Source organism: Paenibacillus pectinilyticus, assembly GCF_001700435.1.
GTDB lineage: Bacteria > Bacillota > Bacilli > Paenibacillales > NBRC-103111 > Paenibacillus_E > Paenibacillus_E pectinilyticus.
In genome coordinates, this window is the sequence record NZ_LYPC01000009.1 from 57672 (window position 1) to 115342 (window position 57671).

Here is a 57671-nt window from a genome sequence, read left to right on the forward strand (position 1 = left end):
CCCACTGGCCCCAATACTTCCTGCGATTTTACATGAATTCCGCCGGAATTCACGCAAATTGCAGGAGTTCATGCAAATGCCGCTAGACCCCCTTAATCCAGAAAGCGCCCCTTATGCTCGGGCTTCGGCAGCATACAATGTTCGGTCTTACCGAACCAGCGATAACGGTTGCGCGCGACGAAGCTGTAGCCGAGATTTCGGATCGGCGCCGGGATGATGATGGCGGCATAGGCCAGAGGCCAAGCGCCGCGCAGACGGCGAGCAATACGCAACGCCGCGGAAGAACGTGCATACGCGCGGGCTCCTTCTATAAGCACGATCGTGCTTAGTTGATCGGAGGGAAGGTGGTGCTTTTGGAGCAGCATTTGTCCCGTCTCCGATTGTAAGGTGGCAAAATGAAACACACCCTTCGGGTCATTTCGCAGGATGAATTGCACCGCACCGCTGCAGAGTAAGCAAACGCCATCGAATAAGATAATGGCTTGTTGATTATGTTTTGTAGGCATGAGCTCTCCTCCACTGGGCAGACTGGTCGATGAAACCTTGTGTTTATTATATCGTTTTTGAGAAAGGAATGGTGTTAAAAACCAATCCGCTCAGGTTGACGAAAAAGCTACAAGGTTGTATAGTTCTTTTATACCCATACGGGTATGGGTAATTAATCGCGATAGTAATCCCAACCGTCAAACAAGATCATGAAGTCTAATTAAGTATAATCTACGTAAATTCCTTTGCCAGCGTTTTGCATGAACCCACGATAAGTGGCAATTTTTTTGATTTTTTATATACCCTATGGGGTATATAAACGGATCTTCTCAACAAGAAAGGCAGAACTTTATGGATTTCACATGGATCCTGATTATTTTCACCATAGGCATCATGCTGTTGATCCCATCACTTACTCTCATCGCAGCAAGTACAATCGCTTCTTCCTTCGGGGCAAATCTGAGCAAGAAAATGAACATCAAATTGCTCCAATGGATATTGGCTGTGTTAATCATGGCGACAGTAATCAAGATTTGGATGTCCATTTTAGCCTAAAAGAAATGAATGAACTGGAGGGAATACAAATGAAGGAAACCCAACTACAAGGGATGCACGCAGATCAGCTAGCCAATAGAGTGCTGAAGAAGGAACCGATTTTTATCCTAGATGTTCGGAATGGAACTGACTTTGCGGATTGGCGGATTGAGGGCAACGGGGTTCGGAGCATGAATGTGCCTTATTTTGAACTGATCGATGGGGTTGAGGCAATTCTCGATACGATCCCTAGCGACGAAGAGGTAGTGGTCGTATGTGCCAAAGAAGGTTCGTCCATCTTCGTCGCGGAGCAACTCATGGTGGCAGGCAAGATGAACGTTTCGTATCTCATCGGTGGCATGAAAGCGTGGAGTGAACAGTTAACTCCAGTTCGAATTGGGGATCTGAAGGACGGCGGTGAGGTTTATCAGTTCGTTCGTGTAGGGAAAGGCTGCTTATCTTACATGGTTATCTCCGGTGGTGAAGCGGTGGTAATCGATGCGGTGCGTATGATTGGGGTGTTCGAAGATTTTGCTCGGGAAAAGAACGTAACGATTACACATACCCTCGATACCCATCTGCACGCGGATCATATTTCGGGTGGACGAGAGTTGGCAGAGCGGACAGGAGGTCAATACTGGCTCCCATCTAAGGATGCAACCGAGGTAAATTTTCCTTATCAAAAGCTTGAAGAAGGTCGGAATTTAGCCGTTGGTCAGACCGCGATCAGCATCCAGCCGATTTACTCACCAGGGCATACGATTGGGAGTACATCACTTATCGTGGATGATCGGTACCTGCTATCGGGTGATATTTTATTCGTAACCTCCATTGGTCGCCCTGATCTAGCAGGTAAAGCGGAAGACTGGGTATCTGATCTTAGAACGACGTTATATGAACGTTATCCAGCGGTATCCGAAGATTTAATTGTGCTGCCTGCCCATTTTGGCAAGGTAACAGAGTTAGGCGACGGAGGACGTGTAGCGGCTCGATTAGGCGATTTGTTTCAAAAGAATACAGGTCTTCGCATGGAAGATGAATCGGAATTTAGACGTATAGTCACCGAGAATTTGCCACCGCAACCGAATGCGTATGAGGACATCCGGCGAACAAATATGGGTAAAATCAACCCGACGGAAGATGAGCAGCGTGACATGGAGCTCGGGCCTAATCGCTGTGCAGTTCACGACAATTGAAGGAGGACGATCAGATATGAGCGCAATGCCGATACAAGCGGATCGAATTTTAGCGTGCGAAGGGCTAGCCTGCCCACTCCCGGTGGTTCGTACGAAGAAGGCCATAGACGAGATGAAGGAAGGGGAAGTGGTAGAAGTACGCGTGACGGATAAAGGTTCCGTGGCCGATCTGAAGGGCTGGACGCAGGGAACAGGTCATCAGTATGTGGGTTTAAAAGAGGAGAACGGGATTTACCGACATTTTATCCGAAAAGCGGAGGCATCCGAAACGAAATCGGAGCGGAAGCATCCGCACACGATTTCCAATGAGGAGCTTCAAGCAAAGCTAGCTGCTGGGGAGCAACTGCATATGATCGATGTGCGCGAGCCTGCTGAATATGCATTCGGAAGGATACCCGGGGCAGTATCACTGCCGCTAGGCGAACTAACGGAACGGCTGTCTGATCTCTCGCCAGATCATGATTATTACGTAATCTGCCGAACAGGAAGGCGGAGCGACATGGCCTGCCAATTGTTGGCAGAGCATGGGTTTGGGCGGGTCACGAACGTGACGCCTGGCATGTCGGAATGGACTTTTGAGATGGAAAAAGACAAAGAGGAGGATGTTAACATGGTTCATTTAACAGTTGATGCCAAAGGCTTGGCTTGTCCAATGCCGATCGTAAAAGCGAAGAAAGGGATCGATTCTATGGAATCAGGACAGATCATGGAGCTGTTGACGACGGATAAAGGGTCGATGAAGGATTTTCAGGCGTGGGTTGGTCAGACCAAACATGAGCTGCTAGAAGCCACTGAAAGTAACGGGGTTTTCACGTTTATCGTGAGAAAAAGATAAGGAAAGGAGGAACTGCATCGTGGAGACGAAGGAGAAAACAACGATTGTGCTTTTTAACGTGGAGCTGGATAAAGCGATTGCCGCTTTCATTATTGCGAATGGGGCGGCGGCTTATGACCACGAGGTTACGATATTTTTTACCTTCTGGGGACTGAATGCCCTGCGTAAGGATGAGCCCATAGCGGTGAAGAAAAGCTTCATCGAGCGTATGTTTGGTAAAATGATGCCACGCGGTGCGGATAAACTTGGTTTGTCCAAAATGAACTTCGGCGGCATGGGCCCCAAAATGATTAAGCATGTCATGAAAAAGCATAATGCGCTATCGCTTCCTCAGTTGATTGAGTTGGCTCAGGAGCAAGGCATCCGGCTTGTGGCTTGAACGATGACTATGGACTTACTTGGTTTACAGGAAGATGAGCTATTGGAAGGCATTGAGTATGCAGGTGTTGCGGCATATTTAGGCGATGCGTCAGAAGCGAAAGTGAACTTATTTATCTAAGATGAGGCTGTGTTTCGGGGCGGCGGCCGAGATTTCGTGTTGTTTTCATGGGTAACATGGGCAATAATATACCTATACAGGTATAGGGAAGGGAAGGGTCGTCTATGCAATATGATGATGATGTGAAAAAAAGATTAAAGCGAATGGAGGGCCAAATTCGGGGGATTTTGCGGATGATGGAGGAAGAGCAGGATTGCAAGGATGTCGTCAGCCAAATCTCTGCGGTTCGCAGTGCAGCCGATAAAACAATCGCCACGATTGTCGCCGTTAATTTAGAGAAATGCATCATGGAAGAGATCGAAGCAGGCAGAGATACAAGCAAAATGGTTCAGCAAGCTGTCGATCTATTAGTGAAAAGCCGTTAATGCTCAGAAAAGAGGCAAGCTATGAATGGTAAATTGATTATTGATCTCGTGGCATTGGGTTTTATTATTTGGTTTATATATTCCCGATTTGCTGGGGTTAAGGGACTGCGGAATGTTTCGTCGGATCAGTTGCAAGAGGTGATGGACGGCAGGGATGACGGCGGTGGAAACGGTAAGAACAAGTTCATCCTGATCGATGTGCGTGAACCCGGTGAAGTGAAGCAAGGGTTTATTCCGGGCGCGGTGAACATCCCTGTAACGACGATGAGCAGGAGAGTGGGCGAGATTCCGAAGGATCGTCAGGTGTATCTCTATTGCCGGAGCGGGATGCGAAGCAAGCAGGCTGCCCGAATTCTTCGGAAGCAGGGTTTCAAAGAGATTTCTCATCTCCGTGGCGGGATTATGTCATGGAAGGGAAAGTTAACACAGTAAAGAAGCGAAGTCATTAGCCCGTGGGGTTGATGGCTTTTTTTGTGTCGGGGTAGTGCGGCTGGGTTAGTCGGTAAACCCGACTAATTCGTGTGAGTAAGAGGTAGAAAGCGTGGAGATAGTCGGTAAACCCGACTAACTTGAGTGAGCAAGAGGTAGAAAGTGTGAAGATAGTCGGTAAACCCGGCTAATTCGTGTGAGCGAGAGGTAGAAAGTGTGGAGATAGTCGGAAAACCCGGCTAATTCGTGTGAGCGAGAGGTAGAAAGTGTGGAGGTAGCTGGAAAACCGGACTAACTTGAGTGAGCGAGAGTTAGAAAGTGTTAAGATAGTCGGAAAACCCGACTAACTCGAGTGAGCGAGAGTGGAAATTGTAGAAATAACTGGAAATCCCGACTAACTTGAGTGAGCAAGAGGTAGAAAGCGTGGAGATAACTGGAAAACCCGACTAACTCGAGTGAGCGAGAGGTAGAAAGTGTGAAGATATCCGGAAAACCCGACTATCTCGAACGGCGAGAGCTAGAATATGCTAGCTTCTATTTTTCAACGCTCTAGCATATACATCTCATAGATCGATAGTCCAAGAGAAAAAGAGGTGCAGCCCCATTGAAAACATTGCCGCTGATCCCTAAAAGAATCCTTAGCTCATGGCTCGTACTTGGATGCTCTGTCCTAACCCTTGCTGGTTGTAACGACGCAACCACTGCCATAGCAACGCCGAGCCCGCCCGCCGTCGCCGTGACGACGACGGTCACAGCCACACCGGCGCCTGCTGTGCAGCCTGCCACGACTTCCGTCGAAGCTCCGCAGCCGTTCAAATTCCCGCTAACCGGCCTGCCGGCCGATCACGAGGTGAAGACCCGCCCTTTCATGGTCATGGTCGAGAATGCCCCGCAAGCCCGGCCCCAAACCGGGCTAGATCAAGCAGACATCGTCTATGAAATCCTCGCGGAGGGCGAGATTACGAGATTCGTCTCCGTGTTCCAGAGCCAACCAGCGAAGACGATTGGCCCGGTGCGCAGCATTCGGCCTTATTTTGTCGAGATCGGCGACGCGCTGGATGCCATTATCGTGCATGCGGGCTGGAGCCAGGATGCGATGGACATGATGGCAGGCCGCAACCTGGCCCATCTCGATGAAGTGTATGGCGACGGCGCCTACTATTGGCGCTCCACCGATCGGAAGGCACCGCACAATTTATATACCTCTGTGGATAAAATGAAAAAAGGTGCCGAGGCGCGCAAGTTCCGCACGGAGTGGAACGGACCTTTGCTCACTTTTGCCAAGGAAGGTCAAACCAAACTCACCGGCGCAGCCGTTCATTATGTCCAAATCCCATACCTCATGGGGTATTTCGCTTCGTATGATTATGATGCTGCTGCCGGCGTGTACAAGCGCTCAATGGAAGGCAAGCCGCATCTCGATAAGGAAACCGGGAAGCAACTGCAAACCAAGAACCTGCTCGTTCTCGAGAGCAAGCACCAGATCATCGATAAAGAGGGGCGCCGCACGGTAGATGTATTTGGCCCTGACAAGGGAATGATCTTCCAAGAAGGCATGTCGCAAGCCATCACGTGGGAACGCAAAAACGGCATGCTTCGCGCCTATGCCAGCGATGGCAAAGAAGTGCCGCTCCTGCCAGGCAATACGTGGGTACAAATTGTGCCGGAGGGGACGAAGCTGAAGCTGGAGTAACATGTTTAACAATCCATTTACATCCCCTTAATCGTACGCAAACACTTAACTTCTATGATTACTAGTCATAGGAGGGATAACATGAAGGTATTTCACCGTAAGATTTCGATACCAGCTTATGTCATTTTCATTGTGCTGCTGCTCGGCATATTAGAAATAGGTTACGCGATGTGGGGTCAGCAAGATATGGCACAAGGCACAGAGACAGTAAAAGCTGCAGAAGCCGAACCCCTCGTTAATGAGGTTAAAAAGGTCGTCTGGTGGCATTCCATGAGCGGCGAGAATGGCCGAATCGTGGACAAGCTCGTCACGAACTTTAATGAGTCTCACAAGGATATTAAGGTGGAGGCTGTATTTCAAGGCTCCTACTTCGATAGTTTGACCAAGTTGAAAGCGTCGATGGGTACCAAATTGGGGCCTACCATGGTGCAGGTGTATGATATCGGAACGCGATACATGATCGATTCCAAGGCGATTACACCGATTCAGACTTTTGTAGATCGGGACAAGTATGATATATCCCAAATGGATGAAGCGATTATCAACTATTATCGGGTGGAGAATAAGCTCTACTCGATGCCTTTTAACACCTCGAACCCGATCTTGTATTACAACAAAGATCTGTTCAAATCTGCTGGATTAAACCCTGATAAACCGCCTGTTCTATATGCGGACATCACACAAGCGGCGACAAAGTTAACCAAAGAGGGCGTTACAGGTGCCTACTTCGGTACGTACAGCTGGTACATGGAACAGTTTGTTGCGAATCAGGGTGCTGAGATGGTCAATCAAGGAAACGGCCGTGATGGCTTAGCGACGGCTTGGCAGTTGAATGGCGAAGAGGGCGTCAAGGCGCTTACGTGGTGGAAGGGACTCGTTGACAGCCAGGTGGCCATTCACTCAGCGGGGAAGAGCGATGGCTCCAAAAAAGCGTTCACCGAAGGGAAGGTCGCCATGATTTTCGACACAACGGCAGCGCTGCGCGATATTCTCAATTCCGTTGACGGCAAGTTCGAGGTCGGTACTGGATTCTTTCCCAAGTCATCCGAAGCAAGTAATGGCGGTGTCGTGGTGTCAGGAGCCAGCAATTGGATCATGAACAGCAAATCGGATGCAGAGCAGCAGGCAGCATGGACATTCATGAAGTATTTGTCCGAACCTGAGCAGCAGGCGTTCTTTCACGTGAACACGGGCTATTTTCCCATCACACAGAAGGCCTATGAGCTGCCAATCGTACAAGAAAATATGAAGCAGTTCCCTCAGTTCAAGACGGCGATTGATCAGCATAACGCTGCCAAGCTGAACAAGGCGACTCAGGGCGGTGTCCTGGGGGTTTATCCAGAAGCGAGGAAGCTGACGGAGAATGCAATTGGACAGGCGCTGAGCGGGCAATTATCACCTCAAGAAGCGCTCGATGCAGCAGCACTAGATATTAACGCCAAAATCGAAGCGTATAATCAGACTGTAGATTAAAAAAACGCAAGCCGGGGATAATGACCGGCTTGCGTTTTTTCTATCTCATTTATCCAGTAAATGGGTTCTGCGGTATTCACCGGGCGATGAGCCTGTACGGTTTTTGAACATCCGATTGAAGGAGGAGATGTTCCGGTAACCGACTTGAATGCCGATGTCTTGAATGTTCATGTCGGAATGGAGCAGTAATTCCTGGGCGTTGCCCACACGCCGATGATGCAGATGCTCCATGAAATTGGCGCCAGTCTTCTCTTTGATATACGTAGAGAGATAGGAAGTGCTTAGATTCAGTTGATCAGCGAGCACATCAAGGGAAAGATCCTCAGCGTACTGCTCCTGAATAATACTGAGCACATGTTCAATAATGGGATCATTCGTCTCTTTCTTCTCACGGATGAGCTGGGTGACGATTCGGAAATAAGATGCAAAGGATTGCTTATATTCGTCCAGCGTACAGCATTCATCTAATTGAAGCAGGATTGATCTCAGCTGCCGGATATCATCGGAATGAACCTTGTAGTGTTCAAGCACCATTTTGGCCTTATCCGTTACGGCAAGCACCATAATCTTAAACATAGCCACTGAAGCTTCGTTCTGCTCAAGCTCCTCCAGCCAAGGCATGAAGAGATCTAATATATCTTGCTCTTTACCAGATTTCAGCGCTGTGGTCAGATCCTGCTCTTGTGTCAGTGTAAGGAAGTAGGTAGAGCTATCGGACCTATACTCAACGACAATTTGCGTTTCATCCAGTAAACGGGCATGTGTAGCAATTTCATTGACTTGTCGGTAGGCATGACCGAATTGTATGGCACTCTCGAATGCCGAACTGATAGCAGCCGTTACAAGAACGTATCGGCGATCAGTGTCCAGCACGAGCTTTAACGCCTCCAGCAATAGGAGGATACGATCTCGCTCGTTGCCAGGGAAGACAGTGAGAAACTGATGCTGCTCGATCTGAAACGTATGCGAATCAGGAAATTGCTCATCGGTCATTCGCTTGAGATGCTCACCAATCGTTTGCGATAGGTGTTCCCTGCTCAAGGGGATCTGGGTGAAAGCGGGTGAGCGGAAACGAAGCTCGTACAGCACGATGGTGAAAGTCCCCTCGGTACCTTGAATAGGCTCCCATTCACCAGGTTCGTTCGGAATATTTTTCAGCTTATTGATGAAATGATAGTTAGTTAACTCCGATTGTTGATCCTGCAGCTCCTGCGCAATCTCATCTTTCTCTTGGAGCAGCTGTCGGACGGGTCTATTAAGGCGTCTACTGAAAAATAGCGAGACGATAAAGGCTACAATGATCGAAGCGATTAGCAGTATGATCATGAGATTGTCCAAACGAAGGATTTTGGACGAGAAGTCCGGGCTTGTCATTTTCATAACGAAACGCAAGCCGTCTTCGTTTTGATATTCAATATCAATCGACTCTGAGAGTGGATGCGAATCCTTTTTGGTCTCATAAATGATGGCTTGGTTCGGTCCTGCGATCGTTAAGTCCAGATACGGATAGTCCTTGAGAATCGCGTCTCTCAAGCGGTTGCCGTCGATCATCGCGATCAGCATATCATCAGCTAATGCAGGCTTAATGGAATAAGGAATTAACATTCTACCTGTTGACTCACCAGCTGGAGAGGCGCTCCCAAATAAAGCGGCTGGATGCAGCACATAGTTGTCGCTGCGCTCAAACTGCGTTTGCCAGTAAGTCGGCGGATAAGCTTTGCTGTCATAGATGCTGCTGAATAAATCATCCGTTGTGCCAGGACCCAGCTTGCTCAGCGTTAGATTCGTAGAACGAAACATCAGAATCAAATTATCGAGATACAGCTCCGAATCGCTTGCGATACTTTGGATGGACAGCACGATCGGACGGGTATTCAGCGATTCTGGATCTTTCTTGATGACCACTTGATTGTTAAGTGTAATCACATTCTTATCCGTAAATTGCTTATACAAAGCTTCTCGAACTTTATCAAATTGAAATTGGTACCGCTCAGCCACCTTCTGCAAGGTGAGACGATTCTGTGCAATCATCTCGCTGCGGAGGTGGCTTTTGACGAGCCAAAAGATCAAGAGATTGAACGAGCAGAAGATGAGAATCAAGATCATAAAACTGGCTAGGATGTTCCTAAACAGGGATCTCTGTAGGGTGAAAAGTTTCATAAGTCGCAGGCTCCCTCTGATTGCTACGCTGTTTTGCTTCCGGCGAGTTATACACATTAATTGTAGTTGAAAATGGGTGTGAAGGGTATGGGCTTTTTTTTGGAAGCTGCGCACTTTTACTTGTTTCCCGCTTTATAAAAGCTTTAAAGAAGAATCGTAAGAATCGAATAAGAACGAAAATCATGTGTATAGGCAAGATTCCGGAGGCTGGATATGATGGGCAAGTGGCAATAAGGCTTAAGGAAAGGAGCAGGTAATTAAGATTCATCATGAGCATGTACAAATGAATAATGAGGGGATTACGTATGTGTTAAACATCAAAAGAAGCTTCATCGTATTGGCTTTAACCGTTATTGTATCCCTGTTCGCAGCTAGTTCAGCAGGGGCTCATTTCTCTTCGAGTGGTTATTCCGATATCCAAGTAGGATCAACGACAATGACCTACCATCTATCCTTATTGGAACATGATCTTCTTCAAATCTTCCCAGACAAAGCCGATGGGGGCGACAAGATCAGTGATAAACAACTAGCAGGCTCCTTAGCTGCAATTGGAAAGTTGGTCGATGATGGCATTATCGTAACCGGGGATGGCAAGGTAGGGACAGGTGTCATTGTCGGCGCCAAACATGAGAAGCGAGCCAGTATGGATATGATAGGGATCGATATTCGTTATACATTCGCGTCCCCCGTGAAACGTTATCTGATCCAGTACAATTTCTTCTGGTACAGCGGGGTTGATCCGAATCACAGCAATTATGCCACGATTCAGGTCGGAGGACAGACCATTGAGCAGGTGCTGGGCAGTCAGAACTATATTGTACAAATTCAAGGGCCAGGAGCGGCTGCCGGGAATCCAGACAATGCGGTAAAACCAATACAACCAGCCGCTATGCCAGCGGGCGATCCGTCTTCCAATCCTGCTGTTTCTTGGCAAAACACGCTGCAGACCTACATTCTCATGGGCATGAAGCACATCTGGTCAGGTCTGGATCACATGTTGTTTCTCTTCGGACTGCTGCTTGCAGCTGAACAACGCGTGTGGAAAATAGTTAAATTGATTACGGCATTCACAGTAGGGCATTGCATAACCCTTGTGTTGTCTTCCCTAGAGATTGCTTATCTCTCACCTAAAATCGTAGAACCCTTAATTGCGCTTAGCATTCTCTATATTGCCGTTGAAAACATATGGAAGAGAAAAGAGAGTGCGCGGGTCGTCGTTACGATGCTGTTTGGACTCGTGCACGGCTTCGGATTTGCCGAGGTACTGCGAGGGACACTGTCTGGACATATGGCGCTGCCCTTATTCTCTTTCAATTTAGGCGTGGAAATCGGACAGCTTGTCGTAGTGGGCATCCTGATTCCTCTACTCTTATTGATCCGTCGCATACCGCTCAAGATCAATTGGAACTTATATGCCTCAGGCATCGTTGGCGTATTCGGGCTGTATTGGTTGGTAGAGCGTATTCTTACGCAATAGAGCTTTAGATAGATGGCACCATTTTATACAGAGAGGGCGTTACCATGTTGGTTAAAAAGAGTTTAAAACGATTGATTTCAGGGGTCACCGTAGCTGGAATGATGTTCAGCATGCTGGCACCTATGGCGAATGCTGTTGGTAATGACTTACAAGTTAGCGCTGTAGACTATTCGAAGGTACCGAAGTTGTTGATTACGGAACTTGTACCGGATACCGCGAATATAGCTGGTTCGGATGCTTATGAGTTCATAGAAGTGTATAACAATACGAATAAGGCGATTGAATTTAACGACTATAATTTGGTTTATCGTGCTTCGGGCGCGGATACCGTATGGCCGGCAATTCATAATAAAATTCCCTATGCCACGATGAAAATCCCCGCGCAATCCGCCATCACCTTATGGGTAACGAATAAGGAAAATGGAAGCTTGACGGAGACTGATTTCAATACGAATTTCCATACGAATCTGCAGGAATATTTGAATCTTTTCCGTGTGGATGGCGGTGGGGGCATGCACAATAGCGCTCCGAGAGATCTTGTCATTCAAGAGAAGTCCGGCAGTGATATCTCTATTGCAAGCTACCAGAACGATGATCAAACGAAGCCGGACAAGGGTATTTTCTACCGCTATCCGTCAGACGGTTCGAAGAATATGGTCATGTACGCTTCAGGGGCGGATCCAGTGCCAGCAGCAGCAACACCAGGCACCATCGATCCGACACAGGTTCCACCTGTACCGCTGAACTTTTCGGAGCCTCCGGTGATCAACCATACGCCAGTGACGGAGGCCGTTTACAATAGCGATCTTACACTGAAAGCGCAAATTTCGAATATAGAGCAAGACGAAACAGTATCCGCAGCGGTGTACTATCAAATGGGGGCAGAGACCACCTACAATTCGGTCCCTATGACTGTGACAGGCAGTAACCAGTATCAAGCTACGATTTCGAAAGACATCATGTCCCAGAGCCAGTTGAATTACTATGTTCAGGCAGATGATGGCTATAATACCGTGAGATCTAACGTGTACCATGTTGATATTAAACGTGTTGATATTGACTATACGAAGGTGCCGTCTCTTCTAGTAACGGAAGTCGTGCCAGACTCTACGAATGTGGGAACGGCAGATGGTTATGAGTTTATTGAGGTGTACAACAATTCGGATCAGCCTGTTAATTTCAAAGACTACCAACTGATCTATCGCTATACGGACACTGGACCTGACGCGGATGTCATTTGGCCGGCTGATAAAGAAGACATGGTCATCCCCTCCAAGGGTTCACTTGTTTTCTGGGTCATTAACGCTCAGAACGCGAGTTCAACTGTGGCCGACTTCAATGCCAACTACAATGTTAATCTAGTGGAAGGCACGAATTTGGTGCGCATTCACAATGATGGCATGGCCAATAACGCCAACAGGGGCATTCTAGTCGCTACAAACACAGGCGTCGAAGTATCGTCGGCCTATTACATCGCTGGAGACGCGAAGGCGAATAAGGGAATCTTATATAAGTACCCGCAAGACGGCAGCACAACCATGATGAAATACAGCGCGGGGCTAACAGCGGCAACGCCGGGAACCGTGGATGCGGTTCAAGTCCCTACGAAGACGATCGTCGTGAAACCAGATACGATCAAGCCTGTTATGACGGATTTGACCAAAGAAACGGTCATGGATCAATCGAAGGATCTCGAAATGATCGGCGATGCCGAGGATGAAACAGCTGTCAAAACAGTGGCTCTCTACTATAAAACAGAAAAACAGTCGACGTTTAACCGAAAGTATTTGAAAGAGAGCTTCGCAGATACGTTGTATCATTACACCGTTTTCTCACCAGAACTCATCGGTAATGCTTACCTTGATTACTATTTTGTTGCTTCAGATGGTCAAAATGAAACCACAACCGCAACCAAGCGGATTGCGATAAATGGAGGCTCCGATCATTCGCCGCTTCGTCTGAATTTCAAGGACGGTGACATCATTGCCGGAACCAAAGTGATTAAAGGAACAGGCGAGGGACTTAGCGCGGATGACCAGAAGCTCGCGATCGATGGAAACGAGTTAACAGCTTCTACGTTCCATGCGGTTGAGCATGATGCTTACTTCGCTTTTGAAGTCACAGGCGTGAATTACTATTTCAAAAATGCCGTCACCCAAGGACAAGATATTCTCTATACGTTCCAAGATACGGTTAATAGCTACACAACGTTATCGACTTCGATTCAAGCGGACCGTTTGAAAGAAGGAAGCAATGTGTTCTCGATCCGAGCAGGATCGAAGGCATCACCTTTCGATGATCGACCGGCGGAGAATAAAGATGATTTCGAAGTGAAAAACATCCGCCTTGTGTTTGATGATGGCACGGTTATTTATGATCCCAAATATAACGATCCGGCCAAAGTCATTAAAATGGGGGATTCTACAGGGAAATTCCCGGTTGTGGACTTCAATTTCACCATTCCAGCAGGACTGTTGGCTTCCAAGGCTTATCTTTGGAACACGCCAACGATGGCGGATGGACACCATCAGATCGCTGTGAGCAATACGACTGCTGGTACAGTAACTGCGGATGTCATCGTGGACAACACGGCGCCAACTATTCAACCTACAATTGAAGATGGCCAAATGTATCGTGGTCCTTTCACGCTGGACGCAGTCGTAGCGGATGCGCTGGCTGGTGTGGAGAAGGTAGAAGCGACACTCGACGAGCAAGCGATCACGTTACCACTCGCAACTTCATCTGCGCTGCTTCAAGGTGGTAAGCATGTATTCAACCTGAAAGCGACGGATAAAGTCGGAAACGTATCAACGATGGCGATTAACTTCGAAGTACCGAATGAAATCCCGAATACGCCTGAGCAAGTGTCACCTGGGCAAGGGGCTGCTGACGTAGATCGCAATGCTCCTTTAACTGTTAAAGTCTCCGATCCGATGAATGACGATATGAATGTATCCTTCTACGGCGGATTCAAATACGACGCGGGAACTCAAGGACAATTTACCGGTTACCTTAACGCATCGGATACGGAGCCTCCTGAGCAGGAGAAGCCTGCTGGAGAGACTGCTTTTTCCAAAGAAGATTATGCAAAAATCAGTGCGTTAGATGGCAATTACCTAGTGAATGATTCAGATGAGCAATTCCCTTACCAACGTTTTGAGGTTTCATTAGATCCTTCTATTAAAAGTACGGATAAAGTGGAAATTAACTGGAAGGGTAAATCGTTGGAAGGCCGTAAAGTGAGCTTGTACGCTTGGAGTCCTAGCGGGTTGAAATGGAATCAACTGAAGACGGTTATAGCCGGAACAGAAGATTTCGAATTGAACGCGACTGTAGCAGCTGGCGATTATGCGAATAAAGGCAAGATTCAGGTGATGGTGCAGGATCAAATTGCTGTCGTCCAAAATAATCAGCCGCAAGAGTCAGCAGACTATGATTTCTCATTCGTATGGATGTCGGATACGCAGTATTATTCCAAAACGTATCCTTACATCTACCAAGGAATCGTCAAGTGGATCGCGGATCACAAAGAAGATAACAAAATTAAATATGTTATCCACACCGGTGATATCGTAGATATCGCGGATCAAGAGTATCAGTGGGTTGAAGCGGATAAAGATATGAAGGTTTTGGAAGACGCTAAGATACCGTATGGGGTATTGGCAGGTAACCATGACGTCGGTCATCAGAACAACGATTATAGTTACTATGACAAGTGGTTTGGGGAAGATCGTTTCAAAGATCAACCTACGTACGGCGAGTCCTACGATAACAATCGCGGGCATTACGATCTCATTTCCTCCAATGGTAACGATTTTATCGTCGTTTACATGGGCTGGGGTTATGGTGACAAGGAAATTGAGTGGATTAACGAGGTTTTGAAAAAGTATCCGAACCGGAAGGCAATCCTGAACTTCCACGAATTCATGCTCGTTTCCAATAACCGCGCGCCGATGGCGGAGAAAGTGTTCGAACGTGTTATTAAACCGAATAAGAATGTCATTGCCGCTCTTTCTGGCCATTATCACGATGCCGAATTGAAAGTTGACGCGATTGATGATAACAATGACGGCGTAGCAGATCGTAACGTGTATCAAATGCTAGCGGATTACCAAGGGGCACCTGAAGGTGGACTAGGTTATATTAGACTGATGCAGTTCGATATGGCACATGGCAAAATCAATATGAAAACTTATTCACCGTATCTAGATGATTACAATTACTATGATCCGGCTGAGTATCCTGGTAAAGATGAGTTCTCTATTGACTTAAATCTACAACCTGTAACGAAACGTGTAGCTACCGACTATATCGGGGTGAACGTATATACAGATAATAAGATCGGAAGCGTAGAGCAAGTGAAGAGCGGGGAACAAGCATCCGTTATCTGGCACGGTCTTGCTCCGAAGACGGAATATCAATGGTATGCCGTTTCCGAAGATAAGTTTGGTGGCAGAAAGCAGTCCGATATTTGGAAATTCACAACCGTTGGTGAGGGAAGCTCTGGTGGCAGTGGAGGTGGAAATGGAAGTGTTCCACCGAGTAATACAGGAACCACTATTCCAGCTAACGGAGGAACCGCGACGACTGCAGATGGTGTGCAAATTGTTATTCCAGGCGGTGCCGTGACTAGCGATATCAAAGTAACGGTGAATAAACTGCCAGACGGAGCATCACTCCCGATCGAAGCAGCATCCAAGTTAGTCAGTGACGTGTTTGAGATCCAAAAAGATAAAGAAGGTATGTTTAACAAAGCGATTCAAATCACCTTACCTTTTGTGAAAAGCAATGTAGACTTTAATCAATCCGATGTTGCTGTCTATTGGTTTAATGAAACAACCCGCACCTGGGTAAAGCTGGACAACATTGTCGTCGATAAGGAAAAAGGGACAGTGACCGGATCGGTTACTCACTTCACCAAATTCGCCGTCATTGCGACTCCGAAAGATGAAGTAAAACCTGAACCTCCAGTATCTGATGCGGATTTGACGGATATTAAGGGGCATTGGGCGGAGAGCAGCATTCGTGAGTTGATCCATTTAGGATCAATCAACGGCTATCCAGATGGCACCTTTAAACCGGAAGGTCACATTACGAGAGCGGAATTCGTTTCTATCGTTGTGAAATTCTTAAAGCTTAGTGATCAGAGTGGCAAAGTATTCACCGATACAACGAACCATTGGGCAAAAGACACCATCGCGGCAGCGGCAGCACAGGGAATCATCACAGGGTACACGGACACGACATTCGGTCCTGACGACACCATTACCCGTGAGCAGATGGCTGTGATCATTGCACGCGCTGCACATCTGAATCAAGGAACAGAAGCAACGCGATTCGCAGATAACGCGGCTATTTCGGAGTGGGCACAGGCGGCAGTAGCTGCCCTGACTTCGAAAAGGTTATTGAATGGTTACCAAGACGGCACCTTGAAGCCGCAAGGGCTAACAACACGTGCAGAAGCAGCAGCAATCATTTTGAGAGCATTGAAGAAATAGTGGTATGCGAAAGGGACTCCTCCGTCTGTGAAGACGGGAGAGTCCCTTATTTCATTTAGGAGCTTGTGACTTTTTCTTCAAAATGGCGCGGAAGCAATACAGTCCTCCCCATTGATCGGTATGAAGCGCATCCGCGGGCCGTGTATAATTGACACTTCCACAGAATTCGAACCCTGTATCATGGACGAGTTTATCAAAAAACGCCAAGTCAACGGTAGGGTAGTCAAGTGTCAGGATAAGAACACCATCATCCCTCAAGGTGCGGTTGAATTCCAAGAGCGACTGTATCGCATCCGTAGGATGGAGATGCTCCAGCACAGAAATGCAAAATATTTTATCAAACATGTTCTCCTCGTAAGGAAGCGCAGTAATACTAGCTTGGAGAAAAGCATGATTCGATGAGAATTCAGAGGCAATTTGCTGGGCAGCTTCTTCGCTTATATCAGATTGAATATCCTGAATTATCGCTTCGAAAGAGGAGACGGAAGGATCCCAATCACATGCGTATGCGCGCTTGCTATGCCGTATCAAATGAAATTTGAACGGGTGTGATATCCCGCAAGCAGCGTCTAGGACGGTATCTGTGGGCTCGACAAAAGAGGCACACCACGCATACTCATAGGGGCGGCTCCACCAGGTGTCTGGTAGACGATAAATGAAATGGCGAGCAAGAGGATCGGAAATTAAGAAAAAACGAGACTCCAACAGCTCTTGAGATCGATTGGTCATTATACAGCTCCTATTGTTCTAGATTGGGATGGAACAAAATCAAAAGATAGCGGAAGGTTTCCCGCTATCTTCTTGTAGGGGCACTACCTGCGTTTGCGCCTAGCCGTCCCGGACTTCGAACCGCCTTTGCGTCTCTTGCCTGTGCCGGATTTCCTCCGGCGTTTACGCTTCGGACGGAAGACCTCCTCGATGTCTTCGGAGGACTTCACTTTACCTTTGCCGACAGAGCCAAGGAGTGTTTTCACCATCGGTGCCATTTGCTGAAATGTCGACATGAACTTCTGAACCTTGCCCATCGTGCCGATGATGCCGTCGATGCCACCCATCCGCTCCACGAAGCCGGAGATTTGCTTGATATTTAAGCCGCTCAGCGGGTTCGAAGAACCGCCAGCAGCACCACCACCGCCGCCGCCAAGGAGGTTGCTCAGGAAGTTGCCGCCGCCACTACCGCCACCGGCATTACCACCGCCGCCGCCGCCGAAGAAACCACCACCACCGCCGGTGTTACCGCCAGCGCCGCCGCCAAAAAATCCCCCACCGGCATTACCGCCGGCAGGAGGTCCGCCGAAGAAACCGCCGCCTGCGCCGCCTTCAAAGCCACCGCCTAAGCCTGGATATTGACCGAAGCCTTCACCGGGCAGTGTTAAGCTCCTTGTTTGTACTTCAGGACGATTTCCGCCATTACCGATAAATTCTTGTCTTGGGTTGGTCACTAGGATTCACGATCCTTTTTATCAGATTTGTCTCCTACAGGATATGTCACTTGCCTACCTTTGGTATGGACGAATGTCACGGGTCTTGGGGATTTATCATGGATTTGTCATTGTTTAGCCCATTAACGCATAGAAATTTTAACGTTCTGCAATCCTAAAGGAAGGAATTGCCCAGGACGTGTCGAATGATACACAGGAGCTTAGAGAACCAATGAGCCAACATGCTTTTTGACCGGGAGTTGACAGCAGATGCAATTAAAAAAATTAAATGATAAAGCCATAGACCAGCTTTTTGAAGCTGTACTAACCTTGAAGGATATTGAAGAGTGTTACGTCTTTTTTGATGACTTGTGTACCGTGAACGAGATTCAGTCGCTTTCGCAACGCCTTGAAGTAGCTCGGATGCTGCGCAAGGGATGTACGTATAATCAGATCGAAGCGGAAACAGGGGCTTCTACAGCAACCATTTCGCGAGTCAAAAGGTGCCTGAATTACGGGAACGATGGTTATGTACTGACACTGGATCGTTTAGGTCGTTAAATAATTGCCTTGTGATAAATCCTGTATTACCTCGTGTAATACGGGGTTTTTTCCTGTTCAAGCAGGGTTCAATTGACATGGGAGAACACATTCGGTAGCATAGGAAGATAGGCTTAGTTCGTACGGGTGGGGGAAGTTGAATTGAGGAAGTATGGTGTGCTTGTTATTAGCCACGGATCCCGTGATGAAGGCTGGGTGGAGCTGGTCGAAAATGCTGTGAAAGCCGTAAGCATGCCAGAAGCCATACCCATTTATGCGTCATATCTGGAGCTCGTCGAGGGTAGATTGATCCAAGATGGTATTTATAGCTTAGAGACGCAAGGCGTGACAGACATTATCGTCGTTCCCCTGTTCGTGTCCTCTGGGAGTACACATATCGATGAAATCAGCTACGCGTTGGGGGTTATTCCTGAGCCGCAGCTCGAAACTGACATGGAGCTTATGAACATTCACGCGCGAATTCACTTCACGTCGCCGATTGATGATCACCCCGATATTGCTGCTATACTTTATGGCAAAATCAAAGACCTTTCCGAGTCCCCTGGTGAGGAGATTCTCCTTTTGGTAGGACACGGGAGTAAAGAAGAAGGCTTCCACCAAAAGTGGCGCCAAGGATTAGAGCAGCTCGCTGCGCGATTGCAAAAGCTAGGCGGCTTCGCCGAAGCCGATGTGGCTATGCTGTTGCCGGATCAACTGGCAGAGCGAGTGGCCTGGTGGGCCCGCGAAAAGCCATCGTATCGAGTGATTGTTGCACCGCTTTTTCTAAGTGAGGGGTATTTTACAAGTAAAGTGATTCCTTCTAGATTGGAAGGGTTCACTTATCAATATAATGGACAGGCATTATTGCCTAGTCCGCTAATTTCCAAATGGATTGAGGGGCAGATTGCCTCCGTATTCCCATAAGGTGAACAGGGGATGAACACACAGTGGTCAAACGAGCACGATTGATCTATAATCCGACTTCAGGCCGGGAAGAAATGAAAAAGAGATTGCCTGAGATCCTCCAGCGCTTGGAGCGCGGCGGGTTCGAAACCTCCACTCACGCGACCATCGGTGAAGGAGATGCCACACTGGCAGCGGCCGAAGCCGTACGGCGTGGGTTCGATCTTATCATCGCCGCAGGCGGTGATGGCACCATATGCGAAGTCGTCAACGGCATGGCCGAAAAAGAAGGCAGACCGCCGCTGGGCATCTTGCCCCTCGGGACGACCAATGATTTTGCGCGTGCGCTCGGTATCCCTAAGAATTTGGAATATGCTTGCGACCTCATCATCCAGCAGTACTCAACCGCTATTGATGTAGGCAAAATTAACAACCGCTACTTCATCAACATCGCTGGGGGCGGATCGATGACCGAGCTGACGTATGAAGTCCCGAGCAAGCTCAAAACCATGATTGGCCAGTTGGCCTATTATATGAAGGGACTCGAGAAGCTGCCTAGGCTGAAGCCGATCGAGCTCTATATCAAAGCCGGCGATCGAGAGATGCATGAAGAAGTCATGCTCTTCCTCGTGGGCAACACCAACTCCGTTGGCGGCTTCGAGAAGCTAGCTCCGGAAGCCAGTATGAATGATGGTATGTTCGATGTGATTATTTTGAAAAAATGCAACCTCGCCGAGTTTATCCGTATCGTATCACTGGCGCTGCGCGGCGAGCATTTGAGTGATCCGAATCTGATTTATTTTCAGACGAATCATATCGAAATTAACTCTCCAGACTACGTGCAACTGAACCTTGACGGTGAGTTTGGCGGGACACTGCCTTGTGTGATGACGAATTTGCAGGGACATTTGCGAGTCATTGTGGATGAGTCGGGGCAGTCGATTTATAAGAAGAAGTTTTTTGAGGCATTGACCACGCCGTTCAAAGGGCATGGACATGGGCATGATGATCATGAGTAGGTAGGTCATCGACCGAAACCATCCTGACTACTTGGCAGGTTAACAGATGAAGTGAGGTAAATATGAAAGCAAAAGGTACATCTGGTTTTGCGCCAGGTAAACATAGAGGTAGTGGCAAGTCAGGATCCGCTGGTAGAACGGGGAGTTCGGCAGCGGGTAGTAATAGAGGGAATAGGAATAGCATAGGGAAGAAAGAAGTGCCAGCTTGGATGGCGAGCTTGCCTGTGCAAATCGGGCAGCAATACGAGGCTGAGATCTTCGGGATCAGCCATGATGGCGAAGGGGTGGGCCGTGTGAACGGCTTTACCCTTTTTGTCGCGGGGGCGCTGCCGGGTGAGCGTGCATTGGTTAAGGTTGGGCATCTGAAAAAGCAGTACGGGTATGCTTCTTTGGTGGAACTGATTGAAAAGAGTGCGGATCGCATTGCTCCCGACTGTGCGATTTATGACGAGTGCGGTGGCTGTCAGCTGCAGCATTTGAGCTATGAGGCGCAGCTGGGCGTGAAGCGGCAACAGGTTGTTGATAATTTGCAGCGGATTGGGAAGTTGCAGGTGGCGGGGGAGCCGGGGCAAGACCAAGATCAAGGTCAAGGAATTGTTGTTCATCCCACGCTCGGGATGACCGATCCGTGGAGATATCGGAATAAGGCTCAGGTTCCTTTCGGGGAAGAGCGGGGCGGCCTCATTGGCGGATTCTATGCGCAGGGCAGCCATCGCATCATTGATATGGAGGCTTGTCTCATCCAGCACGAGGCGAACGATGAAGTCGTTGCACGCGTGAAAGAGATTGGCTCGCGGTTAGGCATCCGAGCGTATAGTGAAGAGACAGGGACTGGGCTGCTGCGCCATGTCGTTGTTAAAGTCGGCTTCCGCACGGGCGAGGTTATGGTCGTTCTTGTTACTAATGGTGCCCAGATTCCTCGTGTCGAGGAATGGGTGGCTGGCATTCGCGAGGCTCTGCCTGCGGTGAAGAGCATTTGTCATAACATTAATGTGAGACAGACCAATGTTATTTTTGGGGATGAGACGCACGTCCTGTGGGGCAGCGAGGTCATCTATGACTATATCGGCGAAGTGAAATTTGCAATTTCCGCACGATCCTTCTTTCAAGTGAACCCCGTCCAGACGGAAGTCTTGTACGGGAAGGCTTTGGAGTACGCCGCGCTGACCGGCGATGAAGTTGTCGTCGATGCCTATTGCGGCATCGGCACGATCTCCCTGTTCCTGGCGCAGCGCGCGGGACAGGTGTACGGCGTCGAGATCGTCGAAGAGGCGATCTCGGATGCACGCAAGAATGCCGAGTTAAACGGCATGACGAACGTGCACTTCGAGGCAGGACCGGCCGAGGTCGTCCTGCCGGAGTGGACACGTCAGGGCGTTCGGCCCGACGTGATCGTTGTGGACCCGCCGCGCAAGGGCTGCGACCCTGCGCTGCTGGCGACGATTCTCGAGCTGCGGCCGCGGCGCGTGGTGTACGTGTCGTGCTCCGCATCGACACTCGCGCGCGATCTGCGCGTACTGGTCGATGGTGGGTACGGCGTCGCGGAGGTGACGCCGGTAGATATGTTCCCGTGGACGACACATGTGGAGTGCTGTTCACTGTTAGTAAGGCAAGACTTGTGAACATCTCAAAGCCTAAAAAGTCATCTTAGAGCCTAAATAGTCGTGTCACGAGCCGAGCGAAACTCAGGTATCCACTCCTGTTTTCCTCGGCTTTTTTCTTTTAGAGCAGGGGAGAGGTTTAGGGAGAAGGGAAGCTCTTGAACTAACCAAATCCATTGATAATCAGGTTATCTCTCGTTTTTCTTTCCGATTTTGAATCTGATTGCTTTTTCCTCCGATTTACCCCTGCATTTAAGTCAACTTTATTTGCTCGTTATATTCCGATTTTCTCCGATTTTCTCCGATTTACCCCCGATTTTACTCCAATTTGTAGGACGACTTTATTTGCTCAGGTTGAAACAGGAAAGTGAGGGCGAGAGGCGTTAAAGCCAAGTGGCGCAAGGCTTTTGTGAAACGGTGCATGTGGGAGGAGGCGTAAGACGACTATTTAGGAAAAGCACAAGGCTAATATTCGAGATGTATTGTCGTGTAATGAAGTGGGCTCCTGCTCGCTTCTTTTTTGTTTAAAGTGGATTATTGATAAGTAGGATTTTAATGGAAAATGTCGAATTATGAAAAAACAAAATTAATTTTAGAAGAAGACAATTAATTAAAAGGGGACTTAGATATAATGCCGATAAGGTTAAGTTTAAAAAATGTACCAGTTCACTTTCATCCTAGTACAGATACAACACTTTTTAAGAAAAGTGCGTTTAATGAAATAAAGAATAGAGGGTTATTCCTTACAGATTTGAATTTAATTCATTGTGCTATGATTCATTTTCAATCTAGATTTAAAAGAAGCCTATCAAAAAGATTCCAATATACTTACTTAACAATAGAACCCACTTTACTAGAAGACAATACACATTTTTATTTTGATGATGGAGAAAAATCTGAGTTGCAAACTCAATCCTCTGAGGTTATTGGCGTTGGATTTGCCATTGCTCTATTCCAGAGATTGTTTAATGTGAACTTTAATTGTATAAATGAAATAACCACCACAGGTAAACGGTGTGATTTTGAAATTAATTTTCTAGGTAGGAGAATCCTTGCTGAATCAAAAGGTAGAAAGAGTGGATTAACACAGGCTATTAATGAAATAATTGAACAAAAAGCTGCATATCCTGCTACAACATCTAAGTATGGGGCTATTAGTATAATAAAGAGGGATGTTAATCCTGTTGAAATAACAGTAGTTGATCCTCCCAGCGAAATATATGATATAAGTAGAAACGAAAGAATACTCTCTTTGTTAATTCATTATACTAAGGTTGCCCAGCTTTCAGGATATAGTAAACTAGCAAGTTTATTAAACGAAAGAATAGATGAAATAATAAAAGATAGCTCGAAAATCGAATATTATGAAGGTAAAAAAGTTGACTACGATAATAATGTAATAAAGTTTGGTTTTGAGGTTTTTTCAAGTGTTGGAGAGTATAACTTTTGTACATTTTATCACGGCGATGAAAGAATTGATGGTTTTAAATTCAATGTTAATAATCATTTACAATTATTCTTTGGATTAGATAACCGTATAAAAGAATATCTTGAGGAACAGAATTTTGAAGCACTACTTCATTTTAATGGTGATTACAATGTTAATACAGAGATGACTTACGTATCGGTACATAATGATGGGACTTGTGTAATTCTTATAGAGAAAGAAAAATTAGAAGAATCTAAGAAAAATAATAAGCTGACAAGCTTTGTAGATAAGTATAAATTAAATATAAACTTTAATGGATAAGAATGCTGAACGGGTAGCGCCGTTCCACTTTATGGAGCGTACAAGCATTCGTGAAAATCTCAATGATATTTAAAAAAAACAATATATGGTAGTGAATTTCCATTTTTAAATTGATCTCCCATGTGATTGAGAATTCTTAGTAAAGGAGTTATGTAACTATGAGATGTGTAATTTTATATATGGGTTTCGACACTGTGGGTGACACTTAAGTCACGTAGAGTCAGTGGTATTAGTAGTAACTGTTAATATAGATGATCTTACATTTGCTGAATCCCTCGCACTAAAAACAAATCATAAATGAGGTAAGTAAAATGGAGTTAAAGTTAAAATAACAAATTGGTTTACTCAGCACCTGGCTGCTAGAATCGGGTGTTTTTTTATTGGAAATATTAGATCAAATTAGTATTATTTTTTGTTTGACTATCCGTGTTGGAGAATTGCGGAGTATGTAGGGCATCTTTTATGACAGAAAATAATTCTGAAACAATAATTGCTTGCGAAGATGAATGGATATCACATTTTTCGAGGTCAATTTTAATGATGCTGAGTTTATGAAAATAATTATCTCGGCAATTTCCGATGCTGAGTTTTCACTAGAGCGTCGAAAAAAGCACATTTTGCACTTTATTAAGTTAAATACGAATCCGCTATTATTTGATGAAATTCATTTAGAGCCAAGAGGTTAAGGCGAAGTAGGGAGCATGATTCCGTATATGGAAGCAAGAATATCATTCTTGGAATCGCTGCTTCCAGCTTTAAATGGATTGACTTATTTAAATCACAAACAGAGAATTGAACGATCAATTGAAGCATGGAGACGAAGTATTGAACGAGAACAGACTGATGAAGTTTTAAGTAATTTTATGTTTTATAAAGTGAGTTGTGAATCATAGTAGTTCTTGTGATTAAGTTACTACTGCATGGTGTAAATGAAATAATACTTCGTATACTACAAGGGGGTATAGTGTTTATGGAAAACAACGTTAATTTTTATTATGATGAATCTGAGCATAGTAGAAAAATTAATCATTCTACAGTTGTTTCTGATAATTACTACGATAATTTTGTTACAACAATTGTTGGATGGCGTACTGAAGAAGAAAATTCTATATTTCAACGATATCTTGAGTTTGAAGAGAAGTATTCAGACCGCAAATCAAATGGAGAGTTAAAAAGTTCGACATTGAAGACAAAACAATTAAAAAATGGATTGGCTTCATTAAGTTCCGACAATGTAGCATTTATCCATGACTTTTTAGATGTGTTTGACAATCGCATCTTTTTGTATTTTTCTGTAACAAGCAAAATAGAATTTATTGTAAACCAAATTTTCCTGAATTATAAGAATAGTGTATTTGTAAATGCGGATGCCTTGAAGTATTCAATCGTTAAGACAATAGTGATGTACAGACCACAGGAAATTATTGGTGGAATGTATGAAAACACAGGCGAATTGGTTCAGTTATTAAAAGCATTTTTCCTTAAACGAATCGCTGAGAATCGAGCAAACCCAAAATTGAAGCGGCGTGAAACATCAGCTTTTTCGCAAATAGTGATGATACTTGAAGATATTAATGAGCACAGGGATATTAATTGGAACTATCAAATTGCTTTTGTTGGTTTTAAAAAATATTTGCTAGAGAAAAATATTTCTAAATATGCGCTGTTTATCGATAAAGAAGGTGATGACAGCAATACGTTGAAAGCGGCAAAACAATTAGGACTCTCCCCAGTTACAGAGGTTAATTCAAAAGAACATGTAGGGATTAGGATGGCGGATATGCTTGCAGGTATAATCTCTAAACTTCTTAAATCTTTACATACTGAATTGCAATACGATTCCTTTGAAGATGGGATTAATAAAAAAATACTAGGTGAGAAGTGGTTTGAATTAAATAATCGTCAACTCTATTTATATAAACGATTGTTACATATTATTTGCCGCTTAAATAATGGGTGGTATAAGGTTTTTTCAGGAAATTACTCAGATGACTTGATTGCTATTATTTCTTTGCTCGATTATATGAGTAGCTACAGGACAATTGATGAAGTTAGAGCAATTGATAAAAAAATGCATGGTGAATACTTTAATGCACTGGCATGTGAACGCTTAGCAAAACATTATGATGATATGAGATCAAAATTGCAGGTTGATCCGATAGCAGAGACTGACAAGGATTATGATCTTAACCAAAGAGGAGGAAAAGTCTTCTTTGATTCGAGTAAGCAACCGTCATTAAGAATAAATGAAGGTTCTAACACATTGGATGTTTTATCAGTTGGTTTTATGAAGGATGGGACTCCAATGATTACAGTTAGTGAAAGTGAGGTTCCTGTTTGCTATAAGCTGCCCCAAGAATTATATGCGTGGGCAATGGATTGTGTAGCTCTAGCAAACATGGGGATTAATCATTTTCCCTCAAAAGTAGAGATTACAAAATATAATGACAGTTTTTATGCAGATTTTATAGTCTAATAGGTCGAAGGAAGTATTTATTGATAAGATTGAGATAAACATCTTCCACCAATGGTATACTAGCTTTTTAGAGCATCATTATTATCTACTCAAGGCATGTGAGTCGGTCATATTGAGGGTTCGAAAATGAGATGTGGCAGGTTCGCATAAAATAAAGACATTTGAAATGCTGGCGAGGAAATAATCTTGATCACATTTACATAAAGTAAAGAACTCAAGTTGATCGTTTGATGATCATTACTTGAGTTCTTTTCTGTTGTAGGTTTTTGGCGGAAGTCGTTATGGAACTGAAGCAATTATATGGTGAATGTTGTAAAATGGATATACAATGCACTTGTTTTTGTAATCCACGCTTGTCTGTGAGACTGGAGGAACTATGACAATGTTTCTTGATAAAAAACTACTTATTGAAAAAGAAGAAGGATGGATACTTCCTGCCGAACTACACTCTTGTTGGAATGTAAGGGGATTGTACAGCCCAACTCAATTTGTGTTGAGGCTTCGACCAGATATTCATCTTGAACTTCAGTCAATAGAACCAGGGATTAGATCCAATAGCGAGTTAAGCTTTCAACAAATTCAAGCATTTTCCACATATTTTCATGAAACTATACATTGGTGGCAGCATATAGGTTCGACGCTAGGTTTAATGTTAAGCCTTATATATCCGGCCCAAGCTCATATCAACAACAGGGATCTTAAGCATTTAATTGAGGATATCGGGCCTGTAAAATCAATTTTGAAATATGATGCCGTGCATAAGGGTTCTTTGAAAAATGAGACAGGTAGTAGAATAAATCGTGTGTTATACAACTGGCATGATATTGAATTTTTTATGCGGCTTGCAATTGATCCTAAAAAAGCCTCACATATAATTAACTCACCATACTTTGAGAGTGTTGGACATTCATATAATATGGCTTGAGGTTCTGTACTCTGGCTGCTTTCATCCACATTCGATAGTAATTTGGTATTTTTACCGGATGCAAGGAAATGGGAGAGGGAGTTTGAGCAACTTAATAAAAATAAAGTGTTTGGTTACTATCACGGTTCTGATATTCGACTATCACCAATAGGCGCAAGAGAGATATTTGAAGGGCAAGCTCGTTTTTCGCAATTACAGTATTTGTATCTCTCATCAGGCAGGAAGATGAGTTGGGATGACTTTGAGCACGCAGGAATGCTCAGTCAACTATATAGAGAGGCGTTCGATATTTTCCTCAAAATTCTTGATACACCTTGGCCTGGTACACCAGAAGATTCGGTAGTGGGGTTGTTTTTGTTAGTATGTGATCTTGCTATTAACCCAACTGATGGTTTTCCTTTTGATCTATATCACTTTCCATCATTTGTTTTTTCAGTAGATCCAGGGATAAGATTTTTAATGTTATGCGAGTCAATAAAGAACAAGAATCCAAATTTAGTGAATTCGATTCATGGCTACACAAAGGAAGAGTATTTAGAAGTTTCCGAAATCCTTTGTGGCTATATTAGTTGTAAAACGCCCTATTCTGCTTCTGAAAAATTAAGTGATTGGGCCAGTACTAACTGTAAGGAATTAATGGAAGAAGATAATTCTTTTGAGTTTGGTTCTGAAAACCTACCAGTTCGATTGCTTTTCGCTAGATTTTTAAGATTTCAGCAGGATAAATTTATTACACCTGAGTTTTTTTGCTGGCCGGGGATCTGGTCTGTTGGTGAAAGAAAAGCAGGTATTTCGTTAGAGAATGCTCGAGAGTTGTTTGAAGCACATAAAGCCCTTTTTTGTGATGGTTTAGATGGAGATATTTACCCGAGTACTTTTCCAGATAAAGATGAGAAATCTGTTCAAAACACCTTTAATTCGTTTTATTTTTGGAATATGACATATGATATGACGAGGCAATGGATCATCCAAGATGGAGAATTTGAGTATAATTTTTCTTGGTTAACATCCAAATTCCCAAAATCAGAGGTTACTACTAGTGTTCGTAATCAATTTAGAGATGTATATGGTGTTGATCCAAGTGCATTTCAAATTGTGTAACAGTGGCCTGGGTCTAGGAAAGTTTAATTCATAACTGAATGAGTTTTTGAAATGTAGTCAATTGGGGGAGGAGGATTAGCTATGGCAATGTATGTCTATAAGGATGCTGCTAGAACAGAGAAACTATTAGCAAAAAATGCTCAGAAACAAGACAAGGGTAACCGCTACTATTGTCCAAACTATAGTTGTGATGCTCATATGCATATATGCAATATTGAAGGAGTTTCCGCATCATACTTTAGTGCAAGCCGTTTTTATGGGCATATTGAAAAATGTCCATATGAGGCTTCAAATGGATTTAATCCAAATAAATATAATGAAGGGAACTTCGAATTTGACAATGCATTATTGGCTTTAACGATGCCAAGTAATCCACAGACTAAAAAGGAAATACCTGCAGAACATGGTAGTGGTACAGCAACACCAAAACCGCCACGTACAATACGTCAGATATATGCAATGTGTAAGGCATACGACTATTCTGATACTTACAACGGTGTTACAATTGGTAAAATGCTTCTAGATAATAGAAGCGTACATATGTATCCTAAAGGTGTATTCGATTGGAGAATCATTGAAGGCAAATGCAAAAGTGGACGCTTTTACGACGCCTCTAAATTGGAAATCTCTCTTACTTCTTCTACTGATGGAAAGGAATACACTTTCATTTTAAGGTTTGACAGTGAAGAGTTGTTTAAAGAAATAAAGAACGATATTTTTTCGAACAGAGAGTACCTAGTGGTTGTAGCTGGACAATGGAGAGCTGCGGGAAGCTTTAACGCATTTTGTACTACATTTTCGAGTAAAAAGCAGTTAGCAATCATAAAGTAGATTATTTTATAAGTGCAGGTGAAAGACTTGAAAGAACTTAAAACATTCTTACTACTGCAATATATCATCAACTTGATAAAATAATTGCTGAGTTCAAACTGATGAAATATTTGTCCCACAACGGGGAAAAAGGGCGAGAAACCGAAGGTATACTAACAAATTTTCTAAAGACATTAGTTCCAAATAAGTTCGATTTAGGAACTGGCTTTGTAGTTAACGACAATTCAATAAGTAGCCAAGTTGATATTATTGTTTATGATAAATATAATGTTCTGCCTATTTATAGCGGTTTTGAGCTAATCATTTAGCCAGTACACTCTGTAGCAATGGCAATAGAATCAAAAAATGTCATTAAACTCAAGTCAAATAGGGAAATGTCAGACAGATGCGCAATTAGTAAAATCATTATTTAAATCGAACTTTGATTATATATATTTACAAGACCAAGTAAATGAATATAGTGGCCCACTCACTGTATTATTTGCTTTCGAATCCGCTACATCAATACAAACAATTGCAGATAAACTAAATGAATCCAAAGATAAGGGGCTAGATATTGTATGTATATTAAATCAAGGAATATGCATCTATAATCCAAAACATGATAAGTACTCTATAATAGACGCTTCTTCGCATAAATTTTATGGAATTACTCCAGAAGAGTATAGTATCACCCTGCATCATAAATTTTTTGCGCAATTTATTAGCTTCATATTAGACAGACTAAACTAATTTAAATCTATAAAGCCAAATTATACATTATGGTACATGAACTCTTCGATTTTCACAGATTTCATCTCTAATTGAACGCCAATTGCTAGATCTGTTAAAAATGACAAGGGCTTCACATAACACCATATTCACGCATTGGGCATACGTCCCCGGTTCGGCAGGGGTTAGAGATGAACTCGGAGAAGCAGCTCAATGGCGTAAAGTTGATTTAAGCCGGACACATCCGCACCGACTAACCACTTCGCGGCCGGCTGCTGGCGCAGCCTAAGTCGGTGGGACGTCGTGAATACAATAACGATAACTAAAATTACTGAAACAGCATTAAAAATCTAAACGTTCTGGAGGAAAAATGAAAGAAAGATTGATAGAAATATTCGAGAAGGCAAATAATAATTTCATTCAAAGTGATCTTGAATTATTAAATTCTAAAGTATCTGAGCGTACACTTTGTGGAGCGCTTATGATTCACTTATATGGAGTAGTTAAGATATCTGAGTTTTCAGAGTACAAAGTTGATGTAGAGTACAACCGTAATAAAAACGGGAAAGTTAAAACCCATGTTAAAACTATAAATGGACCTGATGATATCATTGTAAAGATTAACTGTGATCTAATTGTTCATAGTCGAGGCAACATTATAGATCAGGATAATCTCATAGCACTTGAGATGAAAAAATCAAATAGGAAAAAACAAGAAAAAGATGATGATAGATCGCGATTAGTAGCTCTGACGAAAGATAGTTATGATGATATTTGGTCTTTTGATGGTAAGACTCTACCAGAACATGTTTGTAGATATGGATTAGGAGTCTATTATGAAGTCAATTACCCAAAGAGAGTAATTTTAATAGAATATTATAAAACCGGTTACAAGTTTAAAGAATACGAAATTAAGTTTTAACTACAAATAATAAAATATTAGCAACCTTACAAGCTTCTATTGAAACCATCAATTCTTAATAATACAAATAAAAAAGACGGGGCTCCGTCTTTTTTTATTTGTATTATTCTTTACCGTTGTCTTTTTCAACCTGTAGGTTGGAATGCTCTCATCTTATACCGTTGAGTTATAAAGATTAATGATTGAATGAAGCATATGAGGAAATTAAAAATTAAGTTTTCTTGTAAATTAGGTTGTTTAAAACAACCGTGACTAAGGTCTCATTTGTTTTTTTATTTCAACAAATAATGTAAAAAAAGCAGGACTTTTGTCGGATTACATTGAATTAAATATATATGTGGAAGATATTAGGATTTTAGTCAGCAAGAAAAATAGCACCTGTGAGGAAAGATGATATGGCTATAATTGAACCATTTATTCGATGGGCTGGTGGGAAAACCTGGTTAGTAAAGTCATTGGACCAGATAATTGGAAACTTGCAATATCGAAGATATTATGAACCTTTTATTGGTGGGGGAGCAATTTTTTTTGCAATGGACCATCGGCATAACTGTTATTTATCAGACCTTAATAAGGAGTTAATAGATACATATATAGCAGTAAGAGACATGCCGGAAGCGGTAATATCTCGTTTTATAGGGTATAACAATACGTCAGATGATTACTACAGAATACGTTCTCTGAATCCTGATGATCAAGTGGAGAAAGCCGCGAGATTTATTTACTTAAATCAAACCTCGTATAACGGTCTTTATCGTGTTAATAGACAGGGACAATACAATGTTCCTTATGGACGTCGAGAAAAATGGACTTATGATATTAACAAAATTATTACTGCAAGCCAAAAGCTTCAAAAAGTGAAATTACAATGTTTTGATTTTGAAGGTTACAAATATCGAATAAAAGAAAATGACTTGGTTTTTTTAGATCCACCTTATACCGTCTCTCACAATAATAATGGATTTATTAAATATAACCAGAATTTATTTTCTATTAATGATCAGTACCGTCTAAGTAGATACATTGACTTTATTAAGCGAAAAGGTGCGTACTACATTCTAACAAATGCTGCCCATCCTGTTATTAGAGAGATTTTTCAAAGAGATGGAGATCGGATTTTAGAGCTAGATAGGCAAAGCTTAATTGGTGGGAAGGAAGCAGCGAGAACCAAAGTTTCAGAATATGTGTTCACAAATATTCCGGAAGAGGTGAGTAAGGATGAGTAAGACAAAATGGGTTAAAATCGTATCTGGAAAAGAGCTTGCAATAGCAAAGACAGCAAGGAGCAAGACATTTATTTCATCGAAGGAGAGGTCACTTGCTCTTCCGGACTTAATTGAGGAAGGTTGGACGAGATATAAAGAGTACAAAAACCCAAAATTTATTGGTGTAAAGAAAGACAAGCCATTTGATGAACAATTCGAAGACAAAGTATGGCTACTGTTAGCCAACATGGGATTCACGGAGATGAACTCTGATCGGAATTTTGAAATGTCATATGACTATCAAAACCCGGCTTTCACTCAACAGATTGATGTTTTTGCTGCTGATGACGAAACCATACTTATTGTCGAGTGTAAATCTGCAGAGGACATTAAGGATGGTGCCTTTAAAAAGCCAATAGAGGCATTATATGGGCAGATGGAGGGATTACGAAAAGAGGCTTTGAAGAAATATCCAGGTCGTAAAGTCAAATTTATCTGGGCGACCCATAATTTCATAATGAGTAAGACGGATTTGGCAAAGCTTAACGAATGGGGCATCATACATTTTAGTAATGCTGTTATCGATTATTACGTAGAATTGGTTAAACATCTTGGTTCTAGTTCTAGGTATCAATTATTGGGGAATCTGTTTGCTAATACTGAAATTCGAAATATGGAGGAAAAGATACCTGCCATCCAAGGAAAAATGGGAGGTAATACATATTACTCTTTTTCAATTGAGCCAGAACGCTTATTGAAAATCGGATATGTTTTGCATCGCACTGAAGCGAATAAGAATATGATGCCTACTTATCAGCGACTCATAAAGAAAAAACGTATGCAAGAAGTTCATACATTTATCAACAGAGGAGGTTATTTTCCCAATTCACTGATAGTTAGCATTGATACTAATGGAAAAGGTCTACAATTTGATCAAACTGGAACAAAAATTGAAGGCTCAATCTCCAAACTAGGTGTTTTACATTTACCTAAGAAGTATAGGTCTGCATACATTATTGATGGCCAACATCGTCTCTATGGATATTCTGATTCTCAGTATGCATCTACTAATACTATACCAGTGGTAGCTTTTGTGGATTTAGATCGTTATGAGCAGGTAAAGCTTTTCATGGACATCAATGAAAACCAGAAAGCAGTACCGAAAACATTGAGGGTAACACTAAATGCTGATATGCTGTGGGATTCTGAAAACTATAATGAAAGAAGGCAGGCACTTCGATCGAAAATTTCGCAGATGTTGGGTGAAGAAGAGACATCTCCATTGCTAGCTAGAATTGTTGATGGAGAAAATGAGACCTCTCCAACAAAGTGCATAACAGTAGAAGCGCTTCAATCAGCATTGAAGAAATGTCATTTTTTCACTATTTTCGGAAAAAAGAATGTGATTGCAAAAGACGGAACTTTTGACCTTGGTACAAATCAGGAAACCTGTGATTTGTTTTACCCTTTTATTGAAGATTGTCTCATATACATTAAGAAGTATACTGAAGAAGAATGGCTAAAAGGTGACTTGGATTACGGGATTCTAACAATAAATCGCGGAATCCAAGCTATAATTCGTGTTATTAATGATGTAGTTAATATGTTAGTAGCTAGTGGCGAGATAACACCAAAAACGAAAAAGACAGAAGTTGTCTTTGAAAAAGTACGCTATTATCTTGATCCTCTAATAGACTATATTAACAATATTACACAAGAGCATCGAAAAGATCTTCGTAATTATTTAGGTGGCGGAGCTGATGCACATTTCTGGAGAGCATTCCAGAAGGCAATAGCGGATATTAGAACCGATTTTAAACCAGATGGACTTGAGAAATACTGGCAGGATGAAGCGAAAACGTTTAATGATGAATCGCTGAAATATCTGCGCGAAATAGAAGTTAGTGTTAAGAATGTAATAGCCCGAAAGCTCACAGAAAAATGTGGAGCTAATTGGCTGATAATAGGGCTGCCGAAACCGGTTTATACAAGAGCGAAAAAGGACTCTGACTCTCAAAATTATGATTTGATTGCGAAGGGGGGGATAGGAGAACCAGTATCGATTTGGGATTGTGTCAGGTTATCAGAATGCAAAGATGTAATTCTTAACGGTAAGAATTGGTCAGAAGTATTCGAAGGTATTATGGTTCGTCCAGAAGATATGAAGATCCCAGGTGGACGTGAAGCAAAGACAGAATGGCTTGTAAGGTTAAATACTATATCCAACAAGCTTCAAAAAGCTGCTTATAGTGTATCTACTGAGGAATACAATTTGATAAATTCAATTTATAGATGGATTTGCAATTAGTCGTACTTCTACGGATGCAGTTTTTTATGATTTAAGTCGATATCTACTCGGCTTTATTCTGGAAGCTAGGGTATAACACGAGCTGTAGTAAACCTGCTAGGCTAAGGACTTACACATACACCTCCTCTTTATACAAAAGTAATGTTATTGATAACAATATTCTATTATTAGCTTCCATACTTGGCTTTCTAAGGAAGGTTAGCTTGTAAGAGAATAAGTTATCTTATCACTGCTTAGCAATCCATTGATTATTATGTGAAGGTAAATTTGAAGTTTTGGTCTTTTTAGTACGGGCTTTATACTAGGGTCGGATAAAGAATCCACCGTGGAATAGAGCCTTTTACTTTCATACAGTGGCGATTAGATCTAGTTCACAAATAGAATAGTTCCATGCCATTAGAAAATAAATCGTTTAAATGAAGAACAGCCATCGCCTCAGAGAACGTTTCTTTATCCCAATCCCCTTTTATTCAGTATAATAAAGCAGGAAGAATTTACTAATTCTAGGAGGAACAACATGAGAGAGCATAGGGGAGTTTTCGAAGAGATACTACATAAAAACAAAGAATATCCATCTAATCAAATTACATATAACCTCCTCCCCCAGAATTATAACAACGCCTTAATTCAACAAGTAATGAAGGATATCAGTAAGTCTTTCAGATATTTGGCAGATCAAAACCAACACGCTAAAATATTAGAATTAACGAACCAACTGAGGGCAATTATTCCTGATTTGGCCTCATATGACTTGGATATGCCACTTAAAGCAATTCATTACAGGAATGATGATATTTCCTTGCCGATGTATCCTGAATTATTTCTATCACATCCACTATTGCTAACTAATTCAACTGCGGACCCAATTCACTTATTTAAAGCCCTTAAATATGAATTGTTAACTGCGGACAATGCGTTCTTTATGGTTAGTTTTGTGCGGTGGTCAGGACTACAACTGCTAATTAGGGCACTCGATGATCTTAGAAGAGAAGATCCTTCCAAGAAAGTTAAGATATTAACATCAACTTATCTTAAGATTACAGAGCCTAAAGCCCTTCGCCGCTTGTTAGAGCTACCAAATGTGGAGACAAAAGTATTTGATTCTGGTCGAGTTTCCTTCCATACCAAAGCTTATATGTTCGAGCGCAAATCTAGTCTAAATACGGTTATAATTGGCTCTTCTAATTTAACCTACTCTGCGTTGCAGACAGGACATGAATGGAACGTGAAATTACCAGGAGATACGTACTATTCGATTTATGAGAATGCAAGAAAAACGTTCCAAATGTACTGGGATGATCAAAGGGCTATCCAGCTTAGCAGTGATTTGATTTCAGCTTACGAAAAAGAATATAACAATAAGAAAATTATGCTAGTCAATCCATACTTAGCCGCGCAACATGTTGATTTGGTTAATGTTATGAATGACGACAAAAGTTTCACAAAAAAAGAGATTGTACCAAACAAAATGCAAGAGGGAGCTCTTAGGGCGCTGGGACAGACTAGGTTAAATGGTCATAATAAAGGCGTTGTTATAGCAGCGACTGGAACTGGTAAAACGTATCTTTCTGCTTTTGATGTGAAGAATTTCGGAGCGGATAGGGTATTATTTCTTGCACATAGGGATGAAATATTAGAAAGTTCTAGAAAAACTTTTGCAAAGATATTTGATGAAGCCAATAATTTGTGCGGCAAGCTCACGGGGATTGAGAAGGATTGGGACAAACCGTATTTATTTAGCACTGTTCAAACTCTTTCAAGAGACGATGTGTTAGAAAAATTTGCGCCTGATTATTTTGATTATATTATCGTAGATGAATTTCATCATGCTGAAGCAGCTACCTATAGAAGGGTAATTGACTATTTTAAACCTAAATTCTTATTAGGGCTTACAGCAACGCCCGATCGCATGGACGGCAGGGATGTTTTAGCAATTTGTGATAATAATGTCGTATATGAAATTCGTTTAAGGGATGCACTTAAAGAAGGGCTCTTAACTCCATTTAGGTATTTTGGTTTGAGTGATCCTACGATTGATTATGCACAGATTGAAGTTCTAAGTAATGGTCAATTTGTTGAAAATGAGCTAGTGCGTGCCCTGAACACGCATGAACGTGTTGACTATGTAATTAATATGATTAATAAGTTCGGACATGATGGCAATGTTATGACGGCTTTGGGCTTCTGCGCTTCAATTGAACATGCTCGTTATATGACGGATGAGTTTACAAGTCGAGGCTATAAGGCAGCTTGTCTAACGAGTAATGATCTTCCGAACGAAAGGCAAGATATTATTAGTAAGTTGGAAAATGATAGTGATCCTCTTCAAATCATATTTACAGTAAATATTTTTAATGAAGGTGTAGATATTCCTAAGGTGAATTTGATTTTGTTTTTGCGACCTACGGAATCGGCAACTATTTTTATACAACAACTTGGTCGGGGATTACGGAAAATCGCAGGGAAAGAATATGTAACAATACTTGATTTCATTGGAAATTATCAAAAATCATTTATTGTGCCGTTAGCCTTATCTGATCAACATAACCATAAAGCATTTGACCGGGATTCTTTGCGAATCGCTATTGAAACGGAGTTCGCCGATTTACCGGATGGCTGCTTCGTAGATCTAGAAGAGGTGTCAAGGAAAGAAATCCTCAAGAATATTGAGAATATTCGTATGGATCGAGATCTGTTACTTATGGAGCTTTATAATCAATTTAAGAGAGAGTTAGGTTATTCACCCGAACTAAATGACTTTTTATATTATGATGGCGCTCCTAGTTTAAACTTTTTTATATCCAAGTATGGTTCGTGGGTTGAAACGAAAAAGAAGATGAAGGATATTAATGCTTTCGATATTGAGTTATTAGAAGACAAAGCGATGCTGGAGGTAGTTCAGAGGCTAGAAGATATGTTGCCACTTAAATGGCCATATGAGTTTTCAGTTCTTTCCGTAGCCTTTGAAAAGGGGAATATTACAAGAGGGGACGTACTAGATGATTTAGCCTATAGATTCGGAATACGTGTTTCAGAGGATATACAAGGTAACAAGATTGATAAAGCCATGGAGAAGCTAGCAACCAAGCTGGTAAAACAGACGTGGTCATTTGGGAGTTATGATAACGGTAGTTTCGCTGGTTCAACTATCTTACAGCAGATTAAAGAGAATAAAGAAGTATTTAATTATATTAAAGATCGCTTAGAATATGGTTTGGCCGAATTTAGAAGGTTCTATAGACCTGATGTATTTTTTGAAAGTCAGAAGAACGTAGTAATGTATCAAAACTACACAAGAAATGATCTCATGTACTTGTTTGAATCACCTGCGAAAGAAGGTACATGGCGAGAGGGGGTAAGTCGGGTAGGGGATCATTACTTACTCTTTATTAATTTGAATAAAGGGGAGAAGGTCGCTGATCACTTACAGTACCATGACTATTTTGTAGATCAGCAACACTTCCATTGGCAAAGTCAAAATGCTACTTCTCATGAATCCCAGCGTGGGCAAGAATTTATTCATCACACCAGTATGGGAATTCATTTACATTTATTTGTTAGGAAATTTGAAAAGATGCATAACGAAGTCTTACCCTTTACTTACTTAGGTGAAATTGATTATATGAATAGCCATGGTGATAAACCAATGAATATTAATTGGAAATTACATCATCCTATACCAGATGCTATGTATACCGATTTTATTCGTTAGTCGTTGTTTAGCAAATGGCTGCGAGGGTAGGTAGGTCAGCAGGCGCCCACTCAAGCTCATTAAGTTGATTAACAGGCAACCAAACTAATTTCTCGTGCTCACTGGCAATTGCAACACCATCGATAATTTTAGCCTTGTAGGTAATTAATCGTACGATAACGTTCGGATACTCATGAGTAGCATCGACAACAAGCTCGCCTACTTCAATTGTACAGTCTAGTTCTTCTTTAATCTCACGAGCAAGGCTTTCTTGAGGGGTTTCATTAGCTTCTATTTTCCCACCAGGAAACTCCCAATAACCAGGCAATGACATTTGTTGAGAGCGGAGTGCACATAGCACTTCGTTTTTTTCGTTATAAATAACAGCGCCGACTACATCGACTTTTTTCATGATTTATAATCTCCTACTCTGTTTAGATGTACTTATATTATAGCTTTAATTTAATGAGGTTCAAATAACTGAATAAATCCACTTTAATGAATAAAAGAGCGACCTCGAAACCAACTCGATGTCGCTCCTTTGATTTCATTTTTTTGTAAGAAGAATATCCATAGATATTTTATGTATCAATTTAATTTCATCAACGCTTCTATCTTCAAGGAATTGTTTATGTACCTCTAACACTGCCGCTTTATCAAAATCATTGGAGGTAACATCAATTTCATTAAAGTTAAAGAAAGTTCCAAGATCGGTATTAAGAGCGGTTATGATCTTGTCCAGTGAATCAAGAGAGATGTTCCGAGTTCCTCTTTCGACATCCCCAATATATGAATTCTTCAATTGAGCTAGTTCTCCGAGTTTTTCTTGGGAAAATCCCCTTTGTTTTCGTATCATTCGGATCCGCTCGCCAACTAATTTACGAAAGTTACCCATAATAACCACCTCAGTAATAGAGTAGGTTTTAAATAATGTAGCAAACAGACCTTTATTAGTGTATATTATTAATAATTACACTTATAAGTTATTTTTAAGTTTTGAGATACCAATTTATTGGATTTACAAAGGATAATACAGAAAGGAGATTATTTCCTCATCTTCGTAGTAGCATTCAAGATAGCTATTATGAACTACTTAACTCAGCATTAACAGAAAAGAAGTTGGATAAACATTGTCTATCATCGGAGGTGAGCCATATGAACGATACCCTTGCCAAATATAATGAAGCCGTTAATGAGGAACAAATACTTATACATAGAATCAGTGTGTGCAAAGAACTAATAGACATTATCCTAACCTACATCTCCGAGAAGGCAGATTCTATTCACATGCTTACAGCAGAGGACATTATTACTTCGGTTCATACGATAGGTCAGGATCTGGATACAGAATTGCTCCATTTGAGGCTGGAGAAGGGGATTTTGGATAATAAGCTCAAAGGGTTAATAGATTAAGATGATAGCCTCCCCCCGTACAATGCGGCGGAGGTTTTTCCAAGTTATTGGGATCTGTACAGCAACATATATCGAAGTAACTCAGTATATAGATAGTTAAACCATGAAAATGAAAGAGGTGAGCACATGAAGAAATTGGACGGCCTCTAACTTCCCCCAAGGAGGTTAGACCAATGAGCAGAAGTTACAAAAAATCACCGGTATGTACCGATCACACATCGCCAAGAACAAAGTGGGCCAAACGCCAGGCAGCTAAAGCTGTAAGACGACATGACGGGTTTATCGAAAATGGCAGATCTTACAGAAAGTTATTTTGTTCCTGGAATATTTGTGACTATAGGTTTTATCAGACAAAAGAAAAGGCCGTTTTTGAGTGGGAAAAGGATGTAAGGCTTCAGTCGGGATTTTCAAAAGAAAGAATGCTTAGAAATTGGGAGAAATTCTACAGGAGAAAATAAGTAAGAAGCGTTGGCCAGGGAAGTGCCAGCGCTTATTGCTTTTAATAAACATTTTTGGCTAAGTGGCTATATTTCCCCTATGATTATTTTGTACAAATATTAGGGGTTTACAGTAGTGAGTGGACGGGCGATTGGACATGAAAAGGGGACGTGCGAATTATGCACGTCCCCTACCAATGTTATGCCGATGACGCTGGATACATTTGCATCTGTTGAAGATCAATAATCATGTTACCGCCTTTAAGTATATCTAGGCCAATGAGTCCATTAATGTGATTGATATCATCGTGAAATATACCAAAATCCATTCTGATATCGTTTATAACGAGGCTACCGAGCTGGATTTGCTCTACTTGCTTTTGGAATGAGTACTCTTCTCCGCCGATTCCAAAACTTCTCACAAGCTTGTCTCCATTCTCGAATTTAATACCGATTTCGGACACGATGTCTGAGGAGAGAAGAGAGTGTGCCGCGCCGGTATCAATCACTAAATTGCCGATAGTTAAGGAGCGCCCTTTATAACAAATTGTCATAGAGGTTTGGAGTAAATTATGAGCATATTCAATCTGCATGTCTTCTACTCCTATATAAAGGATTATGCCTGATTTCGATAGTTATTTTTTCTTGACCGGTATGGTAGACGATGTTGTTGTCCTTACACTTAAATAATTCTTTAGTAGCTTCATCGGGGTCTTGAATTGCTCTAACCAAAGCGACTTCATCAACATACTGAACATTATCTTTGGTATGAGAAGTCAGGATTTCTAGCAAAACGTACTGGTGAGGGTAAATATTGCGAACTTCTTGCCATTGCATAGAACATGCACCTCGCTTACAGTATTTCTTACTAAAATTATACCATATAAAATCGAACGATAGAGCAATCCAGCGAATGGCAGTCCGGTTTGTAGTTTAGAGAGAACTCTAAACTCCCCCCTATTTACAAAAACTTATCCCCTTTTAACAATCCGATCACAATCTTTTAACTCTTTCACAACACATTTCAAACAACGAACACAATGCTCTCGATTTGCACACAATGTTTAACACTTTGAAAACAGACAAAGGCACTTTCCTGTCGTACCATGGCAATAGACAGATGAATTTAGCAAATTATCGAAGGTGAATAGGATGCGCAAGTGGCTCAAATTGTTGTTGAGGATAGGTCTTGTCTTAGCGATTGTAGCCGGTGCGCTTTATTATTGGCTGCGTCCGCTTTTGGTCAGAATCGAAAGCACGACGCTGGCTAGCGGCATACATGTGAAGTTTAAGACCGAAGGAACGAATGTAGAAGAATATGCGAATCAAGCCTGGCAGCCCTATTTTGCCAAGGGGATTAATATGGGGGCGACGATCCCTGGACATTTTCCTGGTGAACTGGCCATTTCAGAGGACGACTATGAGAGATGGTTTGGCATGATTCAGGACATGGGGGCGAATGTGATCCGGGTGTATACGATCATGATGCCCGAGTTTTACGAGGCGCTTTCCAAATACAACATGAAACATCAGAAGGATCCGCTTTTCTTCCTTCAGGGCGTATGGAGCCCCGAGGAACAGCTGATTGAAGGGCAAGATGCCTTTGATCCCAAGATTAAGGAGAAATTCGAGCAAGAGATTAAAGACGCGGTTGCGGCGGTCTATGGAAAAACGACACTCACACCCGAGCCGCATTCAGGAAAAGCTGGAGGTGCCTACAAATTTAATGCAGGTCCTTATCTGATGGGCTGGATTGTCGGAACAGAATGGGATCCGAAGATGGTGAAGGGAACCAACGACCTACATGCAGATACCCCAGACTACACGGGGAAATATTTCCGAAATAAGCCGGGAGCGAACGCTTTTGAAAAGTGGCTGGCCTTGATGGTCGACACGGCGGCGCAAACGGAAGTTCAGTATGGCTGGCAGCATCCAATGGCCTTCGCCAATTGGGTGACGACGGATCCGATCGCGCATCCGGGCGAGCCGCTGGTTGAAGAGGATCTGGTTAGCGTTGACCCGACGCATATTGAGGCGGTGAATTGGGAGGCTGGTTATTTTGCCTCGTATCATGTGTACCCGTATTATCCGGATTTCTTTGCCTTTGATAAGTCATTCCAGGAAATGACCAACAGCAAAGGAGAACCAGATAGTTACCTCACCTACCTCAATAAATTAAAAGCAGCGCATCCCAATATGCCGGTCATGGTTACGGAATATGGCGTTCCTGCCTCTGTGGGGGTAGCTCACTTGGGTACGCTCGGCCGCGATCAAGGCGGTCATAGCGAGAAGCAGCAGGGAGAGATCGATGCGGACTTGCTACAGGAGATTCATGGGTCCGGCTATGCGGGTGCGATTTTGTTCACGTGGCAGGACGAATGGTTTAAGAAGACGTGGAACACCCAACGCTACGATGAAGCGGATCGCCGAGCGTACTGGTATAACACGCTGACGAATGAGTCGTTCTTCGGGGTACTCGGGATGTTCCCGAGTAAAGACAATAAACTTTTCATCGATGGGGATGCCTCGGATTGGAACAAGCTGAAGGATAAGACGAAGCTTGATGTGCAGGTTCCGGGCTTTGAGGAGATTTGGGCCACGCATGACGAAGGCTATCTTTATTTGCAGGCCAAGCTATCTGAACCATTTGACCCATCCAAGGAAAGTATTTATTTCGGGGCGGATACACTGCCCGGTGGTAATCGTCATGGACCGGAGCTTCACGGCATGACACTTGATGAAGGATTGGAAACTTTAATCGAGCTATCGGATGAAAATAAAAGCCGCATGACGATCGCTTCCAATTACGATATTCATTCCCGGTTGTATGAGCGTTCCGGGCTGCCGGACATCGATCCGAAGGAAAAGCAGGATGACTCAGGGATTTTCAAGCCTTGGAAGCTGGCTGTCAATTATTTACTCGAATATCCGGACTCCCGGGTGAATCACCCTTTCGGAGACGTAGAGGTTGGCATTTTAGAGAGAGGGTACAGCGATCCGTCGCGTTCTGACTACAATTCGAAGGCGATGTGGCAGGTGCAAGGGCAGGTGCTCGAAATGCGTATCCCGTGGATGCTGCTAGGATTCAGCGATCCAAGCTCTCTGAGCGTTATTAACTACAGTCTGCCGAGTAAAAATAAATTTGAAATGACGCACGTAAAAGGTGTTCGTTTTGTTCCGTGGATTGTGAAGAATGATGAGGTTGTTGGCCGGGATAACTCGGCTGCAGCGCAGCCAATTCCAGTGTCGGCTATGCCGCTCTACACATGGCAGGGCTGGGAGGATAAGGTAAATTACGTGGAACGGCCGAAACAAAGTTACTACATCATGAAAGAGGCGTTGCATAAGATCAATGGCCCCGCTACCCCTACCGATCAATCGGGCAGCTGAAAAAGAGGAGAGTGCAAGTGTGTACACCAATCTGAATGCAGCCATACAAGCGTTATATATCATTTTGGCTTTTAACCTGGTTTGTGTGGTCATCATTTATGCCATCAAATTAAGAAGTATAAGAAGGAGAAAAGGGAACGACCGCTTCCAAACGAAGTTTAAGGATTACCTGACGTATGTGCAAGCCAATCTGGATGGGACGGAGCCGTTAAGGGCCCCTCCCTGGACGATGAACGTGGTGGAAAGAGAGGCGATGCAGGAAAAGCTGAATGATATGATGGAAATCTTCTCGGGCGAACAGCGGCATAAGCTGGTTCAGCTTTGCTTAGATCTGGGGCTCGTGCTCCACCATATGGAACGCCTTAGCAGCCGAACTTATCGGGTGAAGCTGGATGCAGCGTATCATTTGGGATGCATGCGGGTGAAGGAGGCAGTGCCGGCTTTACTGGACATGTTAAAGGAGCATCCGCTCAATTCGTCTCTGTTTGTGGTGGCCCGCGCTGTCGCTAAGTGTGCCACCAGCCAGAAGGAGCTCGAAGCCATGGTTCAGATTCTCCTTCAGCACAACAAGAAATACTACGAGCTAATTGTCGATATGATAGCCGACTCGGAAGTAGATGCTGGTTCCTTGTACACGGGCTATGTGAGTCATAAAAATCCAGCTTACGTGCGGATTGGACTGATTGGGCTCAATGTCCATACCGATCCGGCTGCAGCCTCTGCGGTCTATCGTCTCATGGATTCCGAGCAGGAAGACATTCAAATCAAAGCGGTGGATTTGTACCTGAAAAGCTCTCGTCTGCTGCCTAGAAACATCGTGAGCAAGCTGCTGAATCATTCAAATCTCAGCATTCGCCGATTGACGATAGAGACTTTGGCCGACATCAAAAATCCAGCTTACGTCGAACTGATGAGAAGCAGTCTGAACGACGCCGATCAGCGAATTGTGTATGCGTCGGCTAAAGGGCTGCTCCGTATGGGAGAAGAAGGTATGGCGGCGCTTTGTGAGAGTGCAGTAGCAGTTCAAGGTATGGAACGCGGGCAGTTCATGCAGCAGCTAATTGATGATGAGCTCAAGCATCTGTCTATGCAGCTGCACAATTGGGATAAGCTCATGCAATATAACCTGCTCATGTACACCTATGACAAAGTATTTCACAGGTCAAAACGTATCTATCGTGTTGTATAGGAGGGTTGTGTAAACATGTGGGTTTTCGGATATCAAGTCGTGTTGGATTCATTCCTGCACGGGTTAAGGGAGTTTTTGCTCTATTACAGTTACGTCGCGATCTTTTACGTTATTCTCGTCACACTGCTCTATTATTTCATCTTCGGATTTTCGATTCGGCATATTTTCTCGATCAAGCGTGGAATTCAGTACAATCGGATCAATAAGCTATCCAGTTCCAGCCAGCTCCCGCCAGTTTCCCTGTTGGTTCCGGCCTATAACGAGGAATTAACCATTATTGAGAATGTAAGATCGCTGCTGGCGCTCAATTACGCGGAATATGAGGTGATCGTCGTCAATGACGGTTCACAGGACGGGACCTTGAAGTGCATGCTTGAGGAGTTCAAGCTGGAGCTCGTTCATCCGGTGCTCTCCAGCTCCATTAAGACCGGAAAAATCAGAGGGGTGTACCATAATCCCGAGTATCCCAATCTATTTTTCATAGATAAAGAAAATGGCGGGAAGGCGGATTCGCTAAACGCAGGTATCAATCTCTCCCATTATGCGTTGATCTCCACGATCGATGCGGATTCTTTGCTTGAAAAGGACGCCTTAACGCGGATTGCCCGGGTTTATATGGAAAATCCTGAGGAAACGATCGCCGTTGGGGGCAATGTTCGAATCGTGAACAGCTGCACGGTGGAAGACGGCATTGTGAAGGATGTGCAATTTCCTCGTAAGCTGCTGCCGGCATTGCAACATGTCGAGTATACGAAGGCTTTTCTCGGCGGCAGGATCGGCTGGAGTGCGGTCAATGGCCTCATTATTATTTCGGGCGCCTTTGGTGTGTTTCAAAAGGAAAAGGTCATCGCCGTCGGCGGTTACCGTGGGGGCTACCCCGGTGAAGATATGAACATTGTCATTAAGCTTCACCGCTACTGCTTGGACAATAAAATCCCGTATCGGGTAGCATTTTGCCCGGATGCCGTTTGTTGGACGCAAGCCCCTGATTCGTACCGAATCTTGAGCAGCCAGCGTAAGCGCTGGGGGCGGGGAAATCTGAAAAATATGATTGAAGAAGGTATTCACATGGTGCTGCGCCCGAAATACAAAATATTCGGGATGCTGACACTTCCCTATAACATTGTGTTTGAAACACTGAATCCGTATTTCCGCCTCAGCGGCCTGTTGGCTATATTGGGCTACTGGATGCTGAATATGACGGATTGGTACACGGTCGTTATCTTTTCGTTAGTCAATCTATTTTCCTGCTTTACCTTAAGTCTGGGGGCCTTATTTATTGAAGAGGCGGCCTTCAGCCGATATCCCAAGCTGCGTGACCTGAACAAGATGCTCTTGTATTCGCTCTTAATGTTTGCAGGGTATCGGCAAATCGGTGTTTGGTGGAGGTTAAACGGACATGTCCAATTCCTGCGCAATAACAACTCGTGGGGAACGATGGTCCGAACCAATTTTAATAAATAGATAAGAGGAGTGGAGAAGATGGCGGTATTAGTTCATGATCCGATTCAAGAAGCGATGTTGCAATTAGCAGAAAGAGTTCAGGTTTCCTATGAAAAAGGTGCTCCCTATGGGATGATCCTTGCGCCATGCGCAGCGGTGGGCCAGAAAGTACTGGAACAAATGCAATCCTATGTGAGCGGCTTTGAGCCGGAGGCACCTCTTCATTGCTTCTACTTAGATCCAAGCGGCCTTCTCGGAATCGTGCTGTCCGGGCAAAAGCTTATCAATACCCATTATGCATCGCTCGTGCTCAAAGAGTTTCTGGAACAGCAAGATTTACTCGAAGGTCAGGTGGCAGTCGCCAGCTTCCCAGAGAGTGGGGAGCTGACGGAACTGTCGATGTCACAGCTGCTCCAAACGACGCTGCAAGGGAAAGGGGAGAGCCGAGATATTCACCTGTTCATGAACCATGGGGTTCAACAGGGAATTACATCGATTCTTATCGCCGATCCGGACGAGGTGAGCCGAGAGTTTGTCAAGCTGCGACTTGAGATTAACGGTTACAAGGTAGAAGAGGCCAGGGACGGCAGTGAAGCCCTCGAGAAATTTGAGAAAACTATGCCGAACTTGGTGATCACGGAGCTGAACCTGCCGATTCTTGACGGATACCAGTTGATCGACAAAATCAAGCGGGATTATGACGGTGAAGGACAAGTCATCGTGCTTACGGATAAGCAGCTGCCCAAAAGTATGGACCGTGCCTTCGAATTGGGCGCATCCGATTATGTGACGAAGCCCTTCTCCATTTCGGAGCTGGAGTGGAGAATCAAGAAACTGAGTTCCCGTCTGAACTAATAAGCGAGAAACCATGAGAGGGTGGAATCATAATGAACGCATATAACCAATTAAAATATAAATTTCAGACAAAAACGGCCGAAATCGGGGTCATTGGTCTCGGCTATGTAGGGCTGCCACTATGCATGGAGATGGCGAAGGGCGGGTTTACGGTATACGGTATCGATCTCGATTTCCGGAAGGTAGAGTCACTTCAAAGCGGCCAGTCCTATATTCAAGACGTTCCGAGCGAAGAAGTGATGAAAGCGATCGAGTCCGGCCGGTTTATTCCAACGGATGACTACCATACGGTTCAAAAGCTGGATGCGATCTCCATCTGCGTACCGACCCCGCTTAGTGAAAACCAAGATCCGGATACCTCTTATATTCAGAGTGTCGTCCGGGAAATCAAGAAGAATCTTAAGCGTGGAGCTTTGATCATCTTAGAGAGCACCACCTATCCGGGAACAACGGAGGAACTCATCCAGTTCGAGCTGGAAGCGCAAGGACTCAAGGTGGGCAAGGATTTCTTTCTCTGTTTCTCGCCGGAGCGGGTTGATCCAGGTAATCCTAAATTCAACACGTTTAATACGCCAAAGGTGATCGGTGGAACGACGGAAGCGTGCATCGACCTTGGCGTAACCTTATACAGCCATGTCGTGAAGGACGTCGTACCTGTCTCCTCGCCGAAAGTAGCGGAGATGTCCAAGCTGCTAGAAAATACGTTTCGCAGTATTAACATTGCGTTCATTAACGAAATGGCGATGATGTGCGACAAAATGGACATTGACGTCTGGGAGGTCATTAAGGCAGCCTCGACGAAGCCGTTTGGCTTTATGCCGTTCCATCCGGGACCTGGCATTGGCGGTCACTGCATTCCGCTGGATCCAATGTATTTATCGTGGAAAGCGAAGGAATTCCGTTTCTACAGCAAGTTTATCGAGCTGGCGCAATCCATCAATGATAATATGCCGGAGTATGTCCGCTATAAAGCTTCGCAGATTCTCAATATGTATGCGAAATCCATCCGCAATTCGAAGATTCTCATTCTAGGCATGGCGTATAAGCCGGATGTGGACGATCTCCGTGAATCGCCAGGGCTGGAGCTGTACGAGCTTCTTCAGGAGAGCGGAGCGAAAGTGGACTATTATGATCCGCATGCCGTGTCCTTCCTCGATAAAGAAGGGAATACGGTACAATCTGTGAACTACGATCTGTCCGCTTTTGCTGAATATGACAGCATGGTGTTGATCACGAATCATCGCTGCTTCAATAACCGTGAACTGGCAGATCTGGGTGTGCCGATTATCGATACGCGCAACGCTTTTGTAGACATTCATGGGGACAATATTTATAGATTGGGTACAGGTATTCGCAAGCGAGAAGTGAGGCTCGCTGTAGGCGTTTAAACGCATTTTAGAAGAGAGAGGAGAAAACAAAGATGTGTGGCATTGTAGGATATATCGGAAGGCGAGATGTGCAGCCCATTCTGCTGAACGGATTAAGCAAGCTGGAGTATAGAGGATATGATTCCGCGGGGATTGCGGTATTGGTGCAGGATCAGCTCAAGATTAGCAAGGCGGAAGGACGTCTGGTCAACTTAGCGGATCAGCTGGATAAGGAGCCGTTGAAAGGATCGGTTGGCATCGGTCATACACGCTGGGCTACTCACGGCAGACCGTCGGATGCTAACTCCCATCCACATACAGATATGTCGGGTAAATTCACTGTCGTGCATAACGGCATCGTGGAAAACTATATGGAGCTAAACAAAGAGTTGGAGCAAAAGGGTGTCACCTTTGCATCCGAGACCGACACCGAGGTCATTGCCCACTTACTTGCTGAGCATTACGAAGGCGACCTCTTTACCGCGATGCTCGCGGTCATTCAGAGACTGCAAGGGGCTTACTCCCTTGGTGTCATGACGGAGTATGAGCCGGATAAGCTTATCGCGGTCAGACAATCAAGTCCGCTTGTGATTGGTGCGGGTCAGGGAGAATACTTCATTGCTTCAGACATCTCCGCTCTTCTTGAATATACCCGTGAGGTATGTATTTTGGAGGATGGCGATTTGGCCGTCATTACACAGGAGGGTATCTCCATCTCGAAGGTCGAGACAGGGGAACCGGCGGCGTGTAAGCTGCAGCATATTGATTGGCGTGCAGATCAGGTGGAGAAGGGACTGTTTGAGCACTTCATGCTGAAGGAAATTCACGAGCAGCCGTTAACACTGCGTAATACGATGCTCGGGCGCATCAATGACCAGGACAAGGTGATTTTCCCGGAATTGGTGCACGCAGCAGGCATGTTCCTACAGGTGGATAAAATCTTTATCGTGGCTTGCGGCACCGCCTATCATGCCGGACTTGTCGGCAGTACGGTCCTTGAGAAGCTAACGCGGATCCCGGTGCAGTGCGATATCGCATCGGAATTCAGATATCGGGATCCGATCATCACGGACCGTACGCTCGTCATCGTCGTGAGCCAATCTGGGGAAACGGCGGATACGCTCGCTGCCCTGCAAGAGAGCAGAAGGCAAGGCGCGAAAGTGTTAGCTATTACGAATGTGCCAACCAGTTCAGTTGCACGAGATGCGGACTATGTCATCGCAACGAAGGCCGGCCCGGAAATTGCCGTAGCCTCGACCAAAGCGTATACCGCTCAGCTGCTCGCCTTCTATTTGTTCAGCATTTACTTGGCACAGGAAAGAAAGACGCTGTCTACCGAATTTCATGCGGAGCTGATCAAAGGCTTGAAGGCACTTCCCGTTCAGGTGGAGAAGGTGCTGGAAAACGCCAACGACGTGAAGCTGTATGCCGAATCGATCAAAGATGCGGACAGCCTATTTTTTATCGGAAGAGGGTTGGACTACGCTGTTGCACTTGAGGGCTCTCTCAAATTGAAGGAAATCTCTTATATCCACTCGGAGGCTTATGCAGCCGGTGAGCTAAAGCATGGCACATTGGCGCTGATCGAGAAGGATACGCCGGTGATTGCCCTGGCTACACATATGGATCTATACGAAAAAACAGTTAGCAATATTAAAGAAGTTAAGGCCCGTGGCGCACATGTCATGGGGATTACGGTGGAAGGTAATGTCGGGCTGCTGAATAGCGTAGATGAAATCTGCTTCATCCCGCCGTCCCTTCAGCTTTTGGCACCGATATTGGCCGTCGTGCCGCTGCAGTTAATCTCTTATTACGCCTCCTTGGCCCTGGGGAACGATATTGATAAACCGCGCAACTTGGCCAAAAGCGTGACGGTTGAATAACCATCCAGAGGGGAGCTGAACCACACATGGAAGCATTCGCTATTGTGTTAGCTGCAGGGAAAGGCACACGGATGAAATCGGAGCTGCCCAAAGTGCTTCATCCCGTTGGAGGGGTACCGATGATCGGCCGTTTGGTGGGCAAGCTGGAAGCGATGCCGATCACTCGGATTGTGGCCGTGATCGGGCATCGGGGAGAGCTGGTGAAGAAGTGCTTGGGAACGCGGGTTACCTATGTCCAGCAGGAGAACCAGCTTGGAACGGCACATGCCGTTCATCAGACGGAACGTCTGCTCAGTAACCGCAGCGGATCGACCTTGGTGCTTACGGGCGATACGCCCCTCATCAGGCAATCGACCATTGAACGGCTGCTAGCGGACCAGCGTGCACACACAAGTGCTGGCGTAGTGTTGACCGCGATTGTTCCCGATCCAACCGGCTATGGAAGAATTATCCGAGATTCTGCAAGCGGCGAAGTTGTCGATATCATTGAAGAGAAGGACGCAACGCCTGAGCAGAAATCGATTACCGAAATTAACACGGGGATTTTCTGCTTCGATAATGAAAGCTTGTTTCAAGCGCTCCCTGGCATTACCAATGACAATGCGCAGCAGGAGTACTACTTGACCGATATCGTGAAGGTGATGCGTGAGACCGGTATTTCCGGCGGTCAGAAGCGATTCGAGGCGATGGTTCTCGAGGATCCGACAGAAGTGATGGGGATTAACACTCCTGAACAGTTGGAGGAGGCGAATCGAGCCTTTTATGAACATATAGGGATTTTTGCTTAAAAAGCCATAGGGAGGAGAGCTGATATGGGAGCTATTTTCGGTACGGATGGCGTCAGAGGAGTTGCCAACCGCGAGTTAACGCCAGAGTTGGCTTTTGAATTAGGGCTTATTGTTGGCTTCATGCTGACGCGCAGCGGTGAAGGTCATCGGCCCACCGTCGTTATCGGACGTGATACCCGCATCTCTGGGCATATGCTAGAAGCAGCTTTGGCTGCCGGGTTGTTATCGGCCGGGGTGGATGCCGTAAGGCTGGGTGTACTACCGACGCCGGGTGTGGCTTATGTTACACGGCACTCGGGCATGGATGCAGGGGTGATGATCTCTGCCTCACATAATCCGGTGGAGGATAACGGGATTAAGTTTTTTGGCAGAGATGGCTTCAAAATGCCAGATGCGTGGGAAGCGGAAGTTGAGAGCAGCCTGCAGGGTGATGAGCATCGGAATTCCCGCCCAACGGGAGCGGGGGTTGGTACCTTGCGTGATGATGCGCAGGGAGCGCTGGACTATGTGAGCTACGTGAAGTCAACGGCTACGGTACCTCTGACAGGCTGCATAATTGTGCTCGACTGTGCGAACGGTGCTGCTTCCTTGCTAGCTCCGCAGCTATTTGCTGAATTGGGTGCGGAGACGATTCTATTGCATCATCAGCCGGACGGTTTAAATATTAATCAGGATTGCGGCTCAACCCATCCGGAGCATCTGTGTAAGGCAGTGCTGGAACATGGAGCGCATGCGGGACTTTCGTTCGACGGTGATGCTGACCGGCTGATTGCGGTTGATGAACGAGGCGAGATTTTGGACGGGGATCACATCCTCTACATCCTGGCCGCTCATCTGGCTAAGCAGGGCCGGCTGAGTCAAAACACGGTCGTTTCTACCGTTATGAGCAACCTTGGCTTTCATCAAGCGCTGCAAACCATCGGTGTGAACTCGCTAAAAAGCAAGGTCGGAGACCGGCATGTCATGGAAGCGATGCAAAGTGGCGGGTACAACTTGGGCGGCGAGTCTTCTGGACATATCATTTTGCTGGATCATTCGACGACAGGCGATGGCCTGTTATCGGCTGTTCAACTGCTGCAGGTCATGCTTCAAGAAGGGAAACCTTTGTCCGAGCTAGTGTCCCCTGTCGTGAAATACCCTCAGCTGATGGTTAATGTACGAGTGATCCATAAGTACAAGCTGGAAGGCAATCGCCGAATCGATGCGGTCATCCGTCGGGTGGAAAATGAGATGGCCGGCCGCGGCCGTGTACTGGTGCGGCCTTCTGGCACGGAATCACTGGTGCGTGTGATGGCGGAAGGACCGGATGAAAGGGAGTTGTCCGGCTATGTGGAAGGCATTGTAGAGGTGGTAAAGGAAGAGCTTGAATATAGCATGGTTTAATCCGTTAGTCCCTATGAGGAAGACGATTGTATGCTTGGTACTTATTCAAATGTTAACAAGCCTTCCTTTATTTTTCCCAGTGTACTCTCTTATCAATGAGCTTGGGGTTGAGGTCAATGGGGAAAAGATAGCCTTTATGGATGCCCAGCCGTACATCGATGAACAGACGGGGAGTACGATGGTGCCGGCTAGAGAAATTGCCGAAAAATTGGGTGCAGAAGTGGCATGGAATCGTTCCTCGATGCAAGTAACCTTTCGCAGTCAGCACGCAACATCAATATTAACCATAGGTCAAAAAAATGCCTCGGTTGACGGCAAGCAGGTCGAACTAGACTCGCCGGCTGTCCTTAAAAAGGACCGAACCATGGTTCCGCTGAGAGCTGTTAGTGAGAGCCTCGGGGCCGATGTCGATTGGGTGGGAGAACGAAATTTGGTACTAATCACTTCGGCGGACAAAGCGCAAAGGTCCACATGGATCTGGGACAGCAAGCTGATTGAGACAGATGGTGACCGTATCCTCCAGTTTGCGGCGAGCCAAAAACTGACTGCTATTTATCTGCGTTTTGAAAAGTATCCGAGTCAGGATGTTTACCGGAATTTCATCCGCAGAGCGAGTGGTCAGGGCATCAAGGTTGAGGCGCTGGCCGGCGAAAGGGATTGGATCTATGAGGAAAACCATATCTATATCCAGCAATGGATGGCTGCGGTTACGCAATATAACACTTCAGTAGATGCGCTAGAACGCTTCCAAGGGTTCCATTTTGATATTGAACCTTACACATTGGACAAGTGGAAGGTCAATCAGACCTGGGTGCTGGAACGGTGGATGGATACAATCCGATTCATTGAATCGAGAGTGAAGAGCTCTGATCGCAACATGACGATGGCTTTCGATATTCCCTTTTGGATCAACAGCGTTACCGTTCCGGGATCCAGCTATTCCTTTAGCGCTTGGCTGCTGGAGAAGGCAGATAGTGTCGTCATTATGGCTTATCGTAATAAGGCACTCGGCAGCAACGGCATCATTGCCAGAGCCAAATCCATCATTTTAGAAGCAGCCACGCTGAAGAAACGGGCGGTCATTGCCGTGGATACATTGCCCAGTACGGAAGCCGATTATACGACCTTTTATAAGTCGAATGCTTCGCTTATGGAGTCGGAATTAAAACAGGTCAAGGAAAGCCTCTCCCCTTATCCGAGCTATATCGGCATCGCTGTCCATGATTACGTGAGATGGATCGACCTATTGAACGCTAATCGCTGAGTGGGTTCGATGAACAAAAAGGAGGAGGATGCAAAATGAAAAAAGCAGGTTTGGTAATCTCTCTGTTGGCTGGTGCGGCGATCGGTGTGTCAGGAATGGCTTTTGCTTCGACAGGCGGCCATCAGACGGCGACGGGCACCTTTCAGGAATCGTCTCTACCGGGAGGAGGCCTTGAGGTTCCTCATAATGATCGGATTCACCTTTCTACCGATAAGCAGTGGATCTCCTCGGAAGGCCACTTGTCGGATCTCATTCGGCTGCAGTGGACGAAAGACCGAGCGAAGCCGGCCATCTCTTGGTTGGATGAGACTGGGAAGGACAAGGCGGCTATCGTCGCTCATGCCAAAGCGAATAACCCGGAGCAGCATGATCATAATCATATGTCGTTTGAAACCACGATGGCACCTGACGGCAAAAACGCGAATGAGCTGTTTACACGTTTGGAAATTCCGTTCGACCAGGACGTGGCTGAGATTCGGACGCATTCCTCTAACTTCAATGTGATGGACGGGATTCTAAGAATTGCTGGAACCGGCGGCGTCAATCGTGATCTGACTTGGGCCAAATCGGACGATGGAAATGTGACAACGCCTCGCTGGTCAATGCGTGCAGATACCTCCGAGGAAACGGGAGGAAATGCCGGCTCCAATCTGCAAATTATCCGTTATTCGGATGACGGTAAAGCACTGGACAATCCATTAACGATTAACCGCAGCAGCGGTAATATCGGTATCGGAAACTCAGACGCCAAGACCAAGTTGGACGTCAGTGATGACAGCATCCGCATCAGAAAATCGATGACGCCAGCCTCTTCTACTGCCCCCGGAGAAGTGGGGGAGATGGCATGGGATGACGGGTATGTCTATGTTTGTGTGGCACCGAATACATGGAAAAGAACGGCACTCTCTTCGTGGTGAAAGTAACTCCTTATGAGGGAGTCACGTAAGTAGATTTTACTACTTCTAGAGGAATAGTATTCTTTTTAACCAATAAGTCACTCTAGGATTCACTATTTGGCAAGTACTCACCTAAACGAAGCTGTCTCTAAGGTCTAAGAAGACCTAAGAGATAGCTTTGTTTTTTTTGTTTTATAATAGCCAGAAACAAAGGACAAAAGCGGATTCTTATCACAATTTTCAAGGGTCATTAGGTCATTTCTATTATGTAATATAAATGAAACTACCTCGGATACCCCCTTAAAATGGAAATAGTTGCAGAAATCTATGAAAGGATCATAGAAAGGTGTGAACCGCTTGTGACTTGGAAAGTGTTGATTGCGGATGATGACCCGAATGTGAGAGAAATCATCCGGCTCTATTTCCGTCAGCAGCTTATCGAATTAATCGAAGCCCCTGACGGCGTCTCGGCCCTGACCATGTTAGCAGAAGTTAAGCCTGATATCGTGATACTAGATGTGATGATGCCCGGGCTCGACGGGTATGAAACGTGCCGAGAGATTACCAAGCGTTATGAAGATGTGCCGGTCATTATGCTGACGGCGAAGAACGATGAGTTTGATCGGGTGCTGGGCCTTGAGCTGGGCGCCGACGATTATATGACCAAGCCCTTCAGTCCGAGGGAGCTGGTGTCGCGGATTAAAGCGATTTTACGCAGAATGCAGAAGGGACAGCCGATTATTGAGTTGGAACCCGTCCAATATGAGTTTGATAATTTAATCATACATGTGACCCGCCGAGAGGTGCTTGCGGGGAATATGAAAATTGACATGCGCCCCAAGGAGTTTGAACTGCTTGCCTTTTTTGCGAAATCTCCGGGTGATGTGTTTACGAGAGAACAGCTGCTGGAGCAGGTGTGGGGATATGATTTTTTAGGCGATATGAGAACGGTGGACGTTCATATTAAAAAACTTCGTGAAAGATTAAGCCCGTGTCATCATGTTTGCATTCATACAGTCTGGGGAGTGGGCTATAAATTTGAGGTAGCTGCATGTTCCTAAATCCAAATAAAAGCATTCTCCGCAAAATGTTGACCAGCTCCATCGTTACTGTACTTCTTGGGCTATGTGCGGTGGGACTCGTTATTTCGTTGTTTGCCAAGGATTATATCGTCAACTCCAAAAGTAATGAGATGATCCGACAAGCGAAGCAGGTAAATCTCGCCATTCAAAATCAGACAGGACCGAGTGATAGACTGAAGGAGCAGCTGCGCTTTTTCGATGAAGCCTTTGATGCGCGTATTTGGATATTTGACTTAAATGGAAATATCGTTACAACCTCTTCAAAGGATGAGGTGAATGTAGGCAAGGTCGTCAGCACTAAAGTGGTCAACCAAGTCCTAAAAGGTGAACCCACCATTTGGCATCAATCCGAAGGTTTTAAAGAAGGCATGCTTTCGATTGCGGTCCCATGGGGAAAAGACAACGACGTATACGGTGGTATTGTCCTGCATTCGCCGCTTAAAGGGATGAATGAGACGATCGCTCAGCTTAGAGAAACCATCCTTTGGGTTACCCTGCTCGGTATCTTCTTTTCATTTGGTGTATCCTCCTACTTATCCTGGTCTATTACGAGGCCCATTCAACAGATTGACAAGGCCGCAGCCAAGATTGCCATCGGTGATTATAGCGAGAGAATTCAAATCGATTCCAAGGATGAGATTGGTGAGCTAGCAACGACCATTAATCACATGGTGGAGCAGCTTGCGCGCGTTGATCTGGAGAAGAGGCAGCTGAATCAGCTGCGGCATGACTTTTTGGCTAATGTTTCCCATGAGCTGCGAACACCGCTTACGGCGATGCAGGGCTTTTTGGAGGCGCTTCAGGATGGTTTGATTGAAGAAGGAGCGCGGGACAAATATTACGAGATCATGTATAACGAAACCCTACATATGAACAGGCTAGTCGATGATATTACCGATTTAATGAAGCTGGAAAATAAGGAAATCGATCTTGTCTGGTTGGCGGTCGATGTTCAGGCAATGCTGTCTAAGCTGGCCTTTAAATTTCAACCGGAAGCAGAACTCCGCGGGACGTTTATTCACTGCCTTGTGGATGAATTTCCGCCACAGGCTCACGCAGATCCGGATCGGCTAGAACAAATTTTAAACAATTTGATTAAAAATGCCGTTAAGTTCACCGAGAACGGAACGATCGAACTGAAGGCGATGGCGGTTCCGTCGGAAGGCTATGTCCTCATCACGGTAACCGATACGGGAATTGGGATATCACCGGATGATCAAGGGCTCATCTGGGAGCGCTTCTTCAAAGTGGAGAGAGGCAGACCCGTGAAGCATAAAGGCTCATCCGGTTTGGGGCTAGCCATTGTGCGAGAGCTTGTTGAGCTTCACAATGGAAGCATTCGGGTGCGAAGCGAGCTGGGAATTGGAAGCTCCTTTGAGGTTAGAATTCCGCTGTATGACAGCCGTCCGTATGTGCAGCCGTTGGTGAATTTGGCTGGTGTTGGATAGATCGTATCCACCTATCTATAGAAAGACCACAGAGAAGGGAGGCTCCTTTTCTGAGGTCTTTCTTTTTTTACGCCGATTCTATTCACATCCTCACTGCCTCGTCCCAAGAATATGCCAAAAACTTTAATTCATTATGAGTAGAATATCTAATCTTCATATGGTTAAAATGAACAAAGGCTCGATAGCCCACATTCTTTTGACCCCCTTGTATATAGGCGTGACAAAATGGGCTTTCGTATCATATAGTGACTAGTACGTTAAAGAAAGTGATGCTTTCAGAATGAGCCCGACAATATTCGACCGAAAAGGTGGAAATTTAGAGAAAATTACTTTCTTCCACTTTGCATGAAAGCCACAATCTGTTAGTATATAAAGAAAGACGATAGATTTAGTAAGGATTAAAAGGAGGCACCTTTCCATGGAAAAACTGATGCTTGATTCTATAGATGAAATGACGCATCTGGATCAACTCGAGGCTGAAGCGATTTATATTATTCGAGAAGTAGCGGCGGAATGTGAAAATCCCGTGATGCTATATTCGATCGGTAAGGATAGTTCCGTAATGCTGCATTTGGCGCTGAAAGCATTTTATCCGGAGAAGCCGCCATTTTCCTTCATGCATATTGATACGACGTGGAAGTTCAAAGAAATGATTGAATTCCGCGACCGCAAAGCCAAAGAATTCGGAATCAACATGATTGTTCACTCCAATCAGGAAGGGATTGATCAAGGGATCAACCCGTTCGATCATGGTTCCGCGTATACGGACATTATGAAAACCCAA

Annotated in this window: 47 protein-coding genes and 3 pseudogenes (1 of these 50 only partly in view); 41 read left to right on the forward strand and 9 right to left on the reverse strand. The window is 44.5% G+C overall.

Annotated elements, in window-relative coordinates; translation table 11 throughout:
- Nucleotides 1-92: 92 nt before the first annotated feature.
- Nucleotides 93-506, reverse strand: a complete 414-nt coding sequence (locus tag A8709_RS02160; protein WP_065850560.1) for a thiol-disulfide oxidoreductase DCC family protein — start codon at nt 504-506, stop codon at nt 93-95.
- Nucleotides 507-837: 331 nt separating this feature from the next.
- Here A8709_RS02160 and A8709_RS02165 point away from each other — a divergent pair, with 331 nt between their 5' ends.
- From A8709_RS02165 to A8709_RS02190, 7 genes and pseudogenes are all read left to right on the forward strand, one after another.
- Entirely contained in the window at nt 838-1041 is a 204-nt protein-coding gene (locus A8709_RS02165) for a hypothetical protein (RefSeq protein WP_065850561.1), read from the forward strand.
- Between the two features lie 29 nt (nt 1042-1070).
- Nucleotides 1071-2216, forward strand: a complete 1146-nt coding sequence (locus tag A8709_RS02170) for an MBL fold metallo-hydrolase (RefSeq protein ID WP_065850562.1) — start codon at nt 1071-1073, stop codon at nt 2214-2216.
- A 25-nt stretch (nt 2217-2241) separates the two neighbouring features.
- Nucleotides 2242-2811: pseudogene (locus A8709_RS02175) on the forward strand (sulfurtransferase TusA family protein); the annotation flags it as partial.
- Between the two features lie 39 nt (nt 2812-2850).
- Nucleotides 2851-3051 (forward strand): annotated as a pseudogene (locus tag A8709_RS33455) (sulfurtransferase TusA family protein); the annotation flags it as partial.
- 16 nt (nt 3052-3067) lie between these two features.
- Nucleotides 3068-3550 (forward strand): annotated as a pseudogene (locus tag A8709_RS02180) (DsrE/DsrF/DrsH-like family protein).
- A 104-nt stretch (nt 3551-3654) separates the two neighbouring features.
- On the forward strand, nt 3655-3915 hold the full coding sequence (locus A8709_RS02185; RefSeq protein WP_065850564.1) for a metal-sensitive transcriptional regulator: 261 nt from the start codon (nt 3655-3657) through the stop codon (nt 3913-3915).
- 21 nt (nt 3916-3936) lie between these two features.
- Nucleotides 3937-4347: a rhodanese-like domain-containing protein gene (locus tag A8709_RS02190; protein WP_065850565.1), complete on the forward strand. Its 411-nt coding sequence runs from the start codon at nt 3937-3939 to the stop codon at nt 4345-4347.
- A gap of 546 nt (nt 4348-4893) precedes the next feature.
- Here the strand turns inward: A8709_RS02190 and A8709_RS33945 are convergent.
- Complete coding sequence (locus A8709_RS33945; RefSeq protein ID WP_167356972.1) at nt 4894-5160, reverse strand: hypothetical protein; 267 nt, start codon at nt 5158-5160, stop codon at nt 4894-4896.
- Between A8709_RS33945 and A8709_RS02195 the strand changes: the two genes are divergently transcribed.
- Together A8709_RS02195 and A8709_RS02200 are read left to right on the forward strand one after the other, a co-directional pair.
- Entirely contained in the window at nt 5117-6037 is a 921-nt protein-coding gene (locus tag A8709_RS02195) for a DUF3048 domain-containing protein (protein ID WP_141692391.1), read from the forward strand. The genes A8709_RS33945 and A8709_RS02195 overlap by 44 nt on opposite strands.
- A gap of 81 nt (nt 6038-6118) precedes the next feature.
- Nucleotides 6119-7510, forward strand: coding sequence for an ABC transporter substrate-binding protein (locus A8709_RS02200; protein WP_065850566.1), 1392 nt, complete (start codon nt 6119-6121; stop codon nt 7508-7510).
- Nucleotides 7511-7555: 45 nt separating this feature from the next.
- Here the strand turns inward: A8709_RS02200 and A8709_RS02205 are convergent, their stop codons facing one another.
- The gene (locus A8709_RS02205) at nt 7556-9616 is read right to left on the reverse strand and encodes a helix-turn-helix domain-containing protein (protein WP_208607627.1); all 2061 of its coding nucleotides are present in this window, start codon (nt 9614-9616) and stop codon (nt 7556-7558) included.
- 361 nt (nt 9617-9977) lie between these two features.
- On the opposite strand from A8709_RS02205, the gene A8709_RS02210 reads away from it, so the two are divergent.
- Nucleotides 9978-11147: a HupE/UreJ family protein gene (locus tag A8709_RS02210; RefSeq protein WP_167356974.1), complete on the forward strand. Its 1170-nt coding sequence runs from the start codon at nt 9978-9980 to the stop codon at nt 11145-11147.
- A 44-nt stretch (nt 11148-11191) separates the two neighbouring features.
- A complete protein-coding gene (locus A8709_RS02215) occupies nt 11192-16645 on the forward strand; it encodes an S-layer homology domain-containing protein (RefSeq protein ID WP_065850569.1) in 5454 nt (1817 codons plus the stop codon).
- A gap of 51 nt (nt 16646-16696) precedes the next feature.
- On the opposite strand, the gene A8709_RS02220 is transcribed toward A8709_RS02215, so the two are convergent.
- Nucleotides 16697-17374, reverse strand: coding sequence for a class I SAM-dependent methyltransferase (locus A8709_RS02220; protein ID WP_084224606.1), 678 nt, complete (start codon nt 17372-17374; stop codon nt 16697-16699).
- A gap of 83 nt (nt 17375-17457) precedes the next feature.
- Nucleotides 17458-18087, reverse strand: coding sequence for an aminotransferase (locus tag A8709_RS34370; RefSeq protein ID WP_167356975.1), 630 nt, complete (start codon nt 18085-18087; stop codon nt 17458-17460).
- Nucleotides 18088-18336: 249 nt separating this feature from the next.
- Here A8709_RS34370 and A8709_RS02230 point away from each other — a divergent pair, with 249 nt between their 5' ends.
- From A8709_RS02230 to A8709_RS02305, 15 genes are all read left to right on the forward strand, one after another.
- Complete coding sequence (locus A8709_RS02230; protein WP_029198698.1) at nt 18337-18627, forward strand: YerC/YecD family TrpR-related protein; 291 nt, start codon at nt 18337-18339, stop codon at nt 18625-18627.
- Nucleotides 18628-18768: 141 nt separating this feature from the next.
- Nucleotides 18769-19530 (forward strand): sirohydrochlorin chelatase, encoded by a 762-nt coding sequence (locus A8709_RS02235; RefSeq protein ID WP_065850570.1) that lies wholly within the window; start codon nt 18769-18771, stop codon nt 19528-19530.
- Nucleotides 19531-19553: 23 nt separating this feature from the next.
- A complete protein-coding gene (locus A8709_RS02240; RefSeq protein WP_084224607.1) occupies nt 19554-20528 on the forward strand; it encodes a diacylglycerol kinase in 975 nt (324 codons plus the stop codon).
- A 62-nt stretch (nt 20529-20590) separates the two neighbouring features.
- Nucleotides 20591-22150 carry a 23S rRNA (uracil(1939)-C(5))-methyltransferase RlmD gene (gene rlmD / locus A8709_RS02245; RefSeq protein WP_084224608.1) on the forward strand — a complete coding sequence of 520 codons (1560 nt, stop codon included), beginning with the start codon at nt 20591-20593 and terminating at the stop codon, nt 22148-22150.
- Between the two features lie 610 nt (nt 22151-22760).
- Nucleotides 22761-23879: a hypothetical protein gene (locus A8709_RS02250; protein ID WP_065850571.1), complete on the forward strand. Its 1119-nt coding sequence runs from the start codon at nt 22761-22763 to the stop codon at nt 23877-23879.
- 970 nt (nt 23880-24849) lie between these two features.
- A complete protein-coding gene (locus A8709_RS02260) occupies nt 24850-26355 on the forward strand; it encodes a DUF3800 domain-containing protein (protein ID WP_065850573.1) in 1506 nt (501 codons plus the stop codon).
- A 382-nt stretch (nt 26356-26737) separates the two neighbouring features.
- Nucleotides 26738-27280, forward strand: coding sequence for a hypothetical protein (locus A8709_RS02265; protein ID WP_065850574.1), 543 nt, complete (start codon nt 26738-26740; stop codon nt 27278-27280).
- A gap of 42 nt (nt 27281-27322) precedes the next feature.
- Nucleotides 27323-28381, forward strand: coding sequence for a hypothetical protein (locus tag A8709_RS02270; RefSeq protein ID WP_141692394.1), 1059 nt, complete (start codon nt 27323-27325; stop codon nt 28379-28381).
- A gap of 81 nt (nt 28382-28462) precedes the next feature.
- Complete coding sequence (locus A8709_RS02275; protein WP_065850576.1) at nt 28463-29212, forward strand: hypothetical protein; 750 nt, start codon at nt 28463-28465, stop codon at nt 29210-29212.
- Nucleotides 29213-29313: 101 nt separating this feature from the next.
- Nucleotides 29314-29520, forward strand: a complete 207-nt coding sequence (locus tag A8709_RS35625) for a DUF6602 domain-containing protein (protein WP_065850577.1) — start codon at nt 29314-29316, stop codon at nt 29518-29520.
- 37 nt (nt 29521-29557) lie between these two features.
- On the forward strand, nt 29558-29944 hold the full coding sequence (locus tag A8709_RS02285) for a hypothetical protein (protein WP_065850578.1): 387 nt from the start codon (nt 29558-29560) through the stop codon (nt 29942-29944).
- 349 nt (nt 29945-30293) lie between these two features.
- Nucleotides 30294-30845 (forward strand): hypothetical protein, encoded by a 552-nt coding sequence (locus A8709_RS02290; RefSeq protein ID WP_065850579.1) that lies wholly within the window; start codon nt 30294-30296, stop codon nt 30843-30845.
- 395 nt (nt 30846-31240) lie between these two features.
- The gene (locus A8709_RS02295) at nt 31241-32071 is read left to right on the forward strand and encodes a DNA adenine methylase (protein ID WP_065850580.1); all 831 of its coding nucleotides are present in this window, start codon (nt 31241-31243) and stop codon (nt 32069-32071) included.
- Nucleotides 32064-34358 carry a DGQHR domain-containing protein gene (locus A8709_RS02300; protein ID WP_065850581.1) on the forward strand — a complete coding sequence of 765 codons (2295 nt, stop codon included), beginning with the start codon at nt 32064-32066 and terminating at the stop codon, nt 34356-34358. The genes A8709_RS02295 and A8709_RS02300 overlap by 8 nt, the downstream gene beginning before the upstream one ends.
- 517 nt (nt 34359-34875) lie before the next feature.
- Nucleotides 34876-38070 carry a DUF3427 domain-containing protein gene (locus A8709_RS02305; RefSeq protein WP_065850582.1) on the forward strand — a complete coding sequence of 1065 codons (3195 nt, stop codon included), beginning with the start codon at nt 34876-34878 and terminating at the stop codon, nt 38068-38070.
- 7 nt (nt 38071-38077) lie between these two features.
- Here the strand turns inward: A8709_RS02305 and A8709_RS02310 are convergent, their stop codons facing one another.
- Both A8709_RS02310 and A8709_RS02315 read right to left on the reverse strand, forming a co-directional pair.
- Entirely contained in the window at nt 38078-38461 is a 384-nt protein-coding gene (locus A8709_RS02310) for a (deoxy)nucleoside triphosphate pyrophosphohydrolase (protein WP_065850583.1), read from the reverse strand.
- A gap of 135 nt (nt 38462-38596) precedes the next feature.
- A complete protein-coding gene (locus A8709_RS02315) occupies nt 38597-38944 on the reverse strand; it encodes a helix-turn-helix domain-containing protein (RefSeq protein ID WP_065850584.1) in 348 nt (115 codons plus the stop codon).
- Between the two features lie 260 nt (nt 38945-39204).
- On the opposite strand from A8709_RS02315, the gene A8709_RS02320 reads away from it, so the two are divergent.
- Both A8709_RS02320 and A8709_RS02325 read left to right on the forward strand, forming a co-directional pair.
- A complete protein-coding gene (locus A8709_RS02320; protein ID WP_065850585.1) occupies nt 39205-39462 on the forward strand; it encodes a hypothetical protein in 258 nt (85 codons plus the stop codon).
- Between the two features lie 173 nt (nt 39463-39635).
- Nucleotides 39636-39920, forward strand: a complete 285-nt coding sequence (locus A8709_RS02325) for a hypothetical protein (RefSeq protein ID WP_065850586.1) — start codon at nt 39636-39638, stop codon at nt 39918-39920.
- A 179-nt stretch (nt 39921-40099) separates the two neighbouring features.
- Here A8709_RS02325 and A8709_RS02330 read toward each other — a convergent pair whose 3' ends face one another.
- Together A8709_RS02330 and A8709_RS02335 are read right to left on the reverse strand one after the other, a co-directional pair.
- Nucleotides 40100-40492 (reverse strand): retropepsin-like aspartic protease, encoded by a 393-nt coding sequence (locus A8709_RS02330; protein WP_065850587.1) that lies wholly within the window; start codon nt 40490-40492, stop codon nt 40100-40102.
- On the reverse strand, nt 40482-40736 hold the full coding sequence (locus tag A8709_RS02335) for a hypothetical protein (protein ID WP_065850588.1): 255 nt from the start codon (nt 40734-40736) through the stop codon (nt 40482-40484). Before A8709_RS02335 ends, A8709_RS02330 begins: the two co-directional genes overlap by 11 nt.
- 315 nt (nt 40737-41051) lie before the next feature.
- On the opposite strand from A8709_RS02335, the gene A8709_RS02340 reads away from it, so the two are divergent.
- From A8709_RS02340 to cysD, 13 genes are all read left to right on the forward strand, one after another.
- A complete protein-coding gene (locus A8709_RS02340; protein WP_065850589.1) occupies nt 41052-43289 on the forward strand; it encodes a hypothetical protein in 2238 nt (745 codons plus the stop codon).
- A gap of 19 nt (nt 43290-43308) precedes the next feature.
- Nucleotides 43309-44478 (forward strand): HEAT repeat domain-containing protein, encoded by a 1170-nt coding sequence (locus A8709_RS02345; protein WP_065850590.1) that lies wholly within the window; start codon nt 43309-43311, stop codon nt 44476-44478.
- Nucleotides 44479-44493: 15 nt separating this feature from the next.
- Nucleotides 44494-45942, forward strand: coding sequence for a glycosyltransferase family 2 protein (locus A8709_RS02350; protein WP_065850591.1), 1449 nt, complete (start codon nt 44494-44496; stop codon nt 45940-45942).
- A gap of 18 nt (nt 45943-45960) precedes the next feature.
- Nucleotides 45961-46776: a response regulator gene (locus A8709_RS02355; protein WP_065850592.1), complete on the forward strand. Its 816-nt coding sequence runs from the start codon at nt 45961-45963 to the stop codon at nt 46774-46776.
- Between the two features lie 32 nt (nt 46777-46808).
- The gene (locus tag A8709_RS02360) at nt 46809-48164 is read left to right on the forward strand and encodes a nucleotide sugar dehydrogenase (protein ID WP_065850593.1); all 1356 of its coding nucleotides are present in this window, start codon (nt 46809-46811) and stop codon (nt 48162-48164) included.
- Nucleotides 48165-48196: 32 nt separating this feature from the next.
- Nucleotides 48197-50026, forward strand: coding sequence for a glutamine--fructose-6-phosphate transaminase (isomerizing) (gene glmS / locus A8709_RS02365; RefSeq protein ID WP_065850594.1), 1830 nt, complete (start codon nt 48197-48199; stop codon nt 50024-50026).
- Between the two features lie 26 nt (nt 50027-50052).
- Nucleotides 50053-50814: a sugar phosphate nucleotidyltransferase gene (locus tag A8709_RS02370; RefSeq protein ID WP_065850595.1), complete on the forward strand. Its 762-nt coding sequence runs from the start codon at nt 50053-50055 to the stop codon at nt 50812-50814.
- Nucleotides 50815-50838: 24 nt separating this feature from the next.
- Nucleotides 50839-52197 (forward strand): phosphoglucosamine mutase, encoded by a 1359-nt coding sequence (gene glmM, locus A8709_RS02375; RefSeq protein WP_065850596.1) that lies wholly within the window; start codon nt 50839-50841, stop codon nt 52195-52197.
- Nucleotides 52178-53461: a copper amine oxidase N-terminal domain-containing protein gene (locus A8709_RS02380; RefSeq protein ID WP_141692396.1), complete on the forward strand. Its 1284-nt coding sequence runs from the start codon at nt 52178-52180 to the stop codon at nt 53459-53461. The genes glmM and A8709_RS02380 overlap by 20 nt, the downstream gene beginning before the upstream one ends.
- A gap of 35 nt (nt 53462-53496) precedes the next feature.
- Nucleotides 53497-54378, forward strand: a complete 882-nt coding sequence (locus tag A8709_RS02385) for a hypothetical protein (RefSeq protein WP_065850597.1) — start codon at nt 53497-53499, stop codon at nt 54376-54378.
- A 284-nt stretch (nt 54379-54662) separates the two neighbouring features.
- Nucleotides 54663-55418, forward strand: coding sequence for a response regulator transcription factor (locus A8709_RS02390; RefSeq protein WP_084224609.1), 756 nt, complete (start codon nt 54663-54665; stop codon nt 55416-55418).
- Nucleotides 55409-56887, forward strand: a complete 1479-nt coding sequence (locus A8709_RS02395) for a sensor histidine kinase (RefSeq protein WP_065850599.1) — start codon at nt 55409-55411, stop codon at nt 56885-56887. Before A8709_RS02390 ends, A8709_RS02395 begins: the two co-directional genes overlap by 10 nt.
- A gap of 418 nt (nt 56888-57305) precedes the next feature.
- Nucleotides 57306-57671, forward strand: the start of a protein-coding gene (gene cysD, locus A8709_RS02400; RefSeq protein ID WP_084224610.1) for a sulfate adenylyltransferase subunit CysD. 558 nt of this gene lie beyond the right edge of the window; only the first 366 of its 924 coding nucleotides appear in the window; the start codon lies at nt 57306-57308; its stop codon lies off the right edge, out of view.

Bases quoted from the DNA above. Each gene is read 5' to 3' on its own strand.
- A8709_RS02320 (WP_065850585.1), top strand. From the start codon at position 39,205: ATGAACGATACCCTTGCCAAATATAATGAAGCCGTTAATGAGGAACAA.
- A8709_RS02385 (WP_065850597.1), top strand. From the start codon at position 53,497: ATGAAAAAAGCAGGTTTGGTAATCTCTCTGTTGGCTGGTGCGGCGATC.
- A8709_RS02355 (WP_065850592.1), top strand. From the start codon at position 45,961: ATGGCGGTATTAGTTCATGATCCGATTCAAGAAGCGATGTTGCAATTA.
- rlmD (WP_084224608.1), top strand. From the start codon at position 20,591: ATGAAAGCAAAAGGTACATCTGGTTTTGCGCCAGGTAAACATAGAGGT.
- A8709_RS35625 (WP_065850577.1), top strand. From the start codon at position 29,314: ATGAAATATTTGTCCCACAACGGGGAAAAAGGGCGAGAAACCGAAGGT.
- glmM (WP_065850596.1), top strand. From the start codon at position 50,839: ATGGGAGCTATTTTCGGTACGGATGGCGTCAGAGGAGTTGCCAACCGC.
- A8709_RS02330 (WP_065850587.1), bottom strand. From the start codon at position 40,492: ATGCAGATTGAATATGCTCATAATTTACTCCAAACCTCTATGACAATT.
- A8709_RS02305 (WP_065850582.1), top strand. From the start codon at position 34,876: ATGAGAGAGCATAGGGGAGTTTTCGAAGAGATACTACATAAAAACAAA.
- A8709_RS02315 (WP_065850584.1), bottom strand. From the start codon at position 38,944: ATGGGTAACTTTCGTAAATTAGTTGGCGAGCGGATCCGAATGATACGA.
- A8709_RS02390 (WP_084224609.1), top strand. From the start codon at position 54,663: ATGGAAATAGTTGCAGAAATCTATGAAAGGATCATAGAAAGGTGTGAA.
- A8709_RS02360 (WP_065850593.1), top strand. From the start codon at position 46,809: ATGAACGCATATAACCAATTAAAATATAAATTTCAGACAAAAACGGCC.
- A8709_RS02160 (WP_065850560.1), bottom strand. From the start codon at position 506: ATGCCTACAAAACATAATCAACAAGCCATTATCTTATTCGATGGCGTT.
- A8709_RS02230 (WP_029198698.1), top strand. From the start codon at position 18,337: ATGCAATTAAAAAAATTAAATGATAAAGCCATAGACCAGCTTTTTGAA.
- A8709_RS02265 (WP_065850574.1), top strand. From the start codon at position 26,738: ATGTTTCTTGATAAAAAACTACTTATTGAAAAAGAAGAAGGATGGATA.
- A8709_RS02185 (WP_065850564.1), top strand. From the start codon at position 3,655: ATGCAATATGATGATGATGTGAAAAAAAGATTAAAGCGAATGGAGGGC.
- A8709_RS02290 (WP_065850579.1), top strand. From the start codon at position 30,294: ATGAAAGAAAGATTGATAGAAATATTCGAGAAGGCAAATAATAATTTC.
- A8709_RS02335 (WP_065850588.1), bottom strand. From the start codon at position 40,736: ATGCAATGGCAAGAAGTTCGCAATATTTACCCTCACCAGTACGTTTTG.
- A8709_RS02285 (WP_065850578.1), top strand. From the start codon at position 29,558: ATGTCATTAAACTCAAGTCAAATAGGGAAATGTCAGACAGATGCGCAA.
- A8709_RS02275 (WP_065850576.1), top strand. From the start codon at position 28,463: ATGGCAATGTATGTCTATAAGGATGCTGCTAGAACAGAGAAACTATTA.
- A8709_RS02350 (WP_065850591.1), top strand. From the start codon at position 44,494: ATGTGGGTTTTCGGATATCAAGTCGTGTTGGATTCATTCCTGCACGGG.
- A8709_RS02215 (WP_065850569.1), top strand. From the start codon at position 11,192: ATGTTGGTTAAAAAGAGTTTAAAACGATTGATTTCAGGGGTCACCGTA.
- A8709_RS02295 (WP_065850580.1), top strand. From the start codon at position 31,241: ATGGCTATAATTGAACCATTTATTCGATGGGCTGGTGGGAAAACCTGG.
- A8709_RS02300 (WP_065850581.1), top strand. From the start codon at position 32,064: ATGAGTAAGACAAAATGGGTTAAAATCGTATCTGGAAAAGAGCTTGCA.
- A8709_RS02370 (WP_065850595.1), top strand. From the start codon at position 50,053: ATGGAAGCATTCGCTATTGTGTTAGCTGCAGGGAAAGGCACACGGATG.
- A8709_RS02170 (WP_065850562.1), top strand. From the start codon at position 1,071: ATGAAGGAAACCCAACTACAAGGGATGCACGCAGATCAGCTAGCCAAT.
- A8709_RS02205 (WP_208607627.1), bottom strand. From the start codon at position 9,616: ATGATCTTGATTCTCATCTTCTGCTCGTTCAATCTCTTGATCTTTTGG.
- A8709_RS02190 (WP_065850565.1), top strand. From the start codon at position 3,937: ATGAATGGTAAATTGATTATTGATCTCGTGGCATTGGGTTTTATTATT.
- A8709_RS02340 (WP_065850589.1), top strand. From the start codon at position 41,052: ATGCGCAAGTGGCTCAAATTGTTGTTGAGGATAGGTCTTGTCTTAGCG.
- A8709_RS02395 (WP_065850599.1), top strand. From the start codon at position 55,409: ATGTTCCTAAATCCAAATAAAAGCATTCTCCGCAAAATGTTGACCAGC.
- A8709_RS02200 (WP_065850566.1), top strand. From the start codon at position 6,119: ATGAAGGTATTTCACCGTAAGATTTCGATACCAGCTTATGTCATTTTC.
- A8709_RS02250 (WP_065850571.1), top strand. From the start codon at position 22,761: ATGCCGATAAGGTTAAGTTTAAAAAATGTACCAGTTCACTTTCATCCT.
- A8709_RS02310 (WP_065850583.1), bottom strand. From the start codon at position 38,461: ATGAAAAAAGTCGATGTAGTCGGCGCTGTTATTTATAACGAAAAAAAC.
- glmS (WP_065850594.1), top strand. From the start codon at position 48,197: ATGTGTGGCATTGTAGGATATATCGGAAGGCGAGATGTGCAGCCCATT.
- A8709_RS02325 (WP_065850586.1), top strand. From the start codon at position 39,636: ATGAGCAGAAGTTACAAAAAATCACCGGTATGTACCGATCACACATCG.
- A8709_RS02220 (WP_084224606.1), bottom strand. From the start codon at position 17,374: ATGACCAATCGATCTCAAGAGCTGTTGGAGTCTCGTTTTTTCTTAATT.
- A8709_RS02165 (WP_065850561.1), top strand. From the start codon at position 838: ATGGATTTCACATGGATCCTGATTATTTTCACCATAGGCATCATGCTG.
- A8709_RS02260 (WP_065850573.1), top strand. From the start codon at position 24,850: ATGGAAAACAACGTTAATTTTTATTATGATGAATCTGAGCATAGTAGA.